Below are 56,103 nucleotides of genomic sequence, written 5' to 3' on the forward strand. Positions count from 1 at the left end.
GGCCCGGCGCAACACATAGCGACCAAAGCCGTGGCTGAGTTTTTCCTCGCCCGGCAGCGCCAGGCAGAACTCGACAAGCGGCTTGTCCCAGAACGGATAGCGCGGCTCGACGCCGAAATTGGCCGCCGCCTTGTCGAGCACCTCGAATGAGTGCGGCACATAGCCGTTGGACAGGATCCAGCGATGGCTCAGCGCGTCGCTGGCCTGGACGCCGGGCGGCATGTAGCCGGCCCGATGGAAGCGGTCGATCAGCTCGGTCCGCCTGGCCAGGTCGGGATTGATCAGGTCGCGCCAGCTGCGGCCGCGCTGCATGTGCGTGGGCTTGCGTATTCTGTTCAGGGCACGGTTCGCCAGCTGTCTCGCCTTGGCGATGCGCCAGGCCGGTCCGTAAAGGGTCAGGAACTGGAAATAGAGGCCGAGCGTGCTGTCGCCATAGGTGTTGGAGGCGCTGCGGACCTCGCGCCAAAGGTCCAGCCATCGGCCGCCATTGGCAAGCTCATGCAGATGACCGTGTCCCTGAGAGACGACTTCGTCGCCGCCATGGCCGTCGAGCAGCACCTTGATGCCTTTCGCGCCCGCCGTGCGGTAGATGCCGCGGGTCAGCGTCAGGCCCGGCGCCAGGAAGGTGCCCTCCTGTTCCTCCAGCACCCGTTCGAACTCGGCGAAGGGCGCATAATTGCCGACAGGGATCAGCGTCGGGTCAGTCTTCTGCTGATCCAGCACGGCATCGATGAAGACCCGTTCATCCATCGACGAGCCCTTCTCGAAAACCAGCGAAAAGGTGGGCAGTTTTGGTTTCCGCTCGGCGGCGTTCTGCAGGCCGGCGACACAGGCGATCGACGAGGAATCGAGGCCGCCGCTCAACATCGCGCCGACCGACCGGCTTCCGCGCATGCGGTTGCGCACCGATTGCGAAAACAGATGCGCGAATTCCTCCGCCGCATCCGACCGCGGTGATCGCGCCGACGGTTCGATCTGCCAGTATCGGCGCAGCACCACCTGTTGTGCGGTGACAGTCAGGCTGTGGCGCGCCGGTAGGCTGAAGATATCGCTGTAGGGAGTGGATTGCGGGTCGTCGGGAAGCCCGGCCAGGAATCCTGAAATGCGGTGCTCGCTGATGCGCGCGCCGACCCCGTCAAGCCCAAGCATGGGCCCGATCTCGGAGGCAAAGGCAAAACGCTGGTCCGCGGCGTGATAGTAGAATGGCTTGACCCCGAAATGGTCGCGGGCGCAGAACAACAGCTGCCGCTCGGCGTCCCAGATCGCGAAGGCGAAATCGCCCTGCAGATGCACGGGGCAGGATTCGCCCCAGCGCAGATAGGCCCGCATCAGCAATACGGCGTCCGCGACCGACCTGTCGCGTATGCCAAGCCTCGCCATCAACTCGTCCCGATTGTCCAGCCGGCAATCGGCGGTGATGGCGAGCTTGCCGCCCGCCATCGTCTGCGGGCCGGGGCCGGCTTCATCCGTGGTGTTGAGCCAGGCGTGGCCGAGCGCGATGCCACTGTCCAGCCACCAGGAGTTTCCGTCGGGGCCGCGATGGCGCATGCGTGCCAGCATCCGCTGGATGTCGGCCGCCGCGTCCACCAGCGCGGGGTCCTGTCGCAACAGGATTCCGGCCACGCCGCTCATCGGCTGCCGTGGTCGACCAGATGCGCGAAACCATCGACGGAGCCGCCAAGCACGACATGGTTGTCGCTGACCAGCCAGGCATGCGCCTTCAACTGCTCGCCCGTGCCGCGTTCGATGCCGATGCGGATGTTGGAGGCATTGCCCTGGCGCGCGAGAATGTATTGGCCGGAAAGCGCCTGGGTAAGGCAAGAGGCGCGCGGCACGAACCGTGCGGCCGCGGCAACTCCCCAGGCGACGAGCCGCAGTTCGCCCATGCTGGCGCACTGTCGCGCGTTGAGCCGGGTCACTATGCCGCGAACACGGTTGTAGGAGAACAAGGTCAGCCCCAGCCGGACGGTCGCGACCACCAGCAGGCAGTGGCAGAGGAAAAGGGCTTCCGAGCCGCTCAGGGACAGGACCCTGGCCAAGCTCCGGTTGGGCCGGCGTTTCGCAGCCCTCGATCTCTGGTCCGTCGCAGGTCTTTGCCGCGAAATCATGGCCTTTTGCGGAACCTGCCTAGACAAGTGCCTCATTGTGCAGCCTCGCAAGTCCGTTTTCGGCCAGGCCTTTCAGCAGGGCGTCGACGTCGGCCTTGCAGCGCTCGGCGTCGACATTGTAGCGCTCAAGCACGGCGCCGCGGATATCGGCGATCGACTTCGGCTCCTGGATCTGCTCCCAGATGAACGCACCGACGCCGTTGAGGCTGTAATAGATATTGGATTTCAGGTTGAGAAGCGCGAGGCCATCGCCGAATTCACAGACCACGGCATCCCCGGTGGCAGTTACGCAATCGTGCTCGGATGGGTTCCAGTTCATGCCAAAACCTCCTTAGCAACACACGGCTTACGCGTCGTCAATTCAAGGGGAAAGTCGGGGATTTTCATCCCCGGCTCCATTTACGGTCTTCAATCCTGGAGGCCCAACGTCACTCCTCCAGAACCAAGCTAGTCTCAGGAGAACGTCAGGTCGCCAATCGGGGTGTGCGCCGGAAACGACGCGTCGATTGCCGTGCTGCCGCCACCGCCCTGGGTGATGGTTTCGATCGAACCATGTACCGTCAGGCTTGGCGTTTCGTACTCGTGCTTTTCAACATTCTGTTCCATTTTACTCTCCAATGAGGACTGGAAACGGCCTGTCGAGTGCCGTCAGCACTTTCATGCTGCGATGCAATAGCTGCATAGCAACATTTATGAGTCAAGTCTGATTTACCTCCGGTTAATCAATTACGGGTTGCGGGCGTCACCATGTGTGTTCAAATGCTCAAGATTCCGCCTTTCTTGAGCTGAAGCCCGGTGCAGTCTGCCTTCGGCGCGGGCGATTCTTTAAGAGACTGAATTTGTTTGCATAAAAAGTCCATAGCGTTGGCGCTTTTTTAGGCATGGCTAAAAAGATGAATTCTTGCTAGCCAGCCGGCGTCGATGATCGGCTGAAGCGCCTCGATTGGGTCGGAATTTCAGCCATTTATTGCGCCGCATCGAGAAAGGATGGCAAACGCTCTGGTTGCAAAATTTCGCACTGCGAAAGGAAAGACTTTACGGCGTCGAGGTTTTTGAGGATGCTTTGTTTCGCACTTGCAGCATAAACGTCGTGCAAACCGCATTTTGGAGACTATGCGCTCAATGGCCTTGCCGGAAAGTTCCTATGAACGACTGCGCGCCGCCGACTGTGCCGACGAGATCGCCTATGTGCGGGCCTGCCTTCGGTTGTATTTCTCAGGCGCGGCGGCTCCGGCCGGCGATGTGTCGACGCCGAGCCTTTCCGCTGCCGCCGTCGCCGATATCGCCAGGCTGAACAAGGTCGCCACCTTCGTCCTGAAGGTGCTGTCGCGCGCCCCGGTAGGCGAAAGGCTGGCTGAACTGTTCCAATGGCTCGACACCTATCGCCGGCGCACGGTTTCGATGAACGCCGCCTGTCTCATGGATTCGATGGCGATCCACCAGGCGCTGCGCGACAGACAGATCGATTTCGTCTTTCTCAAAGGTCCCTTCCAGCAGTATCTGCTCTATGACGACCATTTCATGAAGCCTTCGGGCGATGTCGACATCCTGGTTTCCCCGGCCGGATTCTCGAGAGCGCGCGATGCGCTGCGCTCGATCGGCTATGAGGTCTCGGACAAGTCACGCTCCGTCTGGTGGGTCCGCTTCCTTGGCGAACAGCACATGATCCGTGGCAACGGGCCGTCCACGGTCGACCTTCATTATCGCCTCCAGCAGCCCGGTTCGCCCAGTCCGCGCGACGCCGACGGCTTCCTGCGGCGCAAGCGGCTGGTCGAGATCACCGGCACCGAAGTGCCGTTCACCTCGGTCGCCGACACGTTGATGCTGTCCTGCATCAGCGTCGCCAAGGCCCTGTTCAACCACGAACCCTGCGCCGGCTATGTCTGCGATATCAGGGCCAGCGCCAACCGTCTTGGCGAGGTCGATCAGCAGCGCGTGCTGGATGCGGCGGTGAGCCAGGGGCTGGACGACACGTTGCTGCTCGGCCTGCGCGCCGCCGATGTGCTGCTGGGCGGCACAGGCACGCTTTTGTCGGAGCGGGCCAAGCCGATCCTGTCGCGCATCGGCAATGAGGACCTGCTCAACATGGTCATCGCGCCATGGCTGTCGTCCTTGCGGTGGCCGCAGCGGCGAACGGTGTTGTGGGAATTGTGCGGCAGGGCTCCCGTCCGCTATCTGGCCGAGGCCGGCTGGGCAGCGTCGGCGGATATCAGTCGCCGCATCTTCGAACGGCCGGCCAGCCCGTGATGGCTGTGGCGTCGCAATGCGTACAGGGCGAGGGCAAATCGGAACCTGTGCAAGAGGCTAACCCATGTCGATGACGAAATCAGAAGTCTGCGTGATCATCGCGGCCAAAAATGCGGCACGCACGATCGCGGTCGCCATCGCGTCCGCGTTGCGAGAACCCGAGGTGGCGGAGGTCGTCGTCGTCGACGACGGCTCCAGCGACAATACGGCCGAGGTCGCCCGCTCCGCCGACGACGGCAGCGGCCGGCTCAAGGTCATGCGCCTCGACGTCAATCGTGGCCCCTCCTTCGCCCGCAATGCCGCGATCGCCGGCTCGAAAGCGCCGTTCATCAGCATTCTGGATGCCGACGACTTCTTCCTCGAGGGCCGGTTCCGCAACCTGTTTGCCGCTGCCGACTGGGATTTCGCGGCCGACAACATCATGCTCATCAGGGATGATGCGACGAGCGACGCGACCAAGATCGCCGCCCCGGATTTTGCCGCCGATCCGGAATTCCTCGACTTCGAGCGCTTCGTCGAAGGCAACATCTCCAGGCGCAGCGTGCAGAGAGGCGAGCTTGGCTTCCTGAAGCCGGTGATCAGCCGCGCCTTCCTCGACCGGCACCGATTGCGCTACGACGAAAGCCTGCGGCTGGGCGAGGATTATGAGCTCTACGCCCGCGCGGTCGCCCACGGCGCGCGGTTCAAGGTCATCCGTTCCTGCGGCTACGGCGCCATCGTGCGCGCTGATTCGCTCAGCGGCCGCCACAAGACCCAGGATCTGAAGCGGCTGGCCGACGCCGATCTGGCGCTGCTGGCGATAGACAGCCTGCCGGAAGGTTCCAAGGCGGTGCTGCGGCGGCACGAACGGCATGTGCGCGACAAATACCGGCTGCGCAATTTTCTCGACGTGAAGGCCGAGCGCGGGTTGGCTTCGGCCGCAGCCTACGCCTTTGCAAGTCAATCCAACCTGGTCCCCATCGTCCAGGGTGTGGCCTCCGACAAGCTGGAGGCACTGTTTCGGCGCGTTGGCCTTGTGTCCAGGCAAAAGCGCGTGCCGCCGCTGCGTTTCCTGATGGCCGGGACCAGTGCCGGCAAGGAGCGGTAAGGGGCGGGGAATGCCTGCTTCACCTGTCAAAAGCACACGCACCGCGCAAACCATTTCCACCGGATTTATGAGTTTACGAATTGGGTGGTTGCCTCTCGGCTCCGACGATGGCAGTCTATGTTGCGGTGCAGCAAATTGAACGACCAACCGAACTGGCCCCCGATCGGATTGGTCCGATGTCTCTCCCGTCAAAAGGAGTTGGACAATGCAGTACGAGCTTTTCAGCCCCGCTTGCGGGGATTGGCCAGTGGTCCGGCAGGTAAGCCGGCGATGACAGGAATCTAAGCCCATGGCCTCGATATTTGGCTTCAGATCAAGGGATCCTGCCCGCGACCGGCAGGCCGACACGGCGCGCCTCGACCGGCTGGCGAAACTGTTCGAGCAGGTCGCCGCCGAGATCGAAGCCGAGAAAACCGGCCTGGAGAGCCGCTACCGCAAGACGGCGACCAACGCCGCCTTTCTCGTCGAAGCCATGGAAAACGGTTCCGCTTCGCAGAGGCGCTCATCCGAAGTCAGCGCGTTGACCCAATCGATCCTGAATTGCGAGCGCCGCATTGCGGCATTGTCGCGCCAGAACGGCCTGATGAAGGAGCTCCGTCATTCGCTGGATATGGTCTTCGACGAGGATAGGGCGTCCGATTCGGTCGACTTCGCCAGGCCCGCGGGCGCCGGCCGGGCGTGACGGTCACGGCGCGAAACTACTTCAAAGGCATGATGCAAGCTTCGAAGGTATGATGCAGACAGGAGAGGGAATTCGGGAGGGTCAAGAGGAGGCCAAGGTTGGCCCGTTTGGAAGCGGTTCAAACGTCGACTCTGGGTTGGGGACGCACAGCACAAAGGTGAGTTTGGTATGAATTCAGATCCGAAAATCACGTCCGCGACAGCAGTTGACGCAACCTCCGCCGCACATGAGACCCGGCAAGCCGACCCGCGGCGATTGGGCTTCGTCGGCGGGCTGCTGCTGGCTGCTCTCGGCAGCCTCTTTGCGGCTCCCTCCCATGCGCAGGATATCCAGTCCGCTCCCTCTTTCGTCGATGATTTCAAGAGCTTCGACAAGTCGCGCTGGTATGTGTCCGACGGCTGGAGCAACGGCAGCCACCAGAATTGCACTTGGTCGAAGGGGCTGGTCGAGCTTTCAGACGGTGTGCTGTCGCTTGGCTTCGAAAAACAGAAACTGAAGGATCGCGAGTTCGCCTGCGGCGAGATCCAGACCAAGCAGCGCTTCGGCTATGGCACCTATGAGGCACGGCTGAAGACCGACACCGGCGCTGGCCTCAACGCGGCCTTCTTCTCCTATATCGGCCCGTCGGACAAGCAGCCCTGGGACGAGATCGACTTCGAGATCCTGACCAAGGACACCTCCAAGGTGCAGGTTAACGCCTATATCGACGGCAAGGGCAAGAACGAGAAGCTGGTGGAGGTACCGGGCGGCACCGACAAGGCCTTCAACGACTACGCCTTTGTCTGGGAGAAGGACAGTTTGCGCTGGTACGTCAACGGCCAGCTGGTGAACACCATCACCGACCCGGCGAAGCTGCCCAGCCATGCGCAGAAAATCTTCTTCAGCCTTTGGGGCAGCGACACCATGAAGGGTTGGATGGGCGCGTTCGCGGATCCGGGGCGCAAGCTTTCGCTGCAGGTCGAACGCGTTGCCTTCACCGCGCTCGGCGAGCCATGCCAGTTTCCGGAATCGCTCGTATGTAGCGTAAAAGAGTTGGGAAAGACGAATTGAACCGGCCGGACCGTAAACGGGTCGCGGCCATGGATGGGAATGAAACCGAATGAACTTGACGGTGTTTGGAATTGGCTATGTCGGCCTCGTGCAGGCGGCGGTGCTTGCCGAGGTTGGCCACCAGGTTGTTTGCGTCGACATCGACGAAAACAAGGTGGAGCGCCTCAACCAGGGCTTCGTGCCGATCTTCGAGCCGGGCCTCGAAAGCATCGTCCGGGAGAATCACGCCGCCGGCCGCATCAAATTCACCACCGATGCCGCCGCGGCCGTCCGGCACGGTGAAATTCAGATGATCGCGGTTGGTACGCCGCCCGGCGAGGACGGCTCGGCGGACCTCAAATATGTGCTGGCGGTCGCCGAGACCATCGGCCGCGAGATGGATAGCGCCAAGATCGTCGTCGGCAAGTCGACCGTGCCGGTCGGCACCTGCGAAAAGGTGAAAGCCAGGATCGCCGAGACGCTGAAGAAGAGAGGGCGTGAGGACCTTGCGTTCGACGTCGCCTCCAATCCCGAATTCCTCAAGGAAGGCTCGGCCGTCGCCGACTGCATGAAGCCCGACCGCATCATCGTCGGCACTTCGAGCGAGGGGACCGAGGCGGTGATGCGCGAGCTCTACGCGCCCTTCAACCGCAACCACGAAAAGATGATCGTGATGGATGTGCGCAGCGCTGAATTCACGAAATACGCCGCCAACTGCATGCTGGCCACCAAGATCAGCTTCATGAACGAGATGGCCAACCTGGCCGAGCAGCTCGGCGCCGACATCGAGGAGGTGCGCAAGGGCATCGGCAGCGATCCGCGCATCGGCTACCACTTCATCTATCCGGGTCTCGGCTATGGCGGCTCATGCTTTCCCAAGGACGTTCGCGCCCTGATCAAGACCGCCGAGGGCGTCAAGTTCGACGCCAAGCTGCTGCGCGCCGTCGAGGAGCGCAACAATGACCAGAAATCCGTGCTGTTCGACAAGGTGAACCGCTATTTCAAGGGCAATCTCAAGGGCAAGACCTTTGCGCTCTGGGGTCTGGCCTTCAAGCCCAACACCGACGACATGCGCGAGGCACCGGCGCGTGTCCTGATGGAAGCGCTGTGGAAGGCCGGCGCGACTGTACAGGCTTACGATCCCGAGGCGATGCAGGAATGCCAGGCCATCTACGGCCTGCGCGACGACCTGCTTTTGTGCGGCACCAAGGAAGCGGCACTGCGCGGTGCCGATGCACTGCTCATCGCCACCGAATGGAAGAGTTTTCGAGCCCCGTCCTTCGATGCGTTGAAGGACGCGCTGACCACGCCAGTCATCTTCGACGGCCGCAACCTCTATGACCCCAAGGTCGTGGCGCGCCACGGCATCGAGTATCATTCGATCGGCAGAATGGCGGCATGAGAGCGAGCGTGGGAAGCAAGCAGAGTTTGGCACGCGCGCCCGGCGCGGAAAGGAGTTGCGGCTGATGGTGCTGGACGTAAAGCCAGAGCAAATCACCAAGGATCATTTCGATGTCATCGCGATCGGTTCCGGTTTCGGTTCGGCCTTCTTCCTGCACGAATTCGCCAAGCGGCGTAAGGCGCGCATCCTGATCCTGGAATGGGGTCGGCACAACACGCATGAATGGCAGCTCGGCCAGAACGCCAACACAGACATCGACGACGAGTCGACCTACAAGACCAACTCCGACAAGCCGTGGAATTACACGATCGGACTGGGTGGCGGGACCAACTGCTGGTTCGCGCAGACGCCGAGGTTCCATCCCAACGACTTCAGGCTGAAAAGCACCTATGGCATCGGCAATGACTGGCCGATCAGCTATGACGATGTCGAGCCGTTTTACTGCGATGCCGAAGAGATCATGTCGATTTCCGGCGATCCCGACATGGCGGCGATGCTGCCGCGCTCGAAACCGTTTCCGCAACCGCCGCATCGCATGTCGACGCCGGACAAGATGATGAAGGCGGCCCAGCCCGACCAGCATTTCGTCATGCCGACCGCCCGCGCCCGGGTGCCGACCGCACAGCGCACCTCGTGCTGTGCCAATCTGCGCTGCTGGCTATGCCCGGTCGACGCGAAATTCACAGCCAACAATGGCCTGATGCATGTCTTCGAGCATCCCGAAATTTCGGTCTGCCTCGGCGCGGAAGTGCGGCGGCTCGATCAGGTCGGCGGCACGGTCCGTTCGGTCACCTTTGTCCGCGACGGCAAGGAGTATCAGGTCAGCGGCGACCTCTTCGTTCTCGGCGCCAACGCCATCCAGAGCGCGGCGATCATGCTGCGCTCTGGCCTGGGAGACGAATTCGTCGGGCGCGGTCTGCATGAATCCTATGGCTGGAATTTCGAGGTCTATCTCGACGGCGTCGACAATTTCGACGGCAGCACCATTACCACCGGACTGAATTTCGGCCTCTATGACGGTCCGCACCGGTCCGAGCACGCGGCAGCGCTGGTCTATTTCGAGAACCGCTGGCAGCACGGGATGCGCGCCGAAAAGGGGCGTTTGCGGCAGGCGCTGCCGCTGGTCGTGGTCACTGAAAACCTGCTCGATCACGAGAATTTCGTCACCCTCGACGAGGACGACAATGCCTTCGTCTCCTTCAAGGCGCCTTCAGACTATGCGGTCAAGGGCATGGCCCGGGCGCTGGACAGATTGCCGGAACTGCTTGCCCCGCTGCCGGTCGAACGGCTCTTCGACCGCGGCATCCGGCCAACGGAATCGCATGTCCAGGGCACGCTGAGGATGGGGACCGGCCCGGCTGATTCGGTGATCGACAGCAACATGGTCCATCACCGGTTGAGAAACCTGGTTGTCGTCGGCACCAGCACCTATCCGAGCTGCTCCTGCGCCAACCCAAGCCTGACCGCGGCGGCTTTGTCCCTGCGGGCGGCGAGCCGGATCGCGTGAGAGGAGCGAGCCGATGATCGAAGTCACACGGCGTTCGGCACTGGCGATCCTGGCGGGTGGCGTTGCCTCGACGGGCGTTGCCTACGCCGCCGTCTCCTCGTTTTCGGACGAGGATCTGGTTCGCGTCACGCTGGAAAAATATCTCGGCAGGCTGAACATGCGCATCGAGCATCTGCAGCAGTTCGTGCTGGAGTTCCGCAAACGCAATCCGTGGATATTCCCGAGCCAAAAGCTGGGCGATGCCGTCACCTTGCTTGAAAAGACGAAGCTCGGCCAGGCGCGCGGTTTGCTGCCGCGGCAGAAGCGGCACGATCTCACGCATTTCGATCGCTGGGCCGTCGCCGAGTTCCATATGCTGACGGACTACGCCTGGCGCAGTTCGCCTGACGATCCGATCCGGTTCACCGGATGGAACTCATGCACCAATCCGTTCGCGACGCTTGATCCGCCACAGAGCGCTTGAAGTGCCTTCGACGCGGCTCTTCATCGGCCGCATGACTGAAACGCGAAAAGACCAGGAGCCAGGATCATGAAAGTCCTCTTTGCCAGCGGCAATGGCTATCCGCCCGAGTTCGGTGGCGGCGTCCAATCCAGCACGCATCATCTGGTGCAGCAGCTGATCGAACATGGCCATGAAGCATCGGTGCTCTGCGCCCTGTTCGGCGACGGCATGTTCGGCTTCAAGGCGCGCGCCAAGATGAAGCTCATGCGGCAACCGGCGGTCGTCGACAGCTTTCCAGGTTACCCGGTGATAAGGACATGGTTTCCCTGGGAGGCGGCAGGGTTTGCCGTCAAGAAACTGAAGCCGGATGTGACGGTGGTCCAGTGCCACAAATCGGTTCCGCTCGGCAAAGCGCTGCAGGCCGAGGGCGTGCCGCTGGTCGTCTATCTCAGAAATGTCGAGTTCCACGAGCTGGGCGGCGATCTGCGCGAGCTGGGTTCCGCGCTCTACGTCGCCAATTCGGAGTTCACCGCGCGCAGCTACAAGAGGGAATTCGGCATCGAGTCCACGGTCATTCCGCCGACCATCAACCCGATGCAGTACAGCACGCCGACCACGGGCCAGTTCGTCACCCTGATCAATCCCTATGAGGAAAAGGGCTTCGAACTGGCGGTGCGCATTGCCGGCGCCTGCCCGGAAATCCCGTTCCTGTTCGTTGAAAGCTGGAAGCTGGAGGACGACCATCGCGCGCGCATCGAGGAGACGATCGCGCCGCTCGGCAATGTCACGCTGGAGAGCCGCACCAACGACATGAAGACGATCTATGGCCGCACCAGGATCCTGCTCGCGCCCTCGAAATGGGAGGAGGCCTGGGGCCGCGTCGCGTCCGAGGCCCATTGCAGCGGCATCCCGGTCGTCGGCTCACGACGCGGCGGCCTGCCCGAAGCCATCGGCCCCGGCGGCACGGTGCTCGACTACGACGCTCCGCTCATCGACTGGGTCGCGGCTGTCAGGCAGCTGTGGAACGACAACAAGGAATATGAGCGGGTTTCAAACCTCGCGCGCGGCTTCGCGGCGCGTCCGGAGCTCGATCCCGATCGCCAGTTCGTCACCTTCTTCTCGATACTGGACAGGGCGGTGCGACAGCGCGCGCTGCAGGCGGCTTAGAGCAATTCCAGGAAAAGTGTGAGCGGTTTTCCGTCCAGACTTGCGTTAAAACAATAAGATAGAGCGGTTCGCCGTTTCCGTGAAACGGTGAAACGCTCTAGCCAGCACTCAACAAGCCAGCCGATCAAGCCGGGCGCTTGACCCGGTTTTTCAGCGTCTCGTAGCCGCGGGCGCCGAGCAGGGCGCGGGCCAGGGCCTTGGCGGCGCCCTTGCGGCCTTGCTGCGAGTTGATCTGCCGCAGCCTGGCCGGCAGGTTGCGCGCCGCTTGGCCCAGCGCTGGCAGCGACAGCGCATCGGGGAAGCTCACCATATGGGTTTCGACGCACAGCACCGGCTTGCCCGACAGCTCCGTGATCTTCAGCGCCTGCGCATGCTCGCTTTCGATAAACAGGATGGCGTTGGATTTGCGGTAGAAATCGGCCTTGAAACTGCCATGCGCGCCGAGCCGTTGGCGCTCCGCCTTGCTCGGCAGATCGAGCATGATCAACTGGTCGTACAGGATCCCGTTCTTGGCCAGCCACGCCTCGGTCAGCGCGCGGTATTTCTCCAGCCGGCTGGTGACCAGCCAGCCGATCCTGTGGGTCGGGGCATGAAGCGGCCGCGCTTCGCTGAGGAACTTCTCATAGGCCGGACCATCGTCGTTTTCCGCCTCGGTCGGATCGAGACACAGAACGCCGTCAATGTCGACGCAGCATTGCGCCAGGAATTTGTGATGCATGAAGTTCCACTGGAACATACGTGGATGCGGCACGACCTCGAAGACGACGTCGGTTTCCGGATGTTGCGTCTGCAGGCCGAACACCGCGGCAAAGGTGAGGTCGGCCTCGATGCCGGCTGCTTGGATGCGGGCGCGGGCGTCACGCATGGCGTTGCCGCCGGCGACGCTGTCGTCGATTACCAGCACCTTGCGCATGTCCGCGACCTTGCGATCGAGCGCGGCGCGACGCTTGGTGATGCCTGAGGTGTAGACCCGGCCTTCCAGGAAACTGTCCAGATCGGTCATCGGAATATTCGCCGCAAGGCTGACCAGCGTCGCCGCCAGCACGCCGCTTCTGGGCACGCCGACCACCAGGTCGATATCGCGCGGCAGCCGGTGAAGGTTGCCGACAATCGTGTCGTTCATGTCGGAGATCGATCGGTAGTGCATGGATCAGACCTGATGTTCGTGTGGATATTGGATAGCCGGCAAAGGCGCCGAAATTATTGCGCCTCGCGCGGCGTTGCCGTCGGCTGTCTTGCCGGCAGCATTTTCAGGGCCTCGCGCAAGGCCTCGCGGCCGGATGCGAAGGCCAGCGCGACGACAATGGTGATGAGGTACGCAAGGATGGCACCGCTGGCCAGGGCGATGACATGCTGCTGCGGCAGCATCGGCTTGATCAGCCAGACGGCCGCCAGCGCCAGATGCGCGCCGAGCACGAACGGCGTTGCGGCGCGCAGCACATGGCTGGCCCGCAGCGGTCCGCTCTTGCCGACATAGAGCCACAGGAACGGCGTGCGCAGATATTCGCTGACCGCATAGGCGATCGCCACGCCGAGCGCGCCATAGGGTAGGCCGATCGCGAAGGCGAGCACCGAGGTCACGGCGGTGATGATGCCCCAGCGCATGAAGTCGCCGGAGCGGCCCTGGCTGACGAAAAGCCAGCCCGCCGGATTGTTGAGCGGCTGCAGCAGCCCGGCAAAGCCGAGCGCCAGGAAGATGGAGGCGCTTGCGCGCCACTGTTCGCCGAGCACGAAGGGGATCAGCACGTCCGACATGGCGGTGGCGAAGGCGACGCCGGGCAGCGCCACCAAAAGGATCAGCGGCATGACGCGCAGATAGGCGCTGCGGTAGCGGTCCGGCTCGTCCTTCAGCCGGGACAGCGCCGGCACCATGACCTTCGACAGCGGATTGGTGATCTGGCTGAGCGGGAACAGAAGCAGCTTGTAGGCGCGGTCATAAAGGCCGAGTTGCTGCTCGCCCCAGTATTTGCCGATCAGCACATTGTCGAGGTTGCGGGCAAAGAAATTGGCGAAGTTGAAGCCGGTGATGCCGGCGCCGAAATTGATCAGTTCCCCGATGCCGGCGACCTTGCGCGGCAGGCCGGGCCGCCAGCGCGAGCTTGCCCAGTAGCACAGCGTCGGCAGCACGGCGCCGGTCAGCGTGCCGGCAAACAGCGCCCAGTAGGAACGGTCGATGAAGGTCCAGGCGATCGACACCACCAGCCCGGCAACCGCGCTGGCGACATCGATGACCGCCAGGCGCCCGAACTGCATGCGTCGCGTCAAAAGCGCCAGATGCTGGGCGCCGAGCCCGTAGGCCATGATCTGCAGCCCGAACGCGGCGACCAGCCCGGCCACGCGCGGCTCGCCATAGAAGGCGGCGACCAGCGGTGCTGCGCCGGCGAGCACGCAGGCCAGGATGGCACTGACCGCGACATTGATCCAGAAAAGGTAGTTCACCTCCTCATGCCGGATGCCCGATTTCTGGATCGTCGCCTGGGTCAGGCCGAAATCCTGGAACAGCGCGATAAAGGCCAGCACCGGCGCGCACATCGCCACGACGCCGAAATCCTGCGGCGACAAGAGCCGCGACAGCACGATGACGGATATGATCTGTGTCGCCACCCGCACCGATTGCGACATGGCGGTCACCACCGCGCCGCGCCCGACCGATTTACGCAGCGAGCCTTCCGGCGGATCGAATGGATTGGCTTCCAAATTCAGGATTCCTGATTTTTGCGCGAATTTCCGTACCCTGAAAATTCACGCCCGCCGCCAGCCCCAAACTACGGCAATAATTTTGCAGTGCAACAGAAAATGTCCAACGCCGCGCCAAAAATGTTGCGATGCAGCAAGAGCTGTACTAGCATCGCTATGGGTGGGGTCAAACAGCGGTCGAGTTTTCATGCTGCATGTCTTGTACCTGGTGCACGATGTTTCTGATCCGGCGGTTCGCCGACGGATCACAATGCTCAGGACTGGCGGCGCCCGGGTCACTCTGGCGGGTTTTCGCCGCACCGCAACCCCGATTGCCGACATCGAAGGATTGCAGCCGGTCGACCTTGGCGCGACGCGCGACGGCCGATTCGCCCAGCGCCTGGCGGCGGTGGCGAAAGCGGGGGTTTCGATAGGCTCGAAGCTGAAGGGCCTGCCGCGGCCCGATCTCATCATCGCGCGCAATCTGGAAATGCTGGCGCTGGCGCGCCGCGCCAGGTCGGCTTTCGGCGCCACGGTGCCGATCGTTTATGAGTGCCTCGACATCCACCGTCTGGTGCTCCGCGACGATATGCTGGGCAAGGCGCTGCGCGCCACCGAGCGTCACCTGGCGCGCGACGTGAAGCTGCTGGTGACCAGTTCGCCCGCCTTCATCGCCAATTATTTCAAGCCCTTTCGCCAGGTCGCCGCACCCGTCGAGCTGATCGAGAACAAATATTTCGAGGCCGCGGCGATCCTTCCCGGCGAGCGTGAGCCGGTGGAAGCGCCGGCCGCGCCGCCATGGCGGATCGGCTGGTTCGGAGCGCTGCGCTGCCGACGCTCGCTCAAGCTGCTGGCCGATTTCACGCGTCGTATGGACGGACGTTTCGAGATCGTGCTGCGCGGGCGTCCGGCACTCTCCGAATTCCCGGATTTCCACGCCTTCGTCGATGCCGAGCCCTATTTGTCGTTTCGTGGACCCTACCGCAATCCGGAGGACATGGCGGCGATCTACCAGGATGTGCATTTCTCCTGGGCGATCGATTTCTTCGAGGCGGGGCAGAATTCGGAATGGCTGCTGCCCAACCGCCTCTACGAAGGTTGCCGCTTCGGGGCGGTGCCGATCTCGATGGGCCATACGGAAACCGGACGCTTCCTCAGCCAGGAGGACATCGGCATCCTGTTGCCCAAGGCGACGCCCGACGCGCTCGAAACCGCACTCGGCACGATGGACGAGCAGCGCTTCGGCAAATTGAAGGCGCGCGTGCTTGCCCGCAATCCGAGGACGTGGAGCTACGATCGCAGCGACTGCAGCGCGCTGGTCGAAAAACTGCGCCGCCTGACCACCGTGCGCGAACCCCTCGCGACCGAGGCCCTGGCATAGGATGAACATCGCCCCGATGACGCAAGCGTTTCCCTCCAGCCTGATCGTGATCCCTTGCCTGAACGAGGCAGCCCATATCGGTGCGTTGCTCGGCCAGCTCTGCCCGGCGGCGGCAAGGCTAGGCGCCCGGATCGTCGTCGCCGATGGCGGCAGCACCGACGGCACGCTGGCCATTGTCGAGCAGATCGCCGCGAATGACCCGCGCGTTGTCCTGCTTCACAACAAGCGCCGCATCCAGAGCGCGGCGATCAATCTCGCCGTTGGAACGTTCGGGGAAGGCGCTGAGTATCTGATCCGCATCGACGCGCATGGCGGCTATCCCGACGATTACTGCGACCGGCTGCTTGAGGAAGCACTGGCCACATCAGCCGATTCGGTCGTGGTTTCGATGCTGACCAGCGGCAGCGGCGCCGTGCAGAAATCGGTCGCGGCGGCGCAGAATTCGAAACTCGGCACCGGCGGTTCCAAGCATCGTCACCTCTCCGCCGGAGAATGGGTCGACCACGGCCATCACGCGCTGATGCGGATATCGGCCTTTGGCGCTGTCGGCGGCTATGACGAGACCTTCAGCCACAATGAGGATGCTGAGTTCGACTACCGGCTGCGGCAGGCCGGCTACAGGATCTGGATGAGCGGCAAGACGCAGATGGTCTACTATCCGCGCGCCTCGCTCAAAGGCCTCTATTTCCAGTATCTCGGCTATGGCCGCGGCCGCGCCAAGAATGTGCTGAAGCACCGCGTCATCCCGAAGGTCCGGCAGATGGTGCCGCTGGCGGTCTTCCCGGTGGTCCTTCTGGCTGCCTTCTCCTTCGTGCACTGGATCGCGGCTCTGCCGCTGCTGGTCTGGGCTTCGGTCTGCCTGGGCTATGGCCTGGTGACGGCCATTCGCCAACGCAACGCCGACATCGCGCTGGCCGGTGTGTCGGCCATGGTCATGCATTTCGGCTGGTCCGTCGGCTTCTGGCTGCAGCTTCTCGGCCTCGGCGCGCGACGCGGGGTGGCGTGATGGTGGTCCAGGCCAAGAACCGCAGCATCGACATCGGCGTGTGTACTTTCCGCCGGCCGGAGCTGGCAGACACGCTGCGCTCGCTCGCCGCCATGGACATGCCTGAAGGCTTCGATGTCGGCATCATTGTCGCCGACAATGACGACACGCCAAGCGCGCAGGCATTGGTGACGGCGCTGTCGCAGGAATTGGCGCTGCCGGTCCGCTACCGGCATGCCCCGGCGCGCAACATCTCGGTCGCCCGCAACGCTTGCCTCGATGCCAGCGAGGGGGATTTCCTCGCCTTCATCGATGACGACGAGACTGCCTCCGTCCGTTGGCTGGCCGAGCTGGTGGCGAAGGCTGCGGAGAGTGGTGCAACGGCGGTCCTCGGCCCGGTGCGGGCGCTCTACCGCCCTGATGCACCCGAATGGATGCGCCGCGGCGATTTTCACTCGACCTTGCCGGTCTGGGTGCGCGGCGAGATCCGCACCGGCTACACCTGCAACGTCCTGCTGCGCATGCGGTCGGACAGCCTGCGCGGCCGTCGCTTCAGCCTGGCACGCGGCCAGACCGGCGGCGAGGACACCGAACTTTTCGATCAGATGGTCAAGGCCGGCGGCCGCATCGCCTTCGCTCAAGACGCCTGGGTGGACGAGGTTGTGCCGCGCGCAAGGGCCGCGTTCGACTGGCTTGGCCGCCGCCGTTTTCGCGTCGGTCAGACGCATGGTCACCTCTTGGGCAGCAATGCGCGTGGCATCGGGCTGATCAAGCATGTCGGCCTGGCCGCAGCTAAGGCAGCCTTTTGCTTTGCCGCGGCTCTTCCGGTGGTCGCCAGTCCGGTGCGCAGGAACCGCAGCGTGCTGCGCGGCATCATGCATGTCGGCGTCGTCAGCGGCCTTGTCGGCGTCCGCGAACTCCGCCTCTACGGTCAACCGTCACCTGGGGAAGGAGGCAAGCGTGCAGCCTGATGTTTCCTATGCCCCCGATGTTTCCTTTGTGATCGCCGCCTACAATGCGGAGGCGACGCTCGACCGGGCGATCGCCAGCGCCATCGCGCAGAAAGGTGTCAGCGTCGAGATCATCGTCGTCGACGACCAGTCGCGCGACGCCACGCTCGATGTGGCGCGGGCCTATCCCGGGAACATTGTGCGCGTCGTCGCGCTTGCCAGGAATCGTGGTCCCGGCGGCGCCCGAAATGCCGGGCTCGACGTCGCCCGCGGCAGATGGGTCGCGGTGCTCGATTCCGACGATGCCGTCTTCCCCGGCCGTATCGCCGCCATGATTGACCGCGCCGAAAAAGCCGATGCCCAGATCGCCGTCGACAATCTCCAGGTCATCCGCGAGGACGGAGTTGTCGAGGATGCGATGTTCCCGCGTCAGCATCTGGAAGGCCTGCGCGAGATTTCGCTGGCCACCTACATAGCCGGCAACGTCGTCTTCGAATCGAAATTCAATCTCGGCTACCTCAAGCCGATCTTCCAGCGCCGGTTCCTCGACGAAAACCGGCTTCGCTATGACGAGCAATTGAGGATCGGCGAGGACTACATTCTGTTTGCCGAGGCGCTCGCAAAGGGCGGCAGATGCGTGGTCGAGCCGGAGATCGGCTACGCCTACCATATTCGCAGCGGCTCCATCTCGCGTGTGCTCGAGCTTCACCATGTCGAAGCGATGCGCAAGGCGGATGCCGCATTCGCTCAAACCCATCGGATGGACGAGGCGACCCAGGCGGCCTTTGCCCGGCGCGGCCGCAGCCTGCGCAAGGCAGCCTCCTTCCTGGCGATGGTCCAGCACATCAAGGCGCGGTCCCCGCTCAAGGCGATCCGGACGGCGCTCAGCGACCCGGCGGCGGTCAGGCATATGGGCATGCCGATCGCCGTGCGGTTGCGACGAGTAGCGGCACAGTTTGCCGTGGGGGCGGGGAGGTGAAGATGCAGGCACATGGAGGGATTTTTCGTGGCCTGTGAATGGACTGAAGTCGATCTCCTCAGAAGGAATTTGCGATGAAGAAAATCAGGAAGGCCGTGATACCAGTGGCGGGGCTTGGAACACGGTTCCTGCCGGCGACCAAGTCGATGCCGAAGGAAATGCTTCCGGTGGTCGACAGGCCCGTCGTGCAATATGCGGTGGACGAGGCCTTCGAAGCCGGGATCGAGCACATCGTGTTCGTGACCGGCCGCAACAAGGCGGTCATCGAGGACTATTTCGACCTGCATCCGGAATTGATCGGAACCCTGGAGCAGACCGGCAAGAAGACCCAGTTGGAGGCGCTCGAAAGCATGCTGCCGGTGGCCGGCGCCACTTCCTTCATCCGCCAGCAATCCCCGCAGGGCCTCGGCCACGCCGTCTGGTGCGCCCGCGAGGTCATCGGCAACGAGCCCTTCGCTTTGCTTTTGCCAGACATGGTCTCCTTCGGCGGGCGCGGCTGTCTGGCTGAAACCGTCGACCTCTATGAGCGTACTGGCGGCAATGTCATCGCCGTCGAACGCTGCGATCCGAGCGAGACCAACAAATACGGCATTGTCGGCCGTGGCGCCGAAATCGGCGGCGGTTTCGAGGTCACGGCCATGGTCGAAAAGCCGGCCCCGGCCAACGCGCCGTCAAATTTCTATATCAACGGCCGCTACATCCTGCAGCCCGAGATCTTCGCGCTGCTGGGCAACCAGCAGCGTGGCGCCGGCAACGAGATCCAGCTTACGGACGCCATGGTTCGCCTGTCGAAGGACCAGCCGTTCTTTGCTCAGCCCTTCCTGGGCCGCATGTTCGACTGCGGATCCAAGGAAGGCTTCATCCAGGCCAACATCGCCTTCGCGCTGGCGCGCAACGACATGAAGGGCCCGGTTTTCGAGATGCTTCAGGAGTTCGTCCGGTCGCATGAACGCCAGGAAGAAGCCGCATAATGCCCATCTTTCGGGAGTATTGCCGGATGGCTGGCGGCGAGGGGCCGACAGGCCTCCGTCGTCTGGCATGAAGCTTGCGTTGCTTCTTGGCAATGCTCCCGACCGTTGAAGCGCCTGCAAGCCAAAGCATGATCCCGGAGGTTTCCGAAAAGATCATGCCCAACCAAAGAGATAGAGCCTCAACCCGATGATCGGGAACGCAACGGGCTCTGGGATTGGACCGACGATGAATTATGCCAACTTTCCTCTCGACAAGAGGATGCCATTGCCGAATTCGGATGCAGGAAACGGCGAAGACTTCATCGACGTCGAGCGGCTGCTTGGCATGGCTGCACGGCAGGCCAAGGTGGTTGCCGTGTGTGCCGCCATCGGTCTTTTCCTGGGCATGCTCTATCTGCAGACAACGCCGCCTAAATATGTGTCGGTTTCGAGCGTGCTGATCGACGAGGGCCTGAACAAGATCGTCGACGACATTTCAGCGGCGTCGACGACCATGCAGACCGATTCCGCCATTCTGAGCCAGATCGAGATCCTGACCTCGACGCGGCTCGCCGCGGTGGTCGTCGACAAGCTCAAGCTCGACCAGAACGATGCGTTCATGAACCCGCCCCAATCGGCGCTTGCCCAGGGGGTCGGCCTGATCCGCGGCCTGATCCAGTATGTCCACCCCAGCGCGCCCATGCCGGGCGTCGGTAACATCAGCAAACTCGACCCCGCAACGCGCGACGCGCTGATTGCCACGGCGAGCCGCGACTACGCGATCCTCAAGCTGCAGAACGAGATCCGGGCGGATCGTGTCGGAAGAAGCTACGTCATCGCGCTTGGCTATCAGGCGACGGATCCGGGCCTGGCGAAAGCGATCACCAAGGCCTATGCCGACGCCTATCTGGCCGACCAGCTCGACGCCAGCTTCGACGCCACCGAGCGCGCGGCGGTCTGGCTGCAGGGCCGGTTGACGGAACTGCGCGAAAGCTCGCAGCAGGCCTCTCTGGCGGTCGAGAAATTCAGGGCCGAACATGGCCTGTCCGCCAACAGCGATGGCCAGCTGATGAGCGACAAGCAGCTTGCCGACCTCAACGCCCAGCTCATCGTGGCGCAGGCCGACACGGCGCGCGCCAGCGCCCGCTACCAGCAGTACAAGTCGATCGTCGACAGCGGCTCCGAGAACGCCTTCAACGATGCTGCCATTTCGAGCGATCAGCCGAGCAGCTCGGTCATTTCGGCGCTCAAGACCCGCTACCTCGCCGTCGCCAAACGCCAGCAGGATGTCGAGGCGAATTTCGGTCCGCAACATCCGCAGGCGGTGGCGCTGGCCAAGGAAAAATCCGACATTTCGGCGCAGATTTTCGGCGAACTGAAGCAGCTCACCGAAAGCTATCGCAATGAGTATGAGGTGGCGCGGGCGCGCGAGACCGCGCTCAGGGCCAATGTCGCTGCCGCGCAAGGCAAAAGTTCCATAGACAACCAGTCGCAGGTCCAGTTGCGCGACCTCGACCAGAAGGCGACGGCGCTCACCACGCTCTATCAGACATTCCTCGGCCGCTACGAGGAAGCCGCGCAGCAGCGATCCTTCCCGGTCGGCAAGATCCGCATCATCTCGGACGCCTCGACGCCGCTCTCCGCCTCGAGCCCGCGCACGATCATCGTGCTCGGACTGTCGCTCGTGCTCGGTATGCTGATGGGCGCCGGTTTCGGCGGCCTCAACGAATTCAATGAGCGGTTCTTCCGGACCGGCGAGGAGGTCCGCGACCGCGTCGGCCTCAAATTCCTCGGCTATTTGCCGACCATCGGCAGCAGACCCGCCAAGGACGACAAGTCGGCCGAGGCTCAGCCGGATGCCAAGACGGCCAGGTCGCCGGCCGCCATCGAAAAGCGTGCACGCATGCGGGTGAGCATCGACGCTCCGGCATCGATGTTCTCCGAAACGCTGCGCAGCGCCAAGATCGCCTTCGACGTCGTGATGGAAGGCCACGGCAGCCGCGTCATTGGCGTCATCTCGGTGCTTCCCGGCGAAGGCAAGTCGACGGTCGCGGCCAATCTCGCTGGGCTGCTGGCCGCCAACGGCGCCAGGACGCTGCTCATTGACGGTGACCTGCGCAATCCGGGCTTGAGCCGCAGCCTCGGCATGGAGGCCGAGCAGGGCCTGATGGAGGCCGTGGTCAACGGCCAGACCTGGCAATCCGTCGGCAAGATCGACCGGCAGACCAAGCTCGCCATCATCCCGGCCGTCCTGCGCGGCAACTTCTCGCACACCAGCGAGCTGTTGTCCTCGGCCGGCATGCGGCGCTTCATCGAGAACGCCAAGGAGACGTTCGAATACATCGTCGTCGATCTGCCGCCGCTCGGTCCGGTGGTCGACGCCAAGGCCTTCGCGCCGTTGGTCGACGGCTTCGTGCTGGTCACCGAATGGGGCCGCACGCCGCGCGCCATGGTGCGGTCGATGCTGGAATCCGAACCCTATGTCGCCAACAAGATCGTCGGCGCGGTGCTGAACAAGGTCGACCTGAAGAAGCTCGCCAAATACGGATCGTTCGGGGCGTCGGAGAAATTCTTCGACAAATATTCGAGCTACTATCTCGATAAGTCTGAGGTGCGCAGCAAGGCGGCGGTCTGATATCGGCCGCTGCCCAGCGCGGCTTCAGTCTCCTTGCCTATCGGCGATTCTGATCAGTATCAGGTAGCCGCTCGGGAAATTGAGGCGTTAGTTTTCCGTCCGCATTTCCGCGACGCCAAGTGGCGCTGCTTGGCGGCAAAATGCTCTAACGCCGTTACAGGTGATCCCGTCGGGATCCCTGGTGCTTGATCCACCATCCATTTTGACTCGTCTTCACCTCTTTACACGGTCGCCAATGGCCTAGAGCGCAGCAAACAGGACCTCGATCCGCACGATCGTCGGGCAGGACCGTGTCGAATTCGCTGAGCCGTCTCTCCAAAACTACTCGGAAGGTTAGTGGATCAGCAAGGAGCGGAAGCGGCTAACCGACGCCGATGATCGCGTCGCTGGCAATGTCGAGGTGGCTAAGCCGCCTTGAGCCGGTAGCGGAAGACGGTGTGGTCGAGCAGCAGCCTTATGCGCGGTTCGGCTTCCGTCGCCACCAGCCAGCTTGCCGCGATCATGGTCGCGCCGACCAGGGCCATCGACAGGAGGTAAGGCACTCCGGCACGGACCATCGGCCCAAGCATTGCCCCGCCGACGACGTCGTGGATCAGGTAGAGCGGATAGGTCATCAGGCCGATCCGGCGCCAGCCGCTCCAGCGGAGGTCGAGCCGCAGCGACCACGCCATCAGCGCGATGGCGACGAGGAAGATCAGGATCGGCGGCGCATAGGGCATCACGGCACCGACCTTGATGCCGTGGACGTCGACTGAACTGGCGATCTGCAGCACGCCGCCGCCGAGGAACAGCAGGCAAAAGGCTAGGCGCGAGGCCGTCAGCGCCTTGAACCGCATCAGCCACAGCAGCACGCCGACGGCGAAGAAACAGCCGTGATGCACCAGTGTGAGCTGCAGCCAGCGCGTCTCGGCGAAGTCGGCCCAGCCGAGCGGGTAATAGAGGCACCAGAACAGCGTGCTGACCAGGCCGATGACGATGGCGACCGCCTCCATCAGATCGAAGCGGCCAAGCCGCAGCAGGATCCAGACGACGGCGTAGAAGGCGATTTCGATGCCGAGTGTCCAGTAGACGCTGTCCACCCAGGGACCATAGGGCACGAACAGGCCGGTGCGGACGAGCCTGACCACCGCATCGGTCGGCCAGCTCAGGCCGATGGCAAGAAGCAGCACGGCGGTGACCGGCGCGCAGATCCAGACGGCCGGCGCCAGCCGTTTGAGCCTGGCTTCGAAAAACCGCAGCGGCGTCGATTTCTCGGCACTGAAGGCGATGACGAAACCGCTGATGACGAAGAAGATCTCGACGCCGACCCAGCCGGACCCGACCCAGGCGCCTATATCAGGCTGCGCCGGCACGCCGCCTGTGGCCTGTGCCGAGATGCCATCGGGATAGGCCCACACCCAGAAGCCATAGTGGTAGATCATGACCAGAACGGCGGCGAGAAACCGCAGGATGTCGACGCCGCCAAAGGTAATTTTCTGCTGAGCCATACCGTACCGTGGATGGCCCCCCGGCAGACACTGTAGGGTGGCTTGCTGCATTGCACAATAAAAGTATTGCTTGCCGATCAGGATTGGCCAACCGGCAATGGCAGGCTGCGCAAAACCGGTCGCCGCGTCAGCGTCAAATCCCGATCCCGCGCGCCTTCATCGCCGCGGTGATCTCGTCGAGGATGGCCGGGTCGTCTATCGTCGCCGGCATCATCCACGCCTCCTTGTCGGCGATCTTCTGCATGGTGCCGCGCAGGATCTTTCCCGACCGTGTCTTGGGCAGGCGCTTGATCGTCACCACGGTCTTGAAGGCGGCGACCGGCCCGATGCGCTCGCGCACCAGCGCTACCACCTCCTTCTCGATGACGTCGCCGTCGCGCGCGACCCCGGCGTTCAGCACCACGAAGCCGAGCGGGATTTGTCCCTTCATCGCATCGGCGATGCCGACGACGGCGCATTCGGCGACATCGGGATGGGCGGCCAGAACCTCTTCCATGGCGCCGGTCGACAGCCGGTGGCCGGCGACATTGATGATGTCGTCCGTGCGCGCCATCACATAGAGATAGCCGTCCTCGTCGATCATGCCGGCGTCCGCCGTCTTGTAGAAGCCGGGAAACTCGTCGAGATAGGCTTGGCGGAAGCGGGCGTCGGCGTTCCACAGCGTCGGCAGGCAGCCGGCCGGCAGCGGCAGCTTGACCACGACATTGCCGAGCGTCCCGCGCGGCACTTCGTGGCCGGCATCGTCCAGCACGCGGATGTCGTAGCCGGGCATCGGCACGCCGGGTGAACCGTATTTTACCGGCAGCAGGCCAAGTCCCGCGGGATTGATGGTCATCGGCGAACCGGTCTCGGTCTGCCACCAATGGTCGATCACCGGCACGTTCAGCTTCTGCTCCGCCCATTTGATGGTTTCGGGATCGGCGCGCTCGCCGGCGAGGAACAGCGTACGGAATTTCGACAGATCGAATCTGGGAACGAACTCGCCTCGGGGATCCTGTCCCTTGATTGCCCGGAACGCTGTCGGCGCGGTGAACAGCGCGACAACGCCATGGTCCGAGATGACCCGCCAGTAGGTGCCGGCATCAGGCGTGCCGATCGGCTTGCCTTCGAACAGGACGCTGGTGCTGCCATGCAGCAGCGGTCCGTAGACGATGTAGGAATGGCCGACCACCCAGCCGACATCGGACGCTGCCCAGAACACCTCGCCCGGCTTGACGCCGAACTCGTTTTCCATCGTCCATTTCAGCGCGACCATGTGGCCGCCGTTGTCGCGCACAATGCCCTTGGGCTGGCCGGTCGTGCCCGACGTGTAGATGATGTAGAGCGGATCGGTCGAGAGCACCGGCACGCAGTCGACATTGGCGCCGGCCGCCCGCTCGCGCGCGACGGCGTCGGCATAGTCGATGTCGAAATGGTCCTTCAGCTCGCAGCGCAGCTGGTCGCGCTGCAGGATCAGGCAAGCATCCGGCTTGTGGCGGGACATCTCGATCGCTTTGTCGAGCAGTGGCTTGTAGGCAACGATCCTGCCCGGCTCCAGCCCGCAGGAGGCCGAGATGATCAGCTTCGGTTTGGCGTCGTCGATGCGCGTGGCCAGTTCATGCGAGGCAAAGCCACCGAACACGACCGAATGCACGGCGCCGATGCGGGCGCAGGCGAGCATGGCGATGGCCGCCTCAGCCACCATCGGCATGTAGATGATGACGCGGTCGCCCTTGCCGATGCCCCGGTTCTTCAGCACCGAGGTCAGCGCCACCACCTCGCGTTTGAGTTCGGCATAGGTGAATTTCTTCACCGTTCCGGTGATGGCGCTGTCATGGATCAGCGCGATCTGGTCGGCGCGTCCGCCGGCGACATGCCGGTCGATGGCGTTGTAGCAGGTGTTGCAGGTCGCGCCAGTGAACCAGCGGCCATAGACGCCGGCGGTGGCATCGAACACCTTGTCCCAGGGGGAGTACCAGTCGATGGCGCCGGCCGCGTCCGCCCAGAATTGCTCCGGATTGCGTTTCCAGCCGTCATAGACCTCGTGATAGCGTGAAGCCATCGGCACCTCCCAGGAACCATTTGCCGTCTTTGCCAACAGCCTATGCTGTTTTTTCCGGCGCTGTCTTCCCTGATTTTCGTATGAAGCGGCCTTGGCTTGACGCTTGCGCGCCTTATCGTGAAGTCCCGGGGAAGGATCTGAGCGATGCGCCATCCAGCGTCGATCGCTGGCGGTCGGCGGCCGCCGCTTCATCGCCGTGACCGGGCAGCCCCGTTGAGAGGCCGCCCGATAGCCGTCTAACAAACGGTTTCATGGGGCGAAATGTCGATCGCGCTAGATCGGCAGGGCCACAAGCATGAGGCCGACGCCGCCGAAGATCAAAATGGCTGCCGCCAGGGCTTTCCGATGACGTTCGAAAGTCGTCGGAGCCCGCTCCCAGTTGTAACGCATACGCTATCTCCCCAAAACCCCGGGAGTCCTTACCTTACTTAGGGGAAGAAAAGCAACGGCCCGGTCCGTCGACGCACTTGCCTGGAGCGTCATGGCGGCGACTATTTTGGGGATGATTTTCGGTGGGGAACGGGTGATGGTGCATTTTGCGACCGGCCGGACTCTGTCGGACGCAAAGCAGCATGGGCCGTCTCTTCCGGCCGGCCGATAGACAGCACCCCACCACCGCGCTATCTCATTTCGGGGTTCGTGCAGGCTTGTCGGAGTTGGTGATGGAGATTGTCTCTGGTACGATCTTGCGGCTGGCGGACGATGCCTCGGTCCAGCATGTCGGCGACGGTGCGGTCGTGCTTCTGGCGCGCAGCGGTCAACTTTATACCTGCAACGGCACGACGGAAGCCTTTCTCGACAAGATCGACGGTGCGCGCAGCCTCGATCACATCATCGGCCTGCTTTGCGAGGAGTTCGAGGTCGACAAGGATACGCTCGACGTGGACATGGCGGCATTGGCGGCCGATCTGGTCTCGGAAGGCATCCTCGCCGCCCCAGGTGCTTGATGGCTAAGGTACCGCTTGATGGCTGACGGTCCGCTCCTGCGTGCCCTGTTTCGCTGCCATCTCTGGGCAAGCGCGCGGCTTATTCCGGTTCTCATTGCCGGGCGCAGCTTCGAGGATGTCCTGAAATGGGCGCCGCTCGCCTCGCCGACGCCCTATCGCGGCCTGCCGGCCGCCTACATCGTCGCCCGCATCAACCACACCGTCCGCCATCCCTGGCTGATGCGCGACCGCAGATGCCTGCGCGAAGGCTTGCTCGGCCATCGTTTCCTGCGCCTCGCCGGCTTCGATCCGGAACTGCGTTTCGGCGTTGACCCGACTTCACTGCAGACACCGCGCGTCTCGGCGCATTGCTGGGTCTGCCTCGACGGCAGGCCGGTGGTCAGTGACAGCCTTCCCGGCATGGTCGAGATCTATCGCCACCATGCCGATGCCTCGAAAGCGCGCCCCGCTTGACCAGGCCTTCAGCCTGCTACGACCTCAACGGCCAAATCCTCGGCATCTCGGCCGAACGGCCCGAACTGTGGCGCGATTTCGACCGGATGCTGGGCGTCCTGCGCACCGAAGGCGCCGTCGAGACTGGCTTTCGCCTCGATATCACCGAGGCGGATGTCCTGGATGAGGACCCCGGCGGATCGCTCGTCTTCGACGGCGAGATACCCGAAGACGGCTACTGCCGCATGGTCGCCGACGGCGGCACTATCCATCTCGTCTTTCCCGGGCGCCAGACCGTTGCCATCAATGACGAGGAAGGGTGGGCGAAACTCAGGGTTCGCCCTGGTGCGAAAGCCGCCTGGACGCCGTCGATGCTGGTGCTGGACGCGGCACTCGACGCCGGCGGTCAGCATATGCTGCACACCGCCGGGCTGACGCTGCCGGGCCAAGATGCCCTTGTGCTGATCCATGCGCCGAGCGGCACCGGCAAGACCACGACCTCGCTGGCGCTGGCGACGCAAGGTTTTGGTCTGTGCTCCGACGATGCCATGATCCTGAATGTCGCTTCCGGCAAACCCCTGGCCTGGGGTCTGCCGCGCCAGGTCAAGATCCACCAGAAGACCGCCGAAATGATCCCGCGGGTTGCGCCATGTCTCGGCCCGTCATGGGACAGGAATGGCGAGCAGGCCGTCTCGCTGGAGCGGTTGAGCGAGATCGTCCGCATCGAAAGGCCGGTTGCCAGGCCGGTGGCGGCCCTGCTGCACCTCGCGCGCTCCGCCGACAATGAAACCCGGCTCGTGCGCATGGCCCGCACCGATGCGATGGTGGCGCTGGCGCTGGACAATGTCCGCACCGGCATGACCGGCCTGCTGCCGTTGCAGAAGCGCCGCCTGGCAACGATCGGCGGACTGGTTTCCTCGGTGCCGACCTTCACGCTGGAAGTGGGCGCACGCCCGGCCGACGCGGCGGCGCCGATCATAGCCACATTGACCGCGCAGGACTGAACTGGAGTTTCAGGCTGCGTAGGGCCTGGCCTTGGCCAGCCGCTGGATCCAGCGGAAGGCATCGCGGCGCAGGCGCGAGCCGATCTTTTCCCGGGAATTGACCCTGAGCAGCGTGTTCGTCGTGATCAGCCTTTTGGCCAGCCTTATCGAGAGGTCGGGCTTGATCCGGCCCGCGAGTTCAAGCGCGCGGCCCTCGCCGAACAGCTCGCCGGTCACGTTGAGCACGATCGCCAGTTCGAGCTCGATGCCGGTCATGCGGGCGGCGTCGAACAGGCGGGTTTCGGATTCGGCCGATTGCAGCGCCCGCACGGCTTGCAGCACATCGACGCAAAGCTGCAGGCGATGGAATTTGTGACCGCCGGCGGCGTGCACGATGGCGATCGTCAAAAGCGCAGCCGGCGTGTCCGTCGCATCGCCGTCGATGATGGCCAGTTCGCGGAAACCCAGAGACAGGCGCCGCCGCATGCCGGTGTCATGCACCAGGTCGCCATGCAGTTCGACCAGCAGGCTCGAATTCTCCTTTTCCAGCCATTTGAATTCCTGCAGCCGGTAGGATTCGGCATTATTGCTGCCGAGTTCGAAGCGGCATGCCGCGATCACCCGGTTTGCCCGCGCCAGATTGGCGGGCTCGACCAGGATGTCGATGTCGGTGAATGGCCGGTCGGATACGTGGCGATAGAGCTTGCGCGCGAAGACCGGTCCCTTGACGATCCGCGCCGGAATGCCTTGCGCCGCCATCCCCCTCATGATGCGGTCGCCATGATATTGCAGCAGCATTGACTGGCCGGTGGCGATCGTCGCCTTGTCGCGCAGATTGTCCAGCTTCTCCCGCAGGCCGGCGTCAGGTGGCAGATGCGGGTCGCCACGCTCCTGCAATTTGCGCAGCATGATCGGCAGGACGCCGTGGAATTCGGCATTGTCGAGCAGCGCCGACAGTGCCTTTACCGACAATTCTTCGCCGACTGCCGCAACCTCCGGATCGGCGAAGCGCAGCAGCAATCTTTCTTCGGCGCGGGTGAGGGACGGCAGCATCAGCCAGGACAAAATGTCATCGCTAAATGAATTGTCAGGAATGGTTGCAGAAAAGCGCGGCCGAAGCCAGCCTCACATGCCCCAGCGCAATGCCGCCGTGTGGACAGGCGCGTCCCACCAGCCGGTCATCTCGTCATCGAGCATGGTCAGGGTGATCGAGCAGCCGGCCATGTCAAGCGAGGTGACATAGCTGCCGACCAGCGAACGGACTATCGTCACGCCGCGCTTCTCGAAAATCTTTCGCGCGCTGTTGTACATAAGATAGAGCTCCATCAGCGGCGTGCCGCCGAAGCCGTTGACGAACAGCAGCGCCGGTCCTTTCGCCTTGTCGCCGAGATCGCCCAGGATGGCGGTACAGATCTCCTCGGCGATCGCGTCGGCGCTCTTCAAAGTGTCGCGCCGGCGGCCGGGCTCGCCATGGATACCGACGCCGAATTCCATCTCGCCGTCGCCGATATCGAAGGTCGGCTTGCCCGCCGCCGGCACGGTGCCACTCGTCAGCGCCACGCCCATCGAGCGGGTGGCGGCGTTGACGCGCTCGCCCAGCGTCTTCAGCACCGGCAGCGCCAGGCCATGCTCGGCCGCCGCGCCGACGATCTTTTCCACCACCAGCGTACCGGCGACGCCGCGCCGGCCGGTCGTATAGGACGAATTCTCGACGGCGACATCGTCATTGGTCACCACCTGCAGGACGCCGTCGGACATTTCGGCTGCCATGTCGAAATTCATCACATCGCCCTCGTAGTTCTTGACGATGAACAGGCAGCCGGCGCCGGTGTCGACGGCCTGCGCCGCCGCCAGCATCTGGTCCGGCGTCGGCGAGGTGAAGACCTGGCCTGGGCAGGCGGCATCCAGCATGCCATGGCCGACAAAGCCGGCATGCAGCGGCTCGTGGCCAGACCCGCCGCCGGAGATCAGCGCCACCTTGCCCGGCCGCAAGGTCTTGCGGCGGACGAATTTATGGTCCTCGCCAAGCGCCAGGATATCGGCATGCGCGGCCACGAAACCGTCGAGGCTCTCGGTCAGCACCGTGTCCACCGCGTTGATAAATTTCTTCATGGCGTCCTCCCAAACAGCCCGGCAAGAATGGTCAGCTGCCACCCTTGCCGGCGATGCTGGTGATCTTCTGGATGAATTCGTTGATCGCCCGGTCGAGCGCCGCATTCTGCTTGTCGTCGCCGAAATCCGGCACGACAAGCGACACATGACGCGTCTTGCGCATGCCGGCGGCGATCGACATTTTTCCCGGATGCGCCTGATGGTAGGCGGCGAGAAACTGATCCCGCTCGGCCGGACTGAAATGGCAGACGGAAAAAATAGCCGGCAAATGCTTCGACGGAATCGGCACCGTATAGGCCGGGCTTGAAATCTGCGTCACGAAGCTGCGGTGCTTGCCGAGCGCGTCGGCAAGGCGCTGGCGCATGCCGGACGGGCGCTGGTCGATGACCTGCGACAGGATCGTCTTGTAGGCGCGTATCGCCTCTTCGGAGCCGGGTACGGGTTTGATCTCAATCATGCCGGACGCCTAGACCGAAACATCCGCGATGGCCGCCTTGGCCATGGCGAGTTGCGCCGGTGCGACGGAGAGATCGCGCAGGCCCGCTTCGAGCAGCGACGGAATCGCGGCCGGATCGCCGCCGGCATCGCCGCACAGGCTGACTGGAATGCCGTTTTCCCGTCCGAAGGCGACGACCGAGCCGATCAGCCGCAGCACCGCGGGATGGCGGACGGAATTGAGATGGGCCACGGCAGCGTTATCCCGCGCGGCGGCCATCACATATTGCGTCAAATCGTTGGAGCCGATCGAGAAGAAGGCGACGCCGGCGAAGGCCTCCGGCGCGATGGCCACCGACGGCACCTCGACCATGATGCCCAGCGGCGGCATCTTGTGCGCGACGCCACGCGCGGCAAGGGCCGCCTGCTCCTCGGCGAACAGAGCTGCTGCGCGCTCATACTCTTCGGCCATGGCGATCATCGGAAACATCACCTTGAGATTGCCGTGTGGCGCGGCGCGCAGCAATGCCCTGATCTGTACGCGAAAGATGTCGAGCCGCGCCAGCGACAGCCTGATGCCGCGCAGGCCAAGGAACGGATTGCCTTCCTCGATGGTGAAGCCCGGTACCGGCTTGTCGCCGCCGGCGTCCACGGTGCGGATCGTCACCGGCTTTTCGCCGGCCCATTCCAGCACCTTGCGATAGGCGCGATACTGCGTCTCCTCATCCGGCAAACTCTTGCCGAACAGGAATTCGGTGCGCATCAGGCCGACCCCGTCGCAGGTCACGATGTCGATGCCTTCGACATCGGAGGGGTCGGCGATGTTGACCTGAGCGCGCACCGCCGTGCCGGCCTTGGTCACTGCCGGCCGTGCCAGAAAACGTTGCGCCTTGCCCTGGCGGGCCGCGAAGGAAGCGGATGACTGCCGGAACGCGCCGATCTCCGCCGACGAGGGCGCCAGCACGATGCTGCCATGCTCGGCGTCGAGAAGTGCCATGCCGGCAAGACTGGCAAACGTTTCGCGCAGACCCACGACCATCGGCACGCCACGCGAACGCGCCAGCATGGCAACATGGCTGGCCGTGCTGCCTGCCGTTAGCGCGATGCCGCCGCCATGGCTCCAGTCGGTTTCGAGAAAGCGCGTCGGCGCGATATCCTCGCCGCAGAGTATGGCACCGGTCGGTGCCGTGCTGTCGACGTCCTCGGTCAGGGCACGCAGCACCTGGTCCCTGATGTCGCGCAGGTCCGTGGCACGGGCGCGGAAATAGTCCTGGTCGGAGGTCTCGTAGCCGGCGATCTCGGCATCGAGCGCCTGCCGCCATGCCGCGTCGGCGGCCCGTCCGGAAGCGATCGACGCGAAGGCGGGCGCGCTCAAGGCGTCGTCTTCCAGCATGGCGATGTGGAATTCAAGTATGCCGGCGGCGTCACTGTCGGCGGCCTCCACCATGGCCGCAAGCCGGCTCACTGCCGTGCCGATCGCGGCTTCCAGCGCCATCTTTTCTTCCGCAGCGGTGGCTTTGCCGGTGTAGACGGGGGGCGGCCGGTCGAGGTCGAACAGCGGCCCCTCGGCATAGCCGGCCGAGGCCGGAACACCCTCAATCCGCATGGCCCGCATTCCCTGCGGGCCGGCGAAGAAGCGGCCGAGCCTCACGCCGAGCGGACATGACCGGCGTCCTCGTCGAAATCGCGCTGCACCAGGTCGATCAGCGCGCGCACGGCATCATCGGCGCCGCTGCCGCTTGCCCTGATGTACAGCATAGTGCCCTTCGGCGCCTTGGCTGCCATCACCTTGACGATGCTCTTGGCGTCGAACCACGGCCCGTTGGCGGCAAGCGCGATTTCCACGTCAGCGGCAAACGTCTTGGCCAGCTTGGTGAACTTCACCGAAGGACGCGCGTGCAGCCCCACATCGTGGGTGATCAGGACGGTCGCTTCGGCGGCTGCGGACATTTTTCAGAAATCCCGTTCACTCACGACGGCGACAATTCATGCGCCGTCGCCACCACTTCCTTCAGCGAGGCGCCGCCGGAGGATTCGGTCGCGGCCATCACCGCGCCCTCGACGATCGGCGCGTTGCAGACGATGATCTTCTGCGCACGCGGTTCGCCGATCATCTCCACCGCCATTTCCGAGTTGGTCTCGGCGCCGCCGAGATCGACAAGGATGGCGACACCGGCTTCCGACCAGGCCTTGTCGATGGCGCCCATGATCGCCTCGACATTGGTGCCGAGCCCGCCATGGCCGTTTCCGCCGCACCATGCAAGCGGCACTTCGTCGCCCACCATCTGCCGGACCATGTCGGCCGTGCCCTCCGCGACCAGCGGCGAATGTGACACGATCACGATCCCGACATTGCTCATGCGCTTGCCCCGATCGCTTGCCCCACCGAGCGCACCAGCAGCGCGGTCGAGCGCGCGCCGGCATCCATATGGCCGATCGAACGGTCGCCGAGGAACGAAGCGCGGCCGCGCAGCGCCTTCATAGGTACGGTCGCCTCCGCGGCGGCGTCGGCGATGTCGGCTATCTCGGCCGCCGTCTTGTCACCGGCCAAGGCGTCATGCACCGGCTGCAGCACATCGAGCATGGTTTTTTGTCCGACCTGTGACTTGCCGCGCGCGGCCACCGCTTCGACCGCCTTGCCGAAGGCAGCGGCCAGGTTGTTGCGATCGGGATCCGCCGCGATCTCCTTGCCCAGCGCCATGAACAGCGTGCCGAACAAGGGACCTGAAGCGCCGCCCACCGTCATCACCAGCTTGGTGCCGATCGCTTTCAGGGCGTCGGGCAGCGGCTTTGCGGCGAACGCATCAGCCTCCTCCCGCACGGCTTCGAAGCCGCGCTTCATGTTCAGCCCATGGTCGCCGTCGCCGATCGCCTGGTCGAGCGCCGTCAATTCCTCGGCGTGAGCGGCAATCGTATCGGCGGCCACCGCGATCAGCCTGGCAAGGTTCAATGCCTCCATATCGCCCAAAATCCCGGTTTCCAGTCTGCCGGCAGTAGCGAAAGAACGGTCATTCGACAACTGGCGCATGCGTCAGGCCGTGACCAGCAGCGTGGCGGCGGCCGAAAACACCTCGGCCACCGCATGCGCGCCGGGGTCGACCACGCCTTGCAATCTGGTGCCGACATAGGCGGACCGTCCGGCCTTCGCCTTCTCCATGGCGGCCGTCGCATCTGCGCCGCGCCGGGCGGCGGCCGCTGCCTCTTCCAGCCCGTCGGCGTCGAGCGCTTTCAGCGCGGGCTCCAGCGCGTCGACCATGGTGCGATCACCCGGTTTGGCGCCGCCGTAGAAACTCATCCGCTCGAGTCCGGCAAGCAGTGCCTTGGACAGACTGGCACCGCCGCCGAGGGCCTGTGCCGCCGCCGTGAAGAAGATCGACAAAAGCACCCCGCTCGAGCCGCCCATCGACGAACTCAATATGTCGCCGATCGCGCCAAGCGTCGCCGCTGGGTTGGCCAGAGGCAGCGTGTCGAGCCGCTCGAGGATGCTGCGCGCGCCGGTCGCCACCGTCGAGCCGGTGTCGCCGTCGCCGGCCTTGGCGTCGAGCCCGTTCAATGTCGCTTCGAGCGAGATTAGTCTTTCGCAGACCGTGACGATCAGGCGTCTGCTGCCGGCATCCTGGCTGGCCTTGTGCGCAGCACTCTGTCCGGTTGCTTTCGCCATCGGCACGATGGCGGGTGCCGTGACCGGCTTGGCCGGCATCCAGGCATGCGGGCCGACCGGCGCCAGCAAGGCGGCCTCGCGCGCCGCATCGAGCCGGATCAGCGACAGCGAGAAGCCGTTCATGTTGAGCGCCGTCATCAGCGGCCCGGGGCCGATCGACAGTTTGACCGTCTTGGCCAGCGGCGAGGCCAGCACCGCATTGGCAACCAGCGACATTTCGAGCGGCGGCACCGCGCCGAGATTGTTGATCAGCAAGGCATGGCTGGCCTTGGGGTCGAGCCGCGCCGCCAGGCGCTCGGCCATGATCGCCACCAGCCGGTCCGCACTTTGCACCGCGATGCGCTCAACGCCTGGCTCGCCATGGATGCCGAGGCCAAGCTCGCCATCATTTTCGCCGAACCTGTCCTCATGCGGCTGGCCGGGGATGGAACAGGAGGACAGCGACATGCCGAGCGAGACGATATCCTTCGCCGCCGCCCGCGCCGCCGCCGCGATATCGGCCAGATCGTGGCCGGCCTCCGACAGATGGCCAGAAATCTTGTGCACGAACAGGGTGCCGGCGACGCCGCGCGGCTGGGCAATATCAGGCAGCGCGATGTCGTCGGCAACGATCACCATCTCGACGCGAAAGCCCTCAGCGCGCGCCTTTTCCGCCGCCAGGCCGAAATTGAGCCGGTCGCCGGTATAGTTCTTGACGATCAGCAGGCAGCCGGCCGGGCCGGTGACCGCGCGGATGGCAGCGAGCACCGCTTCGACACTCGGCGAAGCGAAGATCTCGCCGGAGACCGCCGCCGTCAGCAGGCCCTTGCCGACAAAGCCGGCATGCGAAGGCTCATGCCCGGCGCCGCCGCCGGAAACGACGCTGACCTTCGACTTGTCCCAGTCGGCGCGCAGCACGACCTTGATCTCGGGATAGCCGTCGAGGCGCGCGAGGCCGCCAGAGCCGATGGTGCGCAACAGGCCGTCCAGCGCCTCGGTGACGATTGTTTCCCTGCGGTTGAAAAAGTGCTTCATCGAATTCGTCCCGTACTCGCAATCGTCAATCAGCAGCGGCGTTGCCCCTTTGGCGGGCAAACACCGAAACCGTTCACATCAATCTTTGTCCATCGGCGCCGAAATAGAGCGGCGAGCGGTAGCGGATCACCACTTTGTCGCCTTGCGCCAGATCGGTGTCCGGGTCGGTCAGCGTCACCAGCTTCCTTGGCCCCACGGTCACGTGCAGATGGTTCTGGTCGCCGAGATGCTCGACCCAGTCGACGACGCCGTCGGCATGACCATTCCTGGCCTTTTCGATCGTCAGATGTTCGGTGCGCGCGCCGATAGTCTTCGTTCCCGCCGGTGCACTGCCATCGGGCAGCAGGCCGGTCGGCAGAAGATTGATCGCCGGCTGGCCGAGCCTTGCCGCGACATGCAGGTTTGCCGGCTCCGAATAGATGGTTCGCGGCGAGCCGATCTGCACCAGCACGCCGTCGGCAAGGATGCCGATGCGGTCGGCCATGGTCATCGCCTCGATCTGGTCGTGGGTGACGTAGAGCATGGTGGCGCCGAGTTCGGACTGGATGCGCTTCAGCTCCAGTCGCAGATCCGCCCGCAGCTTGGCGTCGAGCGACGACAGCGGCTCGTCCATCAGATAAATGGCGGGCTTGCGCACCAAAGCGCGGCCGATGGCGACGCGCTGCATCTCGCCGCCCGACAGCTTGGTCGAGCGGTTGGCGAGCTTGTGGTGGATACGCACCATCTTCGCCACTTCCTCGACCCGCCGGCGGATCTGGTCCTCCGGGATTTTCCGCGCCGGTGAGCGCAGCGGGAAGGCGAGATTGTCGTAGACCGACAGATGCGGATAGAGCGAGTACTGCTGGAACACGAAGGCCGTGTCGCGCTCGGCCGGCGACAGCGTCGTCGCATTATGGCCGCCGATCTCGATGATGCCGGCATCCGGCCGTTCCAGCCCGGCGATCAGCCGCAGCGTCGTCGTCTTGCCGGCCCCGGTCGGCCCGAGCAGCACGACGAACTCGCCGTCCGCTATGTGCAGGTCGAGACCGTTGACGGCGACATGCTCGCCAAAGCTCTTGGTCACGTTCTTGATGTGCACGTCAGCCATGCTGCGCTCTCCCCTGAGAGGCGGTGTCGTGGACCGCGGTTCTCACCGCGCGGCCCGATCCCTTGTCGAACAGCGACAGCCGTGCGCTGTTCAGGGCCAGGCCGACATGGTCGCCTGCATTGAGCCGGATCTCGGCCGGCACCCGTGCCTTGATGATGCCGTCCGCGGTTTCTACCGCGACGATCTGCGTGGTGCCGAGATATTCGGTGCCGTAGATGGCGCCGCGCAGCTTCGAGGCATCGTCGAAACGGATGTGTTCGGGCCGGATGCCGAGCGCCATGTCGGCCGGCGCGATATCCTCGCGCACCTCCGGCACCGCGACCTTCGCGCCCTGGACGACGATCTCCTTGGCACCCTTGGCGAGCCCGCCGCCGAAGCCCAGGAAATTCATCGGCGGCGAGCCGATGAAGTCGGCGACGAACATGGTCGCCGGCCGGTCATAGATCTCGCGTGGCGTGCCGAACTGCTCGATGACGCCGTGGTTCATCACAGCGATCTTGTCGGCCATCGACATCGCTTCCATCTGGTCATGCGTGACATAGACGGTGGTGGCGTGGATGCGGTTGTGCAGTTCGCGCAATTCATGGACCATCAAATCGCGGAATTCGGTGTCGAGCGTGCCGAGCGGCTCGTCCATCAGGAAGCATTTCGGCCGCCGCACGATGGCGCGGCCGAGCGCCACGCGCTGGCGGTCGCCGCCGGCAAGGCCGGAGACGGATTTGTTGAGCAGATGGTCGATACGCAGGAGTTTTGCCGTCTCCTCGACACGCGCGCGGATTTCGGCCGACGGCATGCCTTGCGCCAAGAGCGGAAAGCCGATGTTCTTGCGCACATTCATGTGCGGATAGAGCGCGAACAGCTGGAAGACGAAAGCGATGTCGCGCTCGCGTGCCCGCAGCATGGTGACGTCCTCGCCGCCGAGCAGGATCTCGCCGCCGGTCGGCAGTTCGAGCCCGGCGATCATGCGCAGCGTCGTCGTCTTGCCGCAGCCCGACGGGCCGAGCATGACGAAGAACTCGCCATCCTCGACGATGAAATTGGAATCCTGCACGGCGACGAAATCGCCGAAGGCCTTTCTCAGGTGCTGAACACGGATTTCGGCCATGATTATTCCGGGAACTTCGAGACGATGATGAACATCACGGTGCCGGCAAGCATGGTGATGAAGGAATAGGTGTAGAGCGACAGCGCGAAAGGCTGGAACAGCATCAGGAAGCCGATGGCGATCAGCACTGTGGCGATGTTTTCCATCAGGCCGCGCCGGGCCCAGACCGGCCAGCGCGATTTGCGTTTGACTGATTTGGTCATGCTCATTTGCGCACCGCGCCGAAGGTGATGCCGCGCAGCAATTGCTTGCGAAGCAGGATGGTGAAAACCAGGATCGGCACCAGGAAGATCGTCGTGCCGGCGGCGACTGCCGGCCAGTCCTGGCCGCCTTCGCCGATAATGGTGGGGATGAAGGGCGGCGCGGTCTGCGCCGTGCCCGAGGTCAAAAGGGCCGCGAACGCATATTCGTTCCAGGCGAAGATCAGGCAGAAGATGGCGGTCGCGGCAATGCCGGTGGTCGCTTGCGGCAGCACGGTGCGCCAGAAGGCCTGCAGCCGCGTATAGCCGTCGATCATCGCCGCCTCCTCATATTCGCGCGGGATCTCGTCGATGAAGCCTTTCAAGAGCCATACCGCCAGCGACACGTTGACCGCCGTGTAGAGCAAGATCATGCCGAGCGCGGTGTCCGACAAGCCAAGCTCGCGGTACATCAGGTAGATCGGAATGGCGACCGCGATCGGCGGCATGAAGCGCGTCGACAGGATGAAGAACAGAAGGTCGTCGGCGAGCGGCACCTTGAAGCGCGAGAAACCATAGGCCGACAGCGTGCCGAGAAAGACCGCGCAGAAGGTCGAGCCGAAGGCGATGATCAGCGAGTTGAGGAAGCGCGGCACGAAGTTGGACGGGCCGGCGATCACCATGTTGCGCTTGCGCACGGTCTCGTCGCAGAAGCCGGTCGCCGGCCCCAGCGAGTTGATGTATTCCGGCGTCTGCCGCGTCCGCGTCGTAAACAGGTTGCAATAGCCCTCGATGCTCGGCTGGAACACGATTTTGGGCGGATAGGCGATGGAATCCGGCGGCGTCTTGAAGCTGGTGGCGAAGATCCACAAGAGCGGCACGATCGAGATCAGCGCGTAGGCGATGATGATCGCGCCGGCGATGCGCTTCGAATTCGCTGACGGTGCGACGACCGAGTGGGCAGTGGTCAGGCTCATCTCTGCTTCACCTTGTTCAGCGCCTTGACGTAGATGTTGGCCAACCCGAACACCGCCACGAACAGGATGATGGCGAAGGCCGAGGAATAGCCGGTGCGCCAGCTCTCGAAAGCCTGCCGCTTCAGCGTGATCGAGGCGACCTCGGTGGTGGAGCCTGGCCCGCCGCCGGTCAGCAGGTTGACCATGTCGAACATCTTGAAGTTCTCGATGCCGCGAAAGAGCACCGCCAGCATGATGAAGGGCAGCGCCATCGGCAGGGTAATCGACCAGAATTGCCGCCAGTTGGAGGCGCGGTCGACCTCGGCCGCCTCATAGATGTATTCGGGGATGGAGCGCAGTCCGGCGAGGCAGATCAGCATCACGTAGGGCGTCCACATCCAGGTATCGACGATGATGATCGACCATGGCGCCAGCGACACGTTGGAGAGCATCTGGATGCTTGTCGGTGGAATGCCGCTGACGAACGAGATGACATAGGAGAACAGGCCGATCTGCGGCTCGTAGAGGAAGCGCCAGAAATTGCCGACCACCGCCGGCGACAGCATCATCGGCACCAGGATCAGCGTCGTCCAGAAGGCGTGGCCACGGAATTTCCGGTCGATCAGCCAGGCCAGCGTGAAGCCGATCAGCGTTTCCAACAGGATGGTCCAGAACACGAAATGCGCCGTCGTCTGCATGGCGATCCAGATGTCCTGGTCGCCGAGGATGCGCTGGTAGTTGGCAAAGCCGAGATTCTTCACCACTTCGTTCGGCCGGTTGGCCCGGTAATTGGTGAAGGACAGATAGATCGCCCAGAACAGCGGGAAGATGTTGATGGCCAGCAGCAACAGGATCGTCGGCGAAATGAACAGCCAGGCGAGGCCCTTGTCGCTGATGCCCCGGACCTTGCGGGCCAACGGTTCCGGGGTCGCCCGGGCAACGTTCTCCGCGGTCCGATTGAGCATGGTCAGTCCTGCTTCGGTCACGTCAAGTCTCGATAATGGAATTTATCTGAACTGCGTCCCGTGCCAAGGGCGGCACGGGACGCTCGGGTCGGGCTCGGGAGGAGCCTTACATCTTGCCGTCGTCCTGGAAGACCTGGGTCCAGTCCTTGACCAGGCCGTCGAGTGCATCCTTGGCCGAACCCTGGCCGGCGACGACATAGTCATGGAAGCGCTTCTGCGAGGCCTGCAGCAGCGGCGCGTAGCTCGGCTCTGCCCAGAAGTCCTTCACGATGGCCATCGAGTCGAGGAAGGCCTGCGCGTAGGGCTGGCTGGCGGGGAATTTCGGGTCCTTCACCACGGCGTTCAGGCAGGAATAGCCGCCGAGCGACCACCACTTGGCCTGCACATCCTTGTTGGCGAACCACTTGATGTATTTCAGCGCCGATTCGTGCTTGTCGGAATAGGACACCACCGAGATGCCCTGGCCGCCGAGCTGCGCGAACTGGTCGCCATCGGGACCCTTCGGATTGACGAAGTAGCCGATCTTGTCGCCGCCGACATTCTCGTCCTTCTGCAGGCCGGGCCAGGTGAAGGCGAAGTTCATGTGCATCGCCACCTGGCCGGATTTGAAGGCATCGACGCCTTCGCCCATATAGCTGTTGGAGGCGCCGGGCGGGGTGCAGCAATCATAGAGCGCCTTGTAGAATTCCAGCCCCTTCACCGATTTCTCGGAATTGACGAAGCCTTCCATCTCATAGGGCTTCTTGGGGTTCTCGTACTGGAAGCCATAGCTGTAGAGCACGTCCATGGCACCCATGGTGATGCCTTCCGAGCCGCGCTCGGTGTAGATCGAGGCGCCATAGACCGTCTTGCCGTCGATCTGCCGCTTCTGGAAGAATTCGGCGATCTGCTTCAGCTGGTCGAAAGTGGCTGGCGGGCCGAGGTCCCAGCCATACTTCTCCTTGAATTCCTTCTGCAGCTCGGGCTTGGAGAACCAGTCCTTGCGATAGGTCCAGCCGACGACGTCGCCCATGGCCGGCAGCGCCCAGTAGTTCGGCGTATTCTTCGGCCATTCGGAGTAACCGACGACGGTCGCCGGCACGAAGTCGTCCATGCTGATCTTCTCCTTGTCGAAGAAGTCGTTCAGCTTGACGTAGTGGCCGTTCTCGGCCGCGCCGCCGATCCACTGGCTGTCGCCGATGATCAGGTCGCACAATTTGCCGTGCGAGTTCAGTTCGTTGAGGAAACGGTCGGCATAGTTGGTCCACGGCACGAATTCGAATTTCATGCCGATGCCGGTTTCCTTGGTAAAATCCTTGGACAGTTCGACAAGTGCGTTGGCCGGGTCCCACGCGGCCCAGCAAAGCGTCAGGTCTTCAGCGTGCGCGGCGTTCGAGACGGCTGTCGACGCTGCAATCGCCGAGGCCAGTCCCAACGCCATTTTCAAGCTCGATTTCATGCCTTCCTCCCATTTGCGAAACGCGCCCGGATGACGGTTTCAAGAGCTCTCAACCTCTCTCCTCAGAGGCCCAAACATGGCGGCGCCGGAGCGCGGCAGATGTTTAGTAATTTGTTTAGTGATGCCATTTTTACTAAACAAAGCAAGCGAATTCGTTGCTGCGTCGCAGCATGGTTGCGCTGGTGTCTGAAAACGTTGGGAAAAGTGCAGGCCGGACGGACGCATACCGATCCATGGAAATTGCGCGGCGGGGTTTCGAGCCCGCCTTGAGATCGTCCGCGAGCTCAGTCGACCGGTCTGCTGCTCACCATCACCGGCCGGATCGCTGGCGCCGGCGCCAGCAGCGCGCGGATGTCGGCGAAAGGAAACATCGGCTCGAAGCGGAAGGCTTCGGCCAGCGACCCCTGCACGCCATTGCACTGGCCGGAGCGGAAAAGATTCTGCGTGCGCGCAATGTCGACGAAGCGGTCAGGATCCTGCGACTGGTGCATGCGGATCGCTTTGGCCTTGATCTCGGCATGGGCGGAAATATCGACATAATGCGTCGGCGAAAACCCCGTGCCGCCCATCGTGTCGGCATGCAGAACCGGAACCGCGAACGACGCCGCGATGCGCACGCCGTCCGACAGCGCGCGGTGGTCGGCGTGATAGTCGTTGGGCGCGTGCGTGATCACCAGATCCGGCCCGGTCTCGCGGATCAGCGTTTTCAGCGTGCCGATCAGCGCGGCATCGGCGACCAGCTCGCCGTCGGGAAAGTCGAGAAAGCGTGGCTCAGCACCAAGCAGCATGGCCGCCGCCCTGGCCTCCTCGCGACGGACACGGGCAAGAACCGTGGCATCACTCTTGCCGCCCTTGGCCCCATCCGTGGCCACGGCAAAAGTCAGTTCTGCGCCTTGCGCCGCATAGGCGGCCAGCGTACCGAACATGAAGATCTCGATGTCGTCCGGATGCGCACCGAGCGCCAGTATTTTCAAGCTACTCTCCCCCGGAAATGGAAAAACGTGCCGAACGGAATCCTGCTCGCCCTGATCGCCTATGCAAGCTATTCGGGCAGCGATGCCGTTATCAAGAGCCTGGGCGGACAGTTCACCGTCTTCGAGATCGGCTTCTTCGTCACTTTGTTTGCCGGCTTTTTCCTGTTCTTCACCCGCCCGGCGGGCGAGCGCTGGCTCGATTTCTGGCGCATGAAGCGGCCATGGGCGGTGCAGGCGCGCGCCTGGGCCGGCATCGCGTCGGGCGTGCTCAGCGTCTATGCCTTCACCCACATTCCGCTTGCCGAAGTCTACGCGCTGATCTTCCTGGCGCCCTTGCTGGTCACCATCCTGTCCACCGTCATCCTGAAGGAAAAGGTCGGCCCCTGGCGGTGGCTGGCCGTGGTCGCCGGCTTTGCCGGGGTGATGCTGGTGGTGCGGCCGGGTTTTCGCGAATTGAACCTCGGCCACCTTGCCGCCTTCGTCAATGCCTTCCTCGCCGCGACCAGCGTCATCCTGCTGCGCTCGCTCGCCCAGCAGGAAAAGCGCACCTCGATGCTCGGCGTGCTTGTCGGCTACGGCCTGCTGTTCAACGGGGCCGGCGCCGCCGCCACCTCATTCACCTTGCCGAGTGCCGTGCAGCTCGTCTGGCTGGCGATGGCGGGCGCCTTCACGGCGGGTGGACAATTCATGCAGCTGCTCGCCGCCAAATACGCCGCCGCCAACCGGATCGCGCCGACGCACTATTCGCAGATCGTCTGGGCAGTGATCCTTGGCGCGCTGTTCTTCCAGGAATACCCGGACTGGCTGACGCTGGTCGGCCTCGCGATCGTCGGCGGCTCCGGCCTGCTGACCATGGTGCGCGAGGAGGTGCGGCTGGGCACCGTGCGCTGGAACCCGTTTGCGCGCACCCGGCTTTGAGCCGGTGCCGGTTGCACGGTGACCGTGACCGCTGATATGCGGACGCGATGACTGCAAGATCCCTGCCGGAGCTTCCGGTATCCGCTGTGCTCCCGGCGCTCAGCGAAGCGCTCGGCGCCGGCAACAGCGCCGTGCTGGTGGCGCCGCCCGGCGCCGGCAAGACGACGCTGGTGCCGCTGGCGCTGCTCGATGCGCCGTGGCTGGGCGCGGGCAAGATCGTCCTGCTCGAACCGCGCCGGCTCGCCGCCCGCGCCGCCGCGCGCCGCATGGCGCAATTGCTGGATGAGGAGCCCGGCGCGACCGTCGGCTATGCCATGCGCATGGAAAACCGCACCTCGGCCGGGACGCGGATACTGGTCGTCACCGAGGGCGTGCTGGCGCGCATGATCCTCGACGATCCCGAACTGCCCGGTGTCTCGGCGGTAATTTTCGACGAATTCCACGAGCGTTCGCTCGACGGCGATTTCGGCCTTGCCCTGGCACTTGACGTGCAAGGTGCGCTGCGGCCGGACCTGAGGCTGCTGGTGATGTCGGCGACACTGGATGGCGCGCGCGTCGCCAAACTCCTGTCGGGCGCGCCGGTGATCGAAAGCGAGGGCCGCGCTTTCCCCGTCGATATAAGCTATAACGAACGGCCGGCCGGCGTCCCGATCGAGGACGCGATGGCCAAGGCGATCCGTGCTGCCCTTGCCGACGAGAGCGGCAGCGTGCTTGCCTTCCTGCCCGGCCAGCGCGAGATCGAGCGCACCGCCGAACGGCTGGCCGGCAAGGTCGGCGCCGACACCGACATCGTCCCGCTCTATGGCCTCCTCGACGGCAAGGCGCAGGACGCGGCGATCAGGCCGGCGCCGCCGGGCCGCCGCAAGGTGGTGCTGGCGACGTCGATCGCCGAGACCTCCATCACCATCGACGGCGTGCGCGTCGTCATCGATTCCGGCCTGTCGCGGCTGCCGCGCTATGACCCGGCGAGCGGCCTGACGCGGCTGGAGACGGTGCGCGTCAGCAAGGCCTCCGCCGACCAGCGCGCCGGCCGGGCCGGGCGCACGCAGGCCGGCGTCGCCATCCGGCTGTGGCGCGCCGAACAGACGGCGGCGCTCCCCGCCTTCACGCCGCCGGAAATCCTCGAAGCGGACCTTTCGGGCCTGCTGCTCGACTGTGCCGCCTTCGGCGTCGCCGACCCGACCGGTCTCGCCTTCCTCGATCCGCCGCCGGCGCCGGCGCTCAACGAGGCAAGGGTGCTGCTGCGCGCGCTCCATGCCATCGACGAGCCGGGGCGTTTGACGGAAGCGGGCGCTTCAATGCGCAAGCTCGCTCTGCCGGTGCGGCTGGCGCATATGGTCGCCGAGGCCGCGAAGAGCGGCCATGCGGGCGAGTCGGCCATGCTGGCGGTGCTGCTCACCGAACGCGGCCTTGGCGGCGACGGCGCCGATCTGGAGCGGCGGCTGGTGCGCTTTCGCGGCGAAAGATCGCCCCGCGCCACCGCCGCGCGGCAACTCGCGGAGAGGCTGGCGAGACAGGTGGGCGGTACGAAAAACAGCGAAGCTGTACCCGCCGGTTCTCTTCTCGTCAACGCCTGGCCGGACCGCGTCGCCAAGGCGCGTGGCGAGCGCGGCCGCTTCGTGCTGGCCAATGGCTCCGGCGCCATGCTCGATGCCGCCGACCCGCTGGCTGGCGAGCCGTTTCTTGTCGTGGCCGACCTGCAGGGCAAGGCGCAGAATGCCCGCATCGCGGCTGCCGCGGCAATAAGCGAGGACGACATCCGCGCCACGCTGGCCGACCGGATCGAAACGCGCCGGCAAACCAGTTTCGATCGCGAGCGTCGCGCCGTGCGCGTGCGTGAAACCGTTCGCCTGGGTGCCATCACGCTCGCTGAACGCATGCTGCCGGCTCCTTCAGGCGCCGATGCCGACCGCGCCATAACAGATGCGTTGCGCGAGCACGGCCTGTCGCTGCTGGGCTGGAGCAAGGAGGCTGAGACGCTGCGCCAGCGGCTGTCCTGGCTGCATCGTGGTCTCGGCGCACCCTGGCCCGACATGTCGGATGAAGCGCTGATCGGGCGCCTCGACGACTGGCTGCTGCCCTTCCTGTCGGGGGCGGCTTCCCTGGCCGCCATCGATCCCGGTGTCGTCTCGGCCGGCCTGGCCTCGCTCGTGCCGTACGAACTGCAGCGCAAGGTCGATACGCTGGCGCCGACGCATTTCGACGCCCCGTCCGGCAGCCATGTCCCGATCCGTTATGACGGCGAATGGCCCGTGCTTGCTGTTCGGGTACAGGAACTGTTCGGCCTCGACCGCCACCCTTCGATTGCCAACGGCACCGTGCCGCTGACGCTCGAACTGTTGTCGCCGGCGCATCGGCCGATCCAGACGACACGCGACCTGCCCGGCTTCTGGCGCGGCTCCTGGGCCGACGTGCGCGCCGACATGCGCGGCCGCTATCCCAAACATGTCTGGCCGGAAAACCCGTTGCTTGCGGCGGCTACCGCCCGTGCCAAGCCACGCGGGACCTAGCGCTCCTGCTTTCCCGGCTGTAATCCATGGCCATGATCAACATCCTGAACGCGCCCGATTTTCAGCAAAGCCAGCGGCTGCGCCTCAACACGCTGATCCGGCTGCGCTGGCTGGCCATTGTCGGCCAGAGCGTGGCGGTGCTCGTCGTCGCCTATGGGTTGAAGTTCCCGCTGCCGGTCAGCCTGTGTTTTGCGCTGATCGCCTGTTCGGCCTGGATGAACCTGTTCCTGGCCTTCAGGTTTCCGGCTGCCCACCGGCTCACCCCGTTTGCCGCCTTCGGCATCCTGATCTTCGACAGCCTGCAACTTGCCGGGCTGCTCTACATGACCGGCGGCCTGACCAATCCGTTCTCGCTGCTGATGACCGTGCCAGTCGTCATTTCGGCGACGTCGCTGCCCCTGCGCCTCACCGCCATCCTCGGCGGGCTGGTGATGCTGGCGGCAACCTTGCTGGTGTTCTTCCATCTGCCCTTGCCCTGGTATGAAGGCGCGCCGCTGGCCATGCCTTTCATCTATGTCGCCGGCATGTGGATGGCGGTGCTGTCCTCGATCGCCTTCACCGCCATGTATGCCTTTCGAGTGGCCGCCGAAGCGCGGCTCTTGGCCAATGCGCTTGCCGCCACCGAACTGGTGCTGCAGCGCGAACAGCACCTTTCGGCACTCGACGGCCTGGCGGCGGCGGCCGCGCATGAGCTCGGCACGCCGCTCGCCACCATCACGCTTGTCGCCAAGGAGATGGAAAAGGCGCTCGGCAGCGACCCGAAATATGGGGAAGACGTGAAGCTGCTGCGCTCGCAAAGCGAACGCTGCCGCGAAATCCTCAAGCGCCTGACCAGCCTGTCGTCGGAGGGCGAGGCGCATCTGTCCCGGTTGCCGCTGACCTCACTGGTCGAGGAGGTCACCGCGCCGCATCGCGACTTCGGCATCTCGATCAAGCTTCGCCCGGGCGAACGCACCGGGCCGGAGCCAGTCGGGCGCCGCAACCCGGGCGTGATTTACGGCCTCGGCAATCTGGTCGAGAACGCCGTCGACTTCGCCCGCAACAGCGTCACCGTGCGCTGGAGCTGGGACGAGGCGACCGTCACCTTCTCGATCATCGATGACGGGCCAGGTTTCCCACCCGAAATCATCGACCGCATCGGCGAGCCCTATATGTCGACGCGCCAGGGCACCGAGGCCGGCGGCGGCCTGGGGCTCGGCCTGTTCATCGCCAAGACTCTGCTCGAACGCTCGGGCGCCACGCTCGATTTCCGCAATTCGAGCGGCCTGGGCGAGGGCGCCGTGGTCCAGATTTCGTGGCCGAGATCGGTCTTCCTGAACCCGGAAACGGCCCCCGCCACCATGTTTGACACTGCGTAAATTGGACAATAGCGGCGCAAAACTATATCTGCGTAAAATTAAGGCAGCAGGAATTCTTACGACGATGACAGGCGATGAAAATATTGGCGCAATGGTTGAAGGCGAGGACACCTCGCTGCTGATCGTCGATGACGACAAGCCGTTCCTCACGCGCCTCGCCCGGGCCATGGAAACCAGGGGGTTTGTGGTCGAGACCGCCGAGAGCGTCGAGGAGGCCGTAGGCAAGGCCCGCGCCAATCCGCCGGCCTATGCCGTGGTCGACATGCGGCTCGGCGACGGCAACGGCCTCGACGTCGTCGCCGCCATCCGCGAGAAGCGCGAGGATTCCCGCACCATCATCCTGACCGGCTACGGCAACATCGCCACCGCGGTGACCGCGGTGAAGCTTGGCGCCGTCGACTATCTGTCGAAGCCGGCAGACGCCGACGACATCTTCGCCGCCCTCACCCGCACCTCGGGCGAGCGCGCCGCACCCCCGGAAAACCCGATGTCGGCCGACCGCGTGCGCTGGGAGCACATCCAGCGCGTCTACGAGATGTGCGAGCGCAACGTCTCCGAAACCGCGCGCCGGCTCAACATGCACCGCCGCACGCTTCAGCGCATACTGGCCAAGCGCGCGCCGCGCTGAACCGAGCTTCGTCATCCTTGGGCGTAGCGACGCAAAGCGGCGCGGAGACCCCAGGATCCATGCCGTGATATCAGCCGTAGAGTTCAACGGAGAAGAATTTCCACCGCCGGAGCGCTTTGAAGTCGCGGCATGGATCGACGCGATGGGCGTTTCGGCCAATTTTCAAGGCATGGATTGCCAGCATGAACTCGTGCGTCTTGCTTCGCCAGTGACGTTTCACATCATTAGGTTATAGGTTCTGGCCGACAGGTCGGGTGACGGCGGAGGCGACATGCAGGATTTGAAACAGCGGCCGGTTTCCGTCTTCCGCGAATTCCTCGACAGTGAGGCGGCCGGCGGCATCATCCTGATGGTGGCGGCGGCCCTGGCGCTGATCGTCGCCAACTCACCGCTCGCCGAAACCTATTTCTCCGTCCTCCATGCCTATCTCGGCCCGCTCAGCATCTCGCATTGGGTCAATGACGGGCTGATGGCGGTGTTCTTCCTGCTCGTCGGGCTGGAGATCAAGCGCGAGATGCTGGACGGCCAGCTGTCGACCTGGCCACGCCGCGTCCTGCCCGGCATCGCGGCCGCCGGTGGCATGGTGGTTCCCGCGCTGGCGTATGTCTTCATCAACCGCAACAATTCGGCCGCACTCTCCGGCTGGGCGATCCCGACCGCCACCGACATCGCCTTCGCGCTCGGCGTGCTGTCGCTGCTCGGCAGCCGCGTGCCGGCCTCGCTGAAGGTCTTCCTGACCGCGCTCGCCATCATCGACGACCTCGGCGCCGTCATCATCATCGCCATCTTCTATACAAACGGCCTGTCACTGGCCTATCTGGGTGCCGCCTTCGCCGTCATTGCTGTGCTTGTCGTGCTCAACCGCATGGGGGTGATGACGCTGGTGCCCTATCTCGTGCTGGGCGCCATTCTGTGGGTGCTGGTTCTCAAGTCTGGCGTCCACGCCACGCTCGCCGGCGTTGCGCTCGCGCTGACCATTCCGCTCGAGCGCTCCGCCGGGATCGGCCACGATTTCGACCATTCGCCGCTGCACAGGCTCGAGCATGGCCTGCACAAGGTCGTGCCCTTTCTCGTCATCCCGATCTTCGGCTTCGCCAATGCCGGCGTTTCGCTAGCCGGCCTGAGTTTTGGCGCGCTGATCCAGCCGCTGACGCTGGGCGTTGCCGCCGGCCTGGTGGTCGGCAAGCTGGTCGGCGTTTTCGGCTCCTCGGCACTTGCCATAAGGCTTGGTCTCGCCGACCTGCCGGCCAATGCCGGCTGGTCGCATATGATCGGCATCTCGCTGCTGTGCGGCATCGGCTTCACCATGAGCCTGTTCATCGGCCTGCTCGCCTTCGCCAGCGATGTGGCCCTGCAGGATGCGGTCAAGGTCGGCATCCTCGCCGGTTCCTTCGTCGCCGCCGTCCTTGGCGCCACAGTGCTGCTGATGGCGCCGGCTGCGGGTCGAGCGGATGAGGAGACGGAGTAGGGCGCGGTTCGCGGTTCTGCGAACTACTCGCTCTCCCCCTCCAGCGCCGGGACCGAGACGCCGGCCAGCTCCGCCGCCAGCAGCCGCGCCGCGCCGGCGCGCGCGATGCGCAGCAGCAGCGCCTTGCGTGTTGCCGCCGCCATGCGGTGCTCCGGCGCATCGCGCAGGATTTCGGCGCCATAGCCGTCGGAGAGGATGAAGCCGCACTCTTCCGGAAAGATCTCCGCCGGCACGCCGGGATGGGTGGCGAAGAAGAAGCGGTCGGAGTGCAGCCGGTAATCGGGCCATTTGCGGTCGACCCGGAAATCCTCGATCGAGGATTTGATCTCGATGATCCAGATGTCGCCCTGCCGGGTCAGCGCCACCAGATCGGCGCGGCGGCCGGTGGCCAATGACAGTTCAGGCAGCACATGCGCGCCCATCGCCATGAGCAGCCGCTGGACGCCACGCCGCACCAGCATGGCGCGTTCGGATTGGCGACCGTCGATGAGGGGATTGATTGCGATGGGGGAAATGATCGGCATGACAGGCACCATGCCAGATTTTGTTCACGGTTTGAACCCCTCTGCAGGAGGCGATTATCTGGTTGACAAACCAAACTTAGCCGGAGGAAGTTTAAGCTTGGCTTGCGATACGACCATCTCAACAAGCGCGAGAGGGACGGCTTCTCGATATGCGGTGAGCGTCATAGTCCCGTCCGCATCAGCGTAGAACACCTCCAATACGAGTGAATGAGGGCGCTCGGTTTCGTCCATCAACTCTAGCGCCATGCCGTCCCGGTCTCCGTCACTTTGCATGTAGATTCCGTAGTGGCGCCCCAGATGCTCGAAGCTCATTCTCGCTCACGCTTCTTACGCGCCAGTTCCTTTATCTGCTCATTGGTGAGCTTGGGCGCGTGAGCGATCTTGCCTAGAGCGGCCTCGAAGGCTTCGTCGGACTGGTCGGTTTCCAGCTCGCGCGCCGCATCTTCGAACTTCTGCCGTTGCGTCTTATGGTCGGGTTTATTGGTGGGCATCGTCACCGCCTTGGGTCTTGGGTGCCAGCAAAGATGCCCATACTTCCACAGCGGCCTCAAAGCGGCTAGCCGCTTCTTTCTCCGTGGCCCCGATAACCCCGATTCTAAAATCGCTAGAGGGGGCTGATACCGCGAGCCATCCGCCGCATTCGCGCTCAAAAATACAAAATGAGTTTTCCACCGGAACCTCCGAAGTACGTTACATCGTCAGACAATAAATAAATACGTCAGCAAAATCAAAAAGTTGATCCGCCTTTTCCTGTAACTAAGAGAACAAAACAAACATGTTTGACTGGACGGTACGTCCGGTTCACACTGTTTTGGTCGATTCGGAGAGGATATTTCACAATGGCGGTTACAGCAGATAGGCCCGCGCCATACGCCCCAACTTCTGCAATTCTGTCTTTGATTGAACGGCACCGGAATAAGGGGCTGCCGCCGACACTGGATTCGGATGTTCTGGCCCGTTCCGGCATTTCAGGCAGCCTAATCCCGCGCACCCTTCAGGCCATGCAAACTCTCGATTTGATCGGGGAGGACGGCAAGCTTACCCCTACGCTGGAGGCGTTGCGGCTGGCTCCTGAGGCTGAGTACAAGGCGCGGCTGGCTGAGTGGTTGAACGGCGCCTACGCTGATGCGCTGCGATACGTTGACCCATCTGTGGATGATGAAATTCGTATCCGCGATGCCTTCCGCAGTTATTCGCCGGTCGGGCAGCAAGCGCGCATGGTCACCTTGTTTACAGGACTTTTTGCTGCGGCTGGGATAGCGCCTGAACGCCAAAGGGCCGCCCCCCGCAAGTCCACAAGGTCGGTTCCGAATGGGGGAGCGGCGGCCTCTGCACGAAAGCAGGAGCCGAAGGTGCCTCGCAAGCTGGATGGCGGCAAAACTGACATTCGCCCGCTACAAACAGGACTGCCGCCAGCGCTTTCCGGATTGCTAGTAAGTTTGCCAGCAAATGGAGACAGTTGGACGAAGGCAGAGCGCGATAGGTTCGTTGCCACCTTTGGTGCCGTTCTTGACTTCTGCTTTCCGGTCGATGACCGGCCAAAGCAAAAGATCGAGCAAGAAAACAGCGACGGAGGTGAACGATGATAAGAGCCGTTTAGCCACGGCGCCACGACCACCGGCCAACCGTGCGTGACTAACGAAGAAGGCCAGCAACCCGCTCGTAACGGGAAACTGGCCCTCATGGTGGTCAAGCAACCGGAAAGAGGCGGTAGCCCCTGCGGCGCTAGGACGCTCCATCCCTAGAATCGCACCTCTACCGTCTCTTTTCAAGGCCCCTCGCCTTAAAGAGGTGACGTTATGGTGTGGGTGAACCCCTACCAGCGCTTCCGCCTTGGCCGCACCGAATCGGTTTGCGGCCACTATCGCAGCCGATAAGACCGGCGACAGCGGCGTAGCCGCCTAGCCGTTCCGATCAACCAAACTGCCGGGGACTAGATCCCCGGCTTTTTCTTGCGGTGCCTTGCGTATCGCCAAAGTGGCAATTCGAGCTGCACCGGCTTACGGTAGTGCCTGCGCTTATCGTCAAGCAGGTCTGCGATAGGTGAGGCGCTTACCCTTCACGCCATTCAAGGCGATGAAAGCGCGGGTGCCGTCATCAACGCCAAGGGCGATGCGGTTCGAATAGCGGAAGTCGAATTCGGCAGGGTAGCGATGCAGATGGTGTTCGCTGCAATGCTGATAGACGCTTTTCATGCCGCGCTTGAAGATCGAAAAGAAGCCTTCGACCGTGTTGGTGGACGTTGCCGCGAACGTATTCGTCCTTGGAATGCGTGACGAACTCATGCGAGGCGAAATCCTGGTTGGCGCGGCGATAGATACCGCTCTCATCCGTCATCAACGCGCTTCCTTGGCGATGTTGGCACGAACGATAGGCATGACGTTGCCCATGCGGGCGGTATCGACATGGAAGGATCGGGCGCGGCCATTGCGCTCCGCAAGCGTAACGACCGTGTTCTTGTGCGCGCCGCCGCCCGGCTTAACCGGAGTGCCCTTTAGGCGACCGATATAAGTTTCGTCCACTTCGACGGCGCTACCGGCGCCGCCCATCGGGGAAAGCTCACCAGAGGCCATAGCAAGGCGGATGCGGTGGCACAGGAACCAAGCCGCCTCATACGTGCATTCGAGTATGCGGTGCATCTGGTGGGCGCTAATGCCCTTCTTTGATGCGCACATAAGGTGGATGGCCTGTAGCCACTTGGTGAGCGGCAAATGGCTTTCCTCGAAGATCGTGCCCATGCGGACGGTGAACTGCGAACGGCAAGCGCTGCACTTGTACAGGCCATGACGCTCGATGCCGTTAGGGTTCTTCTTGGACGGCTTGGTGCGGACGCACTTCAATGCGTAGTGGCGATCAACGCTACCGCACTTGCGGCCCCTGCGGCCAGGAATCAGTTCGATTCGCCCTGACGAATGCGTTGTTTTTCGAGGAAGCGCTTGGCGTGTTCCCCCCACTCCGCTGCCGTGGTTTTGTGCTCTTGAACGTATGTGCCAAAGGCCTTGCGCAGAGCATCCAGGTCCAAGGCCCAAAACTGCTTGTCTTTATCGTCGTTCAACATGGCGTCACCAAGCCCATTGAGCTGACGGTATGCCCTTCAAATCAAGCCTTCAAGAACCGATCCTGACTTCTTTTGGGTATATCGGCCCTGTCAGGTATTCATCCCGTGAAACGATGCAGAACAGGTCCTGCCCTCTACAGCTGGCAATCCATGGGCGGGACTTCAGTCTTAATTGAGCTGAAGCTAATATGCATATAGCTTGGGCAGTGCGGAGACGATCCCAAAGCTGACCCGCAACGACCCGGCACGACCCCATGTCCCCCGACCTGCGAGCGTGCCGGGTCGTTCCTACGGGTGCGTGGCAAGCGGCGCATCCAAGGCGCGATCGCTCACGGAACAATGGGGTCTGCCAAACATACAATCCCTCCATGCCGGCCGACTGCAGGGTTGGCAAGCCTCGGCCCGGCCCTAGGGGGCCTTCCGTGATCGCGCAATATCCGGCTAAGCGTAGTCTGGTATTCATCCTTGCGGAGCGGCCCTATGTCGTGCCGATCAACTTCCGTTTTTCACTAGAGAGCGGCAGGACTAAGGTCTTGCGTGCCGGTGTGCAAAGGTCTGAGGGGGACCTTTTAGGTTCCGCAAATGTCCATTGGACGTTCCATTACTTTAGTTGGTCGACATATAAAGGCTGAGGTAAGGGAATATGCCAAGCGGAATGGCCGGCGCAGTTTGGCTTTGGGTCTAAAGGGGGCTGCACCGGCCATTGCGGGTTTGGGCTTTTGGGTGTGATTGTCCCGCGCTGATTAATCTATATGTATATTAGCACTCGCGCAAATAAGACTGAAGTCCCTGGGTCCACCGGACCTGGCCGGACGCCCTCATAGTTTTGACTTCCGCCAGCCAGCCTTCCGAGCTTGTTGCTCTGAACAGAACCAGCGTTCGCCCTTCCACAGGCTGATCCGGGTCTCGTCGTGTCCGGAAAGTGATAGATGCGCTCGCCCGTATTGTAGCTGATGTTGCCCTTGATGTTGCAGCCCGCGAGAGGTGGCCCGGCCTTGACCGCGATCAGGCTGGCCAGGATGGCGATTGCCGTGGCGATCAATGTCCATGATATGGCGTTGCGCGGGGGACGCCAGCGCCGGCGACGCATGGCACGCATTCGCCAGCGGTCGGAACGATTGTCGTAGCGAGACTTGTCCACTCGCCCTCCCGACGGGAGAATGCGGCCGTTGTGGCGAGAAGTCTATAAGCACCGTCTAATTTAATGACGCCGTTCCGGCGGACAGGGGGCGAATAACTGCACCCAATGCGGCGCCTGACGGAAAGCCATCCCACTCCGCCTGCCTAAATCCATTGCTGGGGTCGGTTATGGTCTCGCTGAAACGGCAATGGCAGGCGCCGCGGCCCCTGCCATGTCATCCAGGATCGGGCAATCCGGCCGCTCGTCACCATGGCAGGCATGGATCAGCTTTTGCAGGGTCGAGCGCATCGACTGCAGCTCGCGCACCTTCTCCTCGATCGCCGTGACATGGGCGGCGGCGATCTCGCGCACGTCGGCGCTGGCGCGGCCGCGATCCCGGTAGAGCGCCATCAACTGGCGGCAATCGTCGATGGAAAAGCCGAGGTTGCGCGCACGGCGCAGGAAGGTCAGCCGATGGATGTCGTCACCGGAATAGTCGCGGTAGCCGTTGGCGGCGCGCGCCGGCGCGATCAGGCCGATCTCCTCATAGTAGCGGATGGTCTTGGCCGGCAGGCCTGAACGATGGGCGGCGTCGCCGACATTCATGGCGTTGTCCTCGATTTTGTCAGGCCCGCGATTCAGGCCCATTGAATTTCCTTCACAATCCGGTGAAGGATGTTGCTGAAATGCCATAGTGATACGCATACCAGCACGTAAGTCCCAGCATATAGGCATCGTGCGCTTGGCAAGCAAAGCAAATGCCAGCATGAATGATGGCAAGAAGGCGGTCGACTCGTACCGCCGACATTTGGACAGGGCTCCGGATCACCTCATGCGCATGAAGTCGCTTGCAATAATTGCCGCATTGGCGCTGTCCACGGCCGTCGCCGGTTGCAGCACCATCGGCGGGCAGATCTTCTCCAACGACTACGGCGCAGTGACCGACGCTGGCTACCAGCTACCGCGCGTCCCGATCGAAAAAGTGCCGAGGCAGTATCACCGGCAGGAAGTGAACTACGACACCAAGGAAAAGCCGGGCACCATCATCGTCGATACGCAGAACAAGTTCCTCTACTTCGTCGAGGACGATGGCCTCGCGATCCGCTACGGCATCGGCGTTGGCCGCGAAGGCTTCGAGTGGCACGGCACCGCCCATATCGCGCTGAAGCGCGAATGGCCGACCTGGACGCCGCCCCGTGAAATGATCAGGCGCCAGCCGGAACTGGCGAAGTTCGCCGACGGCATGGAGCCGGGCCTGAAGAACCCGCTTGGCGCGCGCGCCATGTATCTCTTCAACAAGGGCGGCGACATGGGCTACCGCCTGCATGGCAGCCCGGAATGGAATTCGATCGGCAAGGCGATGTCGTCCGGCTGTATCCGGCTGATGAACCAGGACATCATCGATCTCTATGACCGAGCCTCGGTCGGCGCCAAGGTCATCGTGATGTGAGGACCAGGATCCCCCGCGGGATCATGGTCAAACGGGAAGACAAGTTTCGTACGCGGACCGTCTAGGCAACAACGGACGTCCCAAACAGAAAACCGGGCAATTCGGCCCGGTTTTTTGTTGTTTGCGATTGAGGTTGCGCTGGCAACGGGAGAGGTCAGGCCACCTGTTCGACCTGCTGCACTTCCGGCACAAAATGCCGAAGCAGGTTCTGGATGCCGTGCTTCAGCGTCGCCGTCGACGACGGGCAGCCGGCGCAGGCGCCTTTCATGTGCAGGAACACCGTTCCGTTCTCGAAGCCGCGGAAGGTGATGTCGCCGCCGTCCTGGGCCACCGCCGGGCGCACCCTGGTGTCGAGCAGTTCCTTGATGGTGATGACGAGTTCTTCGTCCGCCTTGTCGTAGAATTCGCCGGTCTGGCTGGTCTCTGCTGCCGGGCCGGTCTTGGCCATGACAGGCGCGCCGGACATGAAATGCTCCATGATGGCGCCCAGGATCGCCGGCTTCAGGTGCTGCCAGTCGGGACCGTCCTTGGTCACCGTGATGAAATCGTAGCCGAAGAAGACGCCGGTGACGCCGGGGATTTCGAACAGCCGGCCGGCCAGCGGCGAGGCCGTTGCCGCACTGTCGGCATCGCGGAAGTCGGCGGTGCCTTCCAGCAGCACTTCCTTGCCGGGCAGGAATTTCAGCGTCGCCGGATTGGGCGTCGATTCGGTCTGGATGAACATGGCCGTCTCCGTGCCCGTTACGGGCCGATAGTTTGGAATAGTTCTAAATAGGCCTTATCGGCTGGACATTCAAGCGAAACGCATCGCCCGAACGGCTGGCTAACGGAATGTTTTTGCTGACTCTGCACTCACGTGGAGATGTGTTGAGATTCAGGTCAGGCCGAGTCGAGAATGGTGATTTCCGAGAACCGGAGCGGAGCGTACTTGAAGTACGTGAGCACCGGAAGCGCAGGAAGCCGCCATTCGCAGGCCGGCCTCACCTGAATACCAATACATCTCAGGCGAGGCTGTCGATCTCCTCG

At 63.5% G+C, this 56,103-nt stretch carries 54 protein-coding genes and 2 pseudogenes (2 of these 56 cut by a window edge); 24 read left to right on the plus strand and 32 right to left on the minus strand.

All coding sequences use genetic code 11. The features are described 5' to 3' along the window. The 4 genes from ACWGS8_RS20305 to ACWGS8_RS20320 form a co-directional block, all read right to left on the minus strand. A protein-coding gene (locus ACWGS8_RS20305; protein ID WP_454582586.1) for a lasso peptide isopeptide bond-forming cyclase crosses the window boundary here: on the minus strand, positions 1-1,632 show its 5' portion. Its footprint begins 291 nt before the window's first position; the window shows 1,632 of its 1,923 coding nt (coding positions 1-1,632); its start codon is at positions 1,630-1,632; its stop codon lies off the left edge, out of view. Beyond that, complete coding sequence (locus tag ACWGS8_RS20310) at positions 1,629-2,039, minus strand: lasso peptide biosynthesis B2 protein (RefSeq protein ID WP_454582587.1); 411 nt, start codon at positions 2,037-2,039, stop codon at positions 1,629-1,631. The genes ACWGS8_RS20305 and ACWGS8_RS20310 overlap by 4 nt, the downstream gene beginning before the upstream one ends. 88 nt (positions 2,040-2,127) lie before the next feature. Continuing rightward, complete coding sequence (locus ACWGS8_RS20315) at positions 2,128-2,427, minus strand: PqqD family protein (protein WP_454582588.1); 300 nt, start codon at positions 2,425-2,427, stop codon at positions 2,128-2,130. A gap of 134 nt (positions 2,428-2,561) precedes the next feature. Next, positions 2,562-2,714 carry a lasso peptide gene (locus ACWGS8_RS20320; RefSeq protein ID WP_010913078.1) on the minus strand — a complete coding sequence of 51 codons (153 nt, stop codon included), beginning with the start codon at positions 2,712-2,714 and terminating at the stop codon, positions 2,562-2,564. A 516-nt stretch (positions 2,715-3,230) separates the two neighbouring features. Here ACWGS8_RS20320 and ACWGS8_RS20325 point away from each other — a divergent pair. The 8 genes from ACWGS8_RS20325 (at position 3,231) to ACWGS8_RS20360 (ending at position 11,671) form a co-directional block, all read left to right on the plus strand. Further along, positions 3,231-4,355 (plus strand): nucleotidyltransferase family protein, encoded by a 1,125-nt coding sequence (locus ACWGS8_RS20325; protein WP_454582589.1) that lies wholly within the window; start codon positions 3,231-3,233, stop codon positions 4,353-4,355. A 64-nt stretch (positions 4,356-4,419) separates the two neighbouring features. Then, positions 4,420-5,442 (plus strand): glycosyltransferase family 2 protein, encoded by a 1,023-nt coding sequence (locus tag ACWGS8_RS20330; protein ID WP_454582590.1) that lies wholly within the window; start codon positions 4,420-4,422, stop codon positions 5,440-5,442. A gap of 289 nt (positions 5,443-5,731) precedes the next feature. Then, positions 5,732-6,124 (plus strand): hypothetical protein, encoded by a 393-nt coding sequence (locus ACWGS8_RS20335; protein ID WP_454582591.1) that lies wholly within the window; start codon positions 5,732-5,734, stop codon positions 6,122-6,124. A gap of 168 nt (positions 6,125-6,292) precedes the next feature. Then, on the plus strand, positions 6,293-7,174 hold the full coding sequence (exoK, locus tag ACWGS8_RS20340; protein WP_454582592.1) for an endo-1,3-1,4-beta-glycanase ExoK: 882 nt from the start codon (positions 6,293-6,295) through the stop codon (positions 7,172-7,174). Positions 7,175-7,223: 49 nt separating this feature from the next. Beyond that, positions 7,224-8,555, plus strand: a complete 1,332-nt coding sequence (locus ACWGS8_RS20345; protein WP_454582593.1) for a UDP-glucose dehydrogenase family protein — start codon at positions 7,224-7,226, stop codon at positions 8,553-8,555. Between the two features lie 64 nt (positions 8,556-8,619). After that, a complete protein-coding gene (locus ACWGS8_RS20350) occupies positions 8,620-10,062 on the plus strand; it encodes a GMC oxidoreductase (protein ID WP_454582594.1) in 1,443 nt (480 codons plus the stop codon). Between the two features lie 13 nt (positions 10,063-10,075). Next, positions 10,076-10,525: a hypothetical protein gene (locus ACWGS8_RS20355; RefSeq protein WP_454582595.1), complete on the plus strand. Its 450-nt coding sequence runs from the start codon at positions 10,076-10,078 to the stop codon at positions 10,523-10,525. A gap of 66 nt (positions 10,526-10,591) precedes the next feature. Next, entirely contained in the window at positions 10,592-11,671 is a 1,080-nt protein-coding gene (locus ACWGS8_RS20360; RefSeq protein WP_454582596.1) for a glycosyltransferase, read from the plus strand. A gap of 124 nt (positions 11,672-11,795) precedes the next feature. Here the strand turns inward: ACWGS8_RS20360 and ACWGS8_RS20365 are convergent, their stop codons facing one another. Then, on the minus strand, positions 11,796-12,818 hold the full coding sequence (locus ACWGS8_RS20365) for a phosphoribosyltransferase (protein WP_454582597.1): 1,023 nt from the start codon (positions 12,816-12,818) through the stop codon (positions 11,796-11,798). 53 nt (positions 12,819-12,871) lie between these two features. Then, positions 12,872-14,368, minus strand: a complete 1,497-nt coding sequence (locus ACWGS8_RS20370) for a lipopolysaccharide biosynthesis protein (RefSeq protein ID WP_454582598.1) — start codon at positions 14,366-14,368, stop codon at positions 12,872-12,874. Positions 14,369-14,555: 187 nt separating this feature from the next. Here ACWGS8_RS20370 and ACWGS8_RS20375 point away from each other — a divergent pair, with 187 nt between their 5' ends. The 6 genes from ACWGS8_RS20375 to ACWGS8_RS20400 all read left to right on the plus strand — a co-directional run bounded on the left by ACWGS8_RS20375 (position 14,556) and on the right by ACWGS8_RS20400 (position 22,227). Further along, the gene (locus ACWGS8_RS20375; protein WP_454582599.1) at positions 14,556-15,728 is read left to right on the plus strand and encodes a glycosyl transferase family 1; all 1,173 of its coding nucleotides are present in this window, start codon (positions 14,556-14,558) and stop codon (positions 15,726-15,728) included. A gap of 16 nt (positions 15,729-15,744) precedes the next feature. Further along, positions 15,745-16,734 carry a glycosyltransferase family 2 protein gene (locus ACWGS8_RS20380; protein WP_454582600.1) on the plus strand — a complete coding sequence of 330 codons (990 nt, stop codon included), beginning with the start codon at positions 15,745-15,747 and terminating at the stop codon, positions 16,732-16,734. Beyond that, complete coding sequence (locus tag ACWGS8_RS20385; RefSeq protein WP_454582601.1) at positions 16,734-17,684, plus strand: glycosyltransferase; 951 nt, start codon at positions 16,734-16,736, stop codon at positions 17,682-17,684. The genes ACWGS8_RS20380 and ACWGS8_RS20385 overlap by 1 nt, the downstream gene beginning before the upstream one ends. Next, positions 17,674-18,642: a glycosyltransferase family 2 protein gene (locus ACWGS8_RS20390; protein WP_454582602.1), complete on the plus strand. Its 969-nt coding sequence runs from the start codon at positions 17,674-17,676 to the stop codon at positions 18,640-18,642. The genes ACWGS8_RS20385 and ACWGS8_RS20390 overlap by 11 nt, the downstream gene beginning before the upstream one ends. Before the next feature lie 74 nt (positions 18,643-18,716). After that, the gene (locus ACWGS8_RS20395; protein WP_019862855.1) at positions 18,717-19,613 is read left to right on the plus strand and encodes a UTP--glucose-1-phosphate uridylyltransferase; all 897 of its coding nucleotides are present in this window, start codon (positions 18,717-18,719) and stop codon (positions 19,611-19,613) included. Positions 19,614-19,839: 226 nt separating this feature from the next. Continuing rightward, the gene (locus ACWGS8_RS20400) at positions 19,840-22,227 is read left to right on the plus strand and encodes a polysaccharide biosynthesis tyrosine autokinase (RefSeq protein WP_454582603.1); all 2,388 of its coding nucleotides are present in this window, start codon (positions 19,840-19,842) and stop codon (positions 22,225-22,227) included. A 404-nt stretch (positions 22,228-22,631) separates the two neighbouring features. Here the strand turns inward: ACWGS8_RS20400 and ACWGS8_RS20405 are convergent, their stop codons facing one another. Next, entirely contained in the window at positions 22,632-23,714 is a 1,083-nt protein-coding gene (locus tag ACWGS8_RS20405; protein ID WP_454582604.1) for an acyltransferase family protein, read from the minus strand. 133 nt (positions 23,715-23,847) lie between these two features. Then, on the minus strand, positions 23,848-25,755 hold the full coding sequence (locus ACWGS8_RS20410) for a propionyl-CoA synthetase (protein ID WP_454582605.1): 1,908 nt from the start codon (positions 25,753-25,755) through the stop codon (positions 23,848-23,850). Between the two features lie 662 nt (positions 25,756-26,417). On the opposite strand from ACWGS8_RS20410, the gene ACWGS8_RS20415 reads away from it, so the two are divergent. The 3 genes from ACWGS8_RS20415 to ACWGS8_RS20425 are packed head-to-tail and all read left to right on the plus strand — an operon-like array spanning position 26,418 to position 28,138. Beyond that, positions 26,418-26,702, plus strand: a complete 285-nt coding sequence (locus tag ACWGS8_RS20415; protein ID WP_454582606.1) for a PqqD family protein — start codon at positions 26,418-26,420, stop codon at positions 26,700-26,702. Positions 26,703-26,720: 18 nt separating this feature from the next. Further along, entirely contained in the window at positions 26,721-27,155 is a 435-nt protein-coding gene (locus tag ACWGS8_RS20420; protein WP_454582607.1) for a lasso peptide biosynthesis B2 protein, read from the plus strand. Further along, entirely contained in the window at positions 27,152-28,138 is a 987-nt protein-coding gene (locus ACWGS8_RS20425) for a serine kinase (protein ID WP_454582608.1), read from the plus strand. Before ACWGS8_RS20420 ends, ACWGS8_RS20425 begins: the two co-directional genes overlap by 4 nt. A 9-nt stretch (positions 28,139-28,147) precedes the next feature. Here the strand turns inward: ACWGS8_RS20425 and ACWGS8_RS20430 are convergent, their stop codons facing one another. From ACWGS8_RS20430 to ACWGS8_RS20500, 15 genes are all read right to left on the minus strand, one after another. Beyond that, positions 28,148-29,170 carry a nucleotidyltransferase family protein gene (locus tag ACWGS8_RS20430; protein ID WP_454582659.1) on the minus strand — a complete coding sequence of 341 codons (1,023 nt, stop codon included), beginning with the start codon at positions 29,168-29,170 and terminating at the stop codon, positions 28,148-28,150. Between the two features lie 72 nt (positions 29,171-29,242). Continuing rightward, entirely contained in the window at positions 29,243-30,229 is a 987-nt protein-coding gene (gene dhaK, locus ACWGS8_RS20435; RefSeq protein ID WP_454582609.1) for a dihydroxyacetone kinase subunit DhaK, read from the minus strand. Positions 30,230-30,260: 31 nt separating this feature from the next. Then, positions 30,261-30,686, minus strand: coding sequence for a hypothetical protein (locus tag ACWGS8_RS20440; protein ID WP_454582610.1), 426 nt, complete (start codon positions 30,684-30,686; stop codon positions 30,261-30,263). 9 nt (positions 30,687-30,695) lie between these two features. Further along, the gene (gene ptsP, locus ACWGS8_RS20445) at positions 30,696-32,270 is read right to left on the minus strand and encodes a phosphoenolpyruvate--protein phosphotransferase (RefSeq protein ID WP_454582611.1); all 1,575 of its coding nucleotides are present in this window, start codon (positions 32,268-32,270) and stop codon (positions 30,696-30,698) included. Positions 32,271-32,311: 41 nt separating this feature from the next. Further along, positions 32,312-32,614 (minus strand): HPr family phosphocarrier protein, encoded by a 303-nt coding sequence (locus tag ACWGS8_RS20450; RefSeq protein ID WP_454582612.1) that lies wholly within the window; start codon positions 32,612-32,614, stop codon positions 32,312-32,314. 20 nt (positions 32,615-32,634) lie between these two features. Then, on the minus strand, positions 32,635-33,024 hold the full coding sequence (gene dhaM / locus ACWGS8_RS20455) for a dihydroxyacetone kinase phosphoryl donor subunit DhaM (RefSeq protein WP_010913108.1): 390 nt from the start codon (positions 33,022-33,024) through the stop codon (positions 32,635-32,637). Then, positions 33,021-33,623: a dihydroxyacetone kinase subunit DhaL gene (dhaL, locus tag ACWGS8_RS20460; RefSeq protein WP_454582613.1), complete on the minus strand. Its 603-nt coding sequence runs from the start codon at positions 33,621-33,623 to the stop codon at positions 33,021-33,023. Before dhaL ends, dhaM begins: the two co-directional genes overlap by 4 nt. Before the next feature lie 72 nt (positions 33,624-33,695). Continuing rightward, positions 33,696-35,339: a dihydroxyacetone kinase subunit DhaK gene (locus ACWGS8_RS20465; RefSeq protein WP_454582614.1), complete on the minus strand. Its 1,644-nt coding sequence runs from the start codon at positions 35,337-35,339 to the stop codon at positions 33,696-33,698. Positions 35,340-35,412: 73 nt separating this feature from the next. Then, on the minus strand, positions 35,413-36,426 hold the full coding sequence (locus ACWGS8_RS20470) for an ABC transporter ATP-binding protein (protein WP_454582615.1): 1,014 nt from the start codon (positions 36,424-36,426) through the stop codon (positions 35,413-35,415). Next, on the minus strand, positions 36,419-37,531 hold the full coding sequence (locus tag ACWGS8_RS20475; RefSeq protein WP_454582616.1) for an ABC transporter ATP-binding protein: 1,113 nt from the start codon (positions 37,529-37,531) through the stop codon (positions 36,419-36,421). Before ACWGS8_RS20475 ends, ACWGS8_RS20470 begins: the two co-directional genes overlap by 8 nt. A gap of 2 nt (positions 37,532-37,533) precedes the next feature. Next, positions 37,534-37,740, minus strand: coding sequence for a hypothetical protein (locus ACWGS8_RS20480; RefSeq protein ID WP_454582617.1), 207 nt, complete (start codon positions 37,738-37,740; stop codon positions 37,534-37,536). After that, complete coding sequence (locus ACWGS8_RS20485; protein WP_454582618.1) at positions 37,737-38,687, minus strand: carbohydrate ABC transporter permease; 951 nt, start codon at positions 38,685-38,687, stop codon at positions 37,737-37,739. Before ACWGS8_RS20485 ends, ACWGS8_RS20480 begins: the two co-directional genes overlap by 4 nt. Continuing rightward, positions 38,684-39,631, minus strand: a complete 948-nt coding sequence (locus tag ACWGS8_RS20490; protein WP_454582660.1) for a carbohydrate ABC transporter permease — start codon at positions 39,629-39,631, stop codon at positions 38,684-38,686. The genes ACWGS8_RS20485 and ACWGS8_RS20490 overlap by 4 nt, the downstream gene beginning before the upstream one ends. 106 nt (positions 39,632-39,737) lie before the next feature. Then, entirely contained in the window at positions 39,738-41,069 is a 1,332-nt protein-coding gene (locus ACWGS8_RS20495; RefSeq protein ID WP_454582619.1) for an ABC transporter substrate-binding protein, read from the minus strand. Between the two features lie 284 nt (positions 41,070-41,353). Continuing rightward, complete coding sequence (locus ACWGS8_RS20500; protein ID WP_454582620.1) at positions 41,354-42,043, minus strand: PIG-L deacetylase family protein; 690 nt, start codon at positions 42,041-42,043, stop codon at positions 41,354-41,356. A 27-nt stretch (positions 42,044-42,070) separates the two neighbouring features. On the opposite strand from ACWGS8_RS20500, the gene ACWGS8_RS20505 reads away from it, so the two are divergent. The 5 genes from ACWGS8_RS20505 (at position 42,071) to nhaA (ending at position 48,925) form a co-directional block, all read left to right on the plus strand. Beyond that, positions 42,071-42,961 carry a DMT family transporter gene (locus tag ACWGS8_RS20505; protein ID WP_454582621.1) on the plus strand — a complete coding sequence of 297 codons (891 nt, stop codon included), beginning with the start codon at positions 42,071-42,073 and terminating at the stop codon, positions 42,959-42,961. A gap of 47 nt (positions 42,962-43,008) precedes the next feature. Beyond that, positions 43,009-45,471, plus strand: a complete 2,463-nt coding sequence (gene hrpB / locus ACWGS8_RS20510) for an ATP-dependent helicase HrpB (RefSeq protein ID WP_454582622.1) — start codon at positions 43,009-43,011, stop codon at positions 45,469-45,471. A gap of 26 nt (positions 45,472-45,497) precedes the next feature. Next, positions 45,498-46,829 (plus strand): ActS/PrrB/RegB family redox-sensitive histidine kinase, encoded by a 1,332-nt coding sequence (locus ACWGS8_RS20515; RefSeq protein WP_454582623.1) that lies wholly within the window; start codon positions 45,498-45,500, stop codon positions 46,827-46,829. Between the two features lie 64 nt (positions 46,830-46,893). Next, positions 46,894-47,457, plus strand: a complete 564-nt coding sequence (locus ACWGS8_RS20520) for an ActR/PrrA/RegA family redox response regulator transcription factor (protein ID WP_010913121.1) — start codon at positions 46,894-46,896, stop codon at positions 47,455-47,457. A 271-nt stretch (positions 47,458-47,728) separates the two neighbouring features. After that, on the plus strand, positions 47,729-48,925 hold the full coding sequence (nhaA, locus tag ACWGS8_RS20525) for a Na+/H+ antiporter NhaA (RefSeq protein ID WP_454582624.1): 1,197 nt from the start codon (positions 47,729-47,731) through the stop codon (positions 48,923-48,925). A 23-nt stretch (positions 48,926-48,948) separates the two neighbouring features. Here the strand turns inward: nhaA and ACWGS8_RS20530 are convergent, their stop codons facing one another. From ACWGS8_RS20530 to ACWGS8_RS20540, 3 genes are read right to left on the minus strand one after another with little or no spacing between them, the layout of a single operon-like run. Continuing rightward, on the minus strand, positions 48,949-49,449 hold the full coding sequence (locus tag ACWGS8_RS20530) for an MmcB family DNA repair protein (RefSeq protein WP_454582625.1): 501 nt from the start codon (positions 49,447-49,449) through the stop codon (positions 48,949-48,951). A 54-nt stretch (positions 49,450-49,503) separates the two neighbouring features. Beyond that, on the minus strand, positions 49,504-49,761 hold the full coding sequence (locus ACWGS8_RS20535; RefSeq protein ID WP_454582626.1) for a hypothetical protein: 258 nt from the start codon (positions 49,759-49,761) through the stop codon (positions 49,504-49,506). Beyond that, the gene (locus tag ACWGS8_RS20540) at positions 49,758-49,940 is read right to left on the minus strand and encodes a hypothetical protein (protein WP_454582627.1); all 183 of its coding nucleotides are present in this window, start codon (positions 49,938-49,940) and stop codon (positions 49,758-49,760) included. The genes ACWGS8_RS20535 and ACWGS8_RS20540 overlap by 4 nt, the downstream gene beginning before the upstream one ends. A gap of 348 nt (positions 49,941-50,288) precedes the next feature. On the opposite strand from ACWGS8_RS20540, the gene ACWGS8_RS20545 reads away from it, so the two are divergent. Beyond that, entirely contained in the window at positions 50,289-51,035 is a 747-nt protein-coding gene (locus tag ACWGS8_RS20545; RefSeq protein WP_454582628.1) for a DUF5343 domain-containing protein, read from the plus strand. Positions 51,036-51,473: 438 nt separating this feature from the next. Here the strand turns inward: ACWGS8_RS20545 and ACWGS8_RS20550 are convergent. The 4 genes and pseudogenes from ACWGS8_RS20550 to cueR all read right to left on the minus strand — a co-directional run. Next, positions 51,474-52,319: pseudogene (locus tag ACWGS8_RS20550) on the minus strand (IS1595 family transposase); the annotation flags it as partial. Between the two features lie 20 nt (positions 52,320-52,339). Continuing rightward, a complete protein-coding gene (locus ACWGS8_RS20555) occupies positions 52,340-52,507 on the minus strand; it encodes a hypothetical protein (RefSeq protein ID WP_454582629.1) in 168 nt (55 codons plus the stop codon). 818 nt (positions 52,508-53,325) lie between these two features. Next, positions 53,326-53,648, minus strand: a pseudogene (locus tag ACWGS8_RS20560) (hypothetical protein). A gap of 165 nt (positions 53,649-53,813) precedes the next feature. Continuing rightward, positions 53,814-54,233: a Cu(I)-responsive transcriptional regulator gene (cueR, locus tag ACWGS8_RS20565; protein WP_454582661.1), complete on the minus strand. Its 420-nt coding sequence runs from the start codon at positions 54,231-54,233 to the stop codon at positions 53,814-53,816. Positions 54,234-54,459: 226 nt separating this feature from the next. Between cueR and ACWGS8_RS20570 the strand changes: the two genes are divergently transcribed. Beyond that, positions 54,460-55,077 (plus strand): L,D-transpeptidase, encoded by a 618-nt coding sequence (locus ACWGS8_RS20570; protein WP_454582630.1) that lies wholly within the window; start codon positions 54,460-54,462, stop codon positions 55,075-55,077. 154 nt (positions 55,078-55,231) lie between these two features. Here ACWGS8_RS20570 and ACWGS8_RS20575 read toward each other — a convergent pair whose 3' ends face one another. Next, positions 55,232-55,801 (minus strand): NifU family protein, encoded by a 570-nt coding sequence (locus ACWGS8_RS20575; protein WP_056570395.1) that lies wholly within the window; start codon positions 55,799-55,801, stop codon positions 55,232-55,234. A gap of 277 nt (positions 55,802-56,078) precedes the next feature. Further along, a protein-coding gene (locus ACWGS8_RS20580) for a universal stress protein (protein ID WP_010913128.1) crosses the window boundary here: on the minus strand, positions 56,079-56,103 show its 3' portion. 467 nt of this gene lie beyond the right edge of the window; 25 of the gene's 492 nt are visible here — the last part of the coding sequence; the start codon falls outside the window, past its right edge; it ends in the stop codon at positions 56,079-56,081.

The organism is Mesorhizobium sp. 43Arga (assembly GCF_053714255.1).

Excerpts from the sequence above, each read along its gene's own strand:
- ACWGS8_RS20315 (WP_454582588.1), bottom strand. The coding sequence starts at position 2,427 with ATGAACTGGAACCCATCCGAGCACGATTGCGTAACTGCCACCGGGGAT.
- ACWGS8_RS20320 (WP_010913078.1), bottom strand. The coding sequence starts at position 2,714 with ATGGAACAGAATGTTGAAAAGCACGAGTACGAAACGCCAAGCCTGACG.
- ACWGS8_RS20325 (WP_454582589.1), top strand. The coding sequence starts at position 3,231 with ATGGCCTTGCCGGAAAGTTCCTATGAACGACTGCGCGCCGCCGACTGT.
- ACWGS8_RS20330 (WP_454582590.1), top strand. The coding sequence starts at position 4,420 with ATGTCGATGACGAAATCAGAAGTCTGCGTGATCATCGCGGCCAAAAAT.
- ACWGS8_RS20335 (WP_454582591.1), top strand. The coding sequence starts at position 5,732 with ATGGCCTCGATATTTGGCTTCAGATCAAGGGATCCTGCCCGCGACCGG.
- exoK (WP_454582592.1), top strand. The coding sequence starts at position 6,293 with ATGAATTCAGATCCGAAAATCACGTCCGCGACAGCAGTTGACGCAACC.
- ACWGS8_RS20345 (WP_454582593.1), top strand. The coding sequence starts at position 7,224 with ATGAACTTGACGGTGTTTGGAATTGGCTATGTCGGCCTCGTGCAGGCG.
- ACWGS8_RS20350 (WP_454582594.1), top strand. The coding sequence starts at position 8,620 with ATGGTGCTGGACGTAAAGCCAGAGCAAATCACCAAGGATCATTTCGAT.
- ACWGS8_RS20355 (WP_454582595.1), top strand. The coding sequence starts at position 10,076 with ATGATCGAAGTCACACGGCGTTCGGCACTGGCGATCCTGGCGGGTGGC.
- ACWGS8_RS20360 (WP_454582596.1), top strand. The coding sequence starts at position 10,592 with ATGAAAGTCCTCTTTGCCAGCGGCAATGGCTATCCGCCCGAGTTCGGT.
- ACWGS8_RS20365 (WP_454582597.1), bottom strand. The coding sequence starts at position 12,818 with ATGCACTACCGATCGATCTCCGACATGAACGACACGATTGTCGGCAAC.
- ACWGS8_RS20375 (WP_454582599.1), top strand. The coding sequence starts at position 14,556 with ATGCTGCATGTCTTGTACCTGGTGCACGATGTTTCTGATCCGGCGGTT.
- ACWGS8_RS20380 (WP_454582600.1), top strand. The coding sequence starts at position 15,745 with ATGACGCAAGCGTTTCCCTCCAGCCTGATCGTGATCCCTTGCCTGAAC.
- ACWGS8_RS20385 (WP_454582601.1), top strand. The coding sequence starts at position 16,734 with ATGGTGGTCCAGGCCAAGAACCGCAGCATCGACATCGGCGTGTGTACT.
- ACWGS8_RS20395 (WP_019862855.1), top strand. The coding sequence starts at position 18,717 with ATGAAGAAAATCAGGAAGGCCGTGATACCAGTGGCGGGGCTTGGAACA.
- ACWGS8_RS20400 (WP_454582603.1), top strand. The coding sequence starts at position 19,840 with ATGAATTATGCCAACTTTCCTCTCGACAAGAGGATGCCATTGCCGAAT.
- ACWGS8_RS20405 (WP_454582604.1), bottom strand. The coding sequence starts at position 23,714 with ATGGCTCAGCAGAAAATTACCTTTGGCGGCGTCGACATCCTGCGGTTT.
- ACWGS8_RS20410 (WP_454582605.1), bottom strand. The coding sequence starts at position 25,755 with ATGGCTTCACGCTATCACGAGGTCTATGACGGCTGGAAACGCAATCCG.
- ACWGS8_RS20415 (WP_454582606.1), top strand. The coding sequence starts at position 26,418 with ATGGAGATTGTCTCTGGTACGATCTTGCGGCTGGCGGACGATGCCTCG.
- ACWGS8_RS20420 (WP_454582607.1), top strand. The coding sequence starts at position 26,721 with ATGGCTGACGGTCCGCTCCTGCGTGCCCTGTTTCGCTGCCATCTCTGG.
- ACWGS8_RS20430 (WP_454582659.1), bottom strand. The coding sequence starts at position 29,170 with ATGCTGCCGTCCCTCACCCGCGCCGAAGAAAGATTGCTGCTGCGCTTC.
- dhaK (WP_454582609.1), bottom strand. The coding sequence starts at position 30,229 with ATGAAGAAATTTATCAACGCGGTGGACACGGTGCTGACCGAGAGCCTC.
- ACWGS8_RS20440 (WP_454582610.1), bottom strand. The coding sequence starts at position 30,686 with ATGATTGAGATCAAACCCGTACCCGGCTCCGAAGAGGCGATACGCGCC.
- ptsP (WP_454582611.1), bottom strand. The coding sequence starts at position 32,270 with ATGCGGATTGAGGGTGTTCCGGCCTCGGCCGGCTATGCCGAGGGGCCG.
- ACWGS8_RS20450 (WP_454582612.1), bottom strand. The coding sequence starts at position 32,614 with ATGTCCGCAGCCGCCGAAGCGACCGTCCTGATCACCCACGATGTGGGG.
- dhaM (WP_010913108.1), bottom strand. The coding sequence starts at position 33,024 with ATGAGCAATGTCGGGATCGTGATCGTGTCACATTCGCCGCTGGTCGCG.
- dhaL (WP_454582613.1), bottom strand. The coding sequence starts at position 33,623 with ATGGAGGCATTGAACCTTGCCAGGCTGATCGCGGTGGCCGCCGATACG.
- ACWGS8_RS20465 (WP_454582614.1), bottom strand. The coding sequence starts at position 35,339 with ATGAAGCACTTTTTCAACCGCAGGGAAACAATCGTCACCGAGGCGCTG.
- ACWGS8_RS20470 (WP_454582615.1), bottom strand. The coding sequence starts at position 36,426 with ATGGCTGACGTGCACATCAAGAACGTGACCAAGAGCTTTGGCGAGCAT.
- ACWGS8_RS20475 (WP_454582616.1), bottom strand. The coding sequence starts at position 37,531 with ATGGCCGAAATCCGTGTTCAGCACCTGAGAAAGGCCTTCGGCGATTTC.
- ACWGS8_RS20480 (WP_454582617.1), bottom strand. The coding sequence starts at position 37,740 with ATGAGCATGACCAAATCAGTCAAACGCAAATCGCGCTGGCCGGTCTGG.
- ACWGS8_RS20485 (WP_454582618.1), bottom strand. The coding sequence starts at position 38,687 with ATGAGCCTGACCACTGCCCACTCGGTCGTCGCACCGTCAGCGAATTCG.
- ACWGS8_RS20490 (WP_454582660.1), bottom strand. The coding sequence starts at position 39,631 with ATGCTCAATCGGACCGCGGAGAACGTTGCCCGGGCGACCCCGGAACCG.
- ACWGS8_RS20495 (WP_454582619.1), bottom strand. The coding sequence starts at position 41,069 with ATGAAATCGAGCTTGAAAATGGCGTTGGGACTGGCCTCGGCGATTGCA.
- hrpB (WP_454582622.1), top strand. The coding sequence starts at position 43,009 with ATGACTGCAAGATCCCTGCCGGAGCTTCCGGTATCCGCTGTGCTCCCG.
- ACWGS8_RS20515 (WP_454582623.1), top strand. The coding sequence starts at position 45,498 with ATGGCCATGATCAACATCCTGAACGCGCCCGATTTTCAGCAAAGCCAG.
- ACWGS8_RS20520 (WP_010913121.1), top strand. The coding sequence starts at position 46,894 with ATGACAGGCGATGAAAATATTGGCGCAATGGTTGAAGGCGAGGACACC.
- nhaA (WP_454582624.1), top strand. The coding sequence starts at position 47,729 with ATGCAGGATTTGAAACAGCGGCCGGTTTCCGTCTTCCGCGAATTCCTC.
- ACWGS8_RS20530 (WP_454582625.1), bottom strand. The coding sequence starts at position 49,449 with ATGCCGATCATTTCCCCCATCGCAATCAATCCCCTCATCGACGGTCGC.
- ACWGS8_RS20535 (WP_454582626.1), bottom strand. The coding sequence starts at position 49,761 with ATGAGCTTCGAGCATCTGGGGCGCCACTACGGAATCTACATGCAAAGT.
- ACWGS8_RS20540 (WP_454582627.1), bottom strand. The coding sequence starts at position 49,940 with ATGCCCACCAATAAACCCGACCATAAGACGCAACGGCAGAAGTTCGAA.
- ACWGS8_RS20545 (WP_454582628.1), top strand. The coding sequence starts at position 50,289 with ATGGCGGTTACAGCAGATAGGCCCGCGCCATACGCCCCAACTTCTGCA.
- ACWGS8_RS20555 (WP_454582629.1), bottom strand. The coding sequence starts at position 52,507 with ATGTTGAACGACGATAAAGACAAGCAGTTTTGGGCCTTGGACCTGGAT.
- cueR (WP_454582661.1), bottom strand. The coding sequence starts at position 54,233 with ATGAATGTCGGCGACGCCGCCCATCGTTCAGGCCTGCCGGCCAAGACC.
- ACWGS8_RS20570 (WP_454582630.1), top strand. The coding sequence starts at position 54,460 with ATGCGCATGAAGTCGCTTGCAATAATTGCCGCATTGGCGCTGTCCACG.
- ACWGS8_RS20575 (WP_056570395.1), bottom strand. The coding sequence starts at position 55,801 with ATGTTCATCCAGACCGAATCGACGCCCAATCCGGCGACGCTGAAATTC.